The sequence below is a fragment of the Polaribacter ponticola genome, from assembly GCF_026191475.2.
Taxonomy (GTDB): domain Bacteria; phylum Bacteroidota; class Bacteroidia; order Flavobacteriales; family Flavobacteriaceae; genus Polaribacter; species Polaribacter ponticola.
On record NZ_JAOSLC020000002.1, the window covers coordinates 288,356 to 346,026 of the forward strand.

The 57,671-nt window shown below is 29.7% G+C and carries 48 protein-coding genes, 6 tRNA genes and 3 pseudogenes (2 of these 57 running past the window's edge); 18 read left to right on the forward strand and 39 right to left on the reverse strand.

Annotated features, from left to right (window positions below; all coding sequences use genetic code 11):
- From N5A56_RS01640 to N5A56_RS01670, 7 genes are all read right to left on the reverse strand, one after another.
- Positions 1-839 carry the 5' end (the start) of a right-handed parallel beta-helix repeat-containing protein gene (locus tag N5A56_RS01640; RefSeq protein ID WP_265724069.1) on the reverse strand. Its footprint begins 1,198 nt before the window's first position, so the window shows 839 of its 2,037 coding nt (coding positions 1-839); it begins with the start codon at positions 837-839; its stop codon lies beyond the left edge, outside the window.
- 98 nt (positions 840-937) lie between these two features.
- Entirely contained in the window at positions 938-1,474 is a 537-nt protein-coding gene (locus N5A56_RS01645; protein ID WP_274270138.1) for a hypothetical protein, read from the reverse strand.
- Positions 1,475-1,644: 170 nt separating this feature from the next.
- Positions 1,645-1,992, reverse strand: coding sequence for a hypothetical protein (locus N5A56_RS01650; protein WP_265724067.1), 348 nt, complete (start codon positions 1,990-1,992; stop codon positions 1,645-1,647).
- 123 nt (positions 1,993-2,115) lie between these two features.
- Positions 2,116-5,034 (reverse strand): sensor histidine kinase, encoded by a 2,919-nt coding sequence (locus N5A56_RS01655; RefSeq protein ID WP_265724066.1) that lies wholly within the window; start codon positions 5,032-5,034, stop codon positions 2,116-2,118.
- A gap of 15 nt (positions 5,035-5,049) precedes the next feature.
- On the reverse strand, positions 5,050-5,658 hold the full coding sequence (locus N5A56_RS01660; protein ID WP_265724065.1) for a LytR/AlgR family response regulator transcription factor: 609 nt from the start codon (positions 5,656-5,658) through the stop codon (positions 5,050-5,052).
- Positions 5,655-5,801 carry a hypothetical protein gene (locus N5A56_RS01665; protein WP_265724064.1) on the reverse strand — a complete coding sequence of 49 codons (147 nt, stop codon included), beginning with the start codon at positions 5,799-5,801 and terminating at the stop codon, positions 5,655-5,657. The genes N5A56_RS01660 and N5A56_RS01665 overlap by 4 nt, the downstream gene beginning before the upstream one ends.
- Before the next feature lie 143 nt (positions 5,802-5,944).
- Positions 5,945-6,032 (reverse strand) — tRNA-Ser (locus N5A56_RS01670).
- A gap of 243 nt (positions 6,033-6,275) precedes the next feature.
- Between N5A56_RS01670 and aroC the strand changes: the two genes are divergently transcribed.
- Positions 6,276-7,340 carry a chorismate synthase gene (gene aroC, locus N5A56_RS01675; RefSeq protein ID WP_265724063.1) on the forward strand — a complete coding sequence of 355 codons (1,065 nt, stop codon included), beginning with the start codon at positions 6,276-6,278 and terminating at the stop codon, positions 7,338-7,340.
- Between the two features lie 57 nt (positions 7,341-7,397).
- On the opposite strand, the gene N5A56_RS01680 is transcribed toward aroC, so the two are convergent.
- The 24 genes and pseudogenes from N5A56_RS01680 to N5A56_RS01795 all read right to left on the reverse strand — a co-directional run bounded on the left by N5A56_RS01680 (position 7,398) and on the right by N5A56_RS01795 (position 28,677).
- Positions 7,398-7,709 carry a DUF3467 domain-containing protein gene (locus tag N5A56_RS01680; RefSeq protein ID WP_265724062.1) on the reverse strand — a complete coding sequence of 104 codons (312 nt, stop codon included), beginning with the start codon at positions 7,707-7,709 and terminating at the stop codon, positions 7,398-7,400.
- Between the two features lie 125 nt (positions 7,710-7,834).
- Positions 7,835-12,112: a DNA-directed RNA polymerase subunit beta' gene (gene rpoC / locus N5A56_RS01685; RefSeq protein ID WP_265724061.1), complete on the reverse strand. Its 4,278-nt coding sequence runs from the start codon at positions 12,110-12,112 to the stop codon at positions 7,835-7,837.
- A 103-nt stretch (positions 12,113-12,215) separates the two neighbouring features.
- Complete coding sequence (gene rpoB / locus N5A56_RS01690) at positions 12,216-16,025, reverse strand: DNA-directed RNA polymerase subunit beta (RefSeq protein WP_265724060.1); 3,810 nt, start codon at positions 16,023-16,025, stop codon at positions 12,216-12,218.
- A 147-nt stretch (positions 16,026-16,172) separates the two neighbouring features.
- Complete coding sequence (gene rplL / locus N5A56_RS01695) at positions 16,173-16,547, reverse strand: 50S ribosomal protein L7/L12 (RefSeq protein ID WP_265724059.1); 375 nt, start codon at positions 16,545-16,547, stop codon at positions 16,173-16,175.
- 50 nt (positions 16,548-16,597) lie between these two features.
- Complete coding sequence (rplJ, locus tag N5A56_RS01700) at positions 16,598-17,116, reverse strand: 50S ribosomal protein L10 (RefSeq protein ID WP_265724058.1); 519 nt, start codon at positions 17,114-17,116, stop codon at positions 16,598-16,600.
- A gap of 19 nt (positions 17,117-17,135) precedes the next feature.
- Positions 17,136-17,825: a 50S ribosomal protein L1 gene (gene rplA / locus N5A56_RS01705; RefSeq protein ID WP_158841575.1), complete on the reverse strand. Its 690-nt coding sequence runs from the start codon at positions 17,823-17,825 to the stop codon at positions 17,136-17,138.
- A gap of 20 nt (positions 17,826-17,845) precedes the next feature.
- Positions 17,846-18,283: a 50S ribosomal protein L11 gene (gene rplK / locus N5A56_RS01710; protein WP_265724057.1), complete on the reverse strand. Its 438-nt coding sequence runs from the start codon at positions 18,281-18,283 to the stop codon at positions 17,846-17,848.
- A 75-nt stretch (positions 18,284-18,358) separates the two neighbouring features.
- On the reverse strand, positions 18,359-18,907 hold the full coding sequence (gene nusG, locus N5A56_RS01715; RefSeq protein ID WP_265724056.1) for a transcription termination/antitermination protein NusG: 549 nt from the start codon (positions 18,905-18,907) through the stop codon (positions 18,359-18,361).
- Positions 18,908-18,917: 10 nt separating this feature from the next.
- Positions 18,918-19,106 (reverse strand): preprotein translocase subunit SecE, encoded by a 189-nt coding sequence (secE, locus tag N5A56_RS01720; RefSeq protein ID WP_265724055.1) that lies wholly within the window; start codon positions 19,104-19,106, stop codon positions 18,918-18,920.
- A 20-nt stretch (positions 19,107-19,126) separates the two neighbouring features.
- Positions 19,127-19,198, reverse strand: a tRNA-Trp gene (locus N5A56_RS01725).
- 76 nt (positions 19,199-19,274) lie between these two features.
- Entirely contained in the window at positions 19,275-20,462 is a 1,188-nt protein-coding gene (gene tuf, locus N5A56_RS01730; RefSeq protein ID WP_265724054.1) for an elongation factor Tu, read from the reverse strand.
- Between the two features lie 60 nt (positions 20,463-20,522).
- Positions 20,523-20,595: transfer RNA gene (locus tag N5A56_RS01735), tRNA-Thr, on the reverse strand.
- 15 nt (positions 20,596-20,610) lie between these two features.
- Positions 20,611-20,683 (reverse strand) — tRNA-Gly (locus tag N5A56_RS01740).
- Positions 20,684-20,696: 13 nt separating this feature from the next.
- A tRNA-Tyr gene (locus N5A56_RS01745) sits at positions 20,697-20,778 on the reverse strand.
- A gap of 42 nt (positions 20,779-20,820) precedes the next feature.
- A tRNA-Thr gene (locus N5A56_RS01750) sits at positions 20,821-20,894 on the reverse strand.
- A gap of 108 nt (positions 20,895-21,002) precedes the next feature.
- On the reverse strand, positions 21,003-21,311 hold the full coding sequence (hpf, locus tag N5A56_RS01755) for a ribosome hibernation-promoting factor, HPF/YfiA family (RefSeq protein WP_265724053.1): 309 nt from the start codon (positions 21,309-21,311) through the stop codon (positions 21,003-21,005).
- Positions 21,312-21,314: 3 nt separating this feature from the next.
- Positions 21,315-22,213 (reverse strand): annotated as a pseudogene (locus N5A56_RS01760) (tyrosine-type recombinase/integrase).
- Between the two features lie 90 nt (positions 22,214-22,303).
- On the reverse strand, positions 22,304-22,501 hold the full coding sequence (gene rpsU / locus N5A56_RS01765; RefSeq protein ID WP_265724052.1) for a 30S ribosomal protein S21: 198 nt from the start codon (positions 22,499-22,501) through the stop codon (positions 22,304-22,306).
- A gap of 242 nt (positions 22,502-22,743) precedes the next feature.
- Complete coding sequence (locus N5A56_RS01770; RefSeq protein ID WP_265724051.1) at positions 22,744-23,910, reverse strand: acyl-CoA dehydrogenase family protein; 1,167 nt, start codon at positions 23,908-23,910, stop codon at positions 22,744-22,746.
- Positions 23,911-23,929: 19 nt separating this feature from the next.
- A complete protein-coding gene (locus N5A56_RS01775) occupies positions 23,930-24,823 on the reverse strand; it encodes a ComEA family DNA-binding protein (RefSeq protein ID WP_265724050.1) in 894 nt (297 codons plus the stop codon).
- Between the two features lie 10 nt (positions 24,824-24,833).
- Positions 24,834-26,459 carry an alanine/glycine:cation symporter family protein gene (locus N5A56_RS01780; protein ID WP_265724049.1) on the reverse strand — a complete coding sequence of 542 codons (1,626 nt, stop codon included), beginning with the start codon at positions 26,457-26,459 and terminating at the stop codon, positions 24,834-24,836.
- Positions 26,460-26,547: 88 nt separating this feature from the next.
- On the reverse strand, positions 26,548-27,447 hold the full coding sequence (locus N5A56_RS01785; RefSeq protein WP_265724048.1) for an SDR family oxidoreductase: 900 nt from the start codon (positions 27,445-27,447) through the stop codon (positions 26,548-26,550).
- A 1-nt stretch (position 27,448) separates the two neighbouring features.
- The gene (locus tag N5A56_RS01790) at positions 27,449-28,447 is read right to left on the reverse strand and encodes a potassium channel family protein (RefSeq protein WP_265724047.1); all 999 of its coding nucleotides are present in this window, start codon (positions 28,445-28,447) and stop codon (positions 27,449-27,451) included.
- Positions 28,448-28,449: 2 nt separating this feature from the next.
- On the reverse strand, positions 28,450-28,677 hold the full coding sequence (locus tag N5A56_RS01795; RefSeq protein ID WP_265724046.1) for a PspC domain-containing protein: 228 nt from the start codon (positions 28,675-28,677) through the stop codon (positions 28,450-28,452).
- 113 nt (positions 28,678-28,790) lie between these two features.
- Between N5A56_RS01795 and uvrA the strand changes: the two genes are divergently transcribed.
- Entirely contained in the window at positions 28,791-31,610 is a 2,820-nt protein-coding gene (gene uvrA, locus N5A56_RS01800) for an excinuclease ABC subunit UvrA (protein ID WP_265724045.1), read from the forward strand.
- Between the two features lie 33 nt (positions 31,611-31,643).
- On the opposite strand, the gene N5A56_RS01805 is transcribed toward uvrA, so the two are convergent.
- Positions 31,644-32,258 carry a T9SS type A sorting domain-containing protein gene (locus N5A56_RS01805; protein ID WP_265724044.1) on the reverse strand — a complete coding sequence of 205 codons (615 nt, stop codon included), beginning with the start codon at positions 32,256-32,258 and terminating at the stop codon, positions 31,644-31,646.
- 32 nt (positions 32,259-32,290) lie between these two features.
- Entirely contained in the window at positions 32,291-33,262 is a 972-nt protein-coding gene (locus N5A56_RS01810; RefSeq protein ID WP_265724043.1) for an aryl-sulfate sulfotransferase, read from the reverse strand.
- 179 nt (positions 33,263-33,441) lie between these two features.
- On the opposite strand from N5A56_RS01810, the gene N5A56_RS01815 reads away from it, so the two are divergent.
- The 6 genes from N5A56_RS01815 to N5A56_RS01840 all read left to right on the forward strand — a co-directional run bounded on the left by N5A56_RS01815 (position 33,442) and on the right by N5A56_RS01840 (position 42,136).
- A complete protein-coding gene (locus N5A56_RS01815; protein ID WP_265724042.1) occupies positions 33,442-34,149 on the forward strand; it encodes an LOG family protein in 708 nt (235 codons plus the stop codon).
- 43 nt (positions 34,150-34,192) lie between these two features.
- A complete protein-coding gene (locus N5A56_RS01820) occupies positions 34,193-34,486 on the forward strand; it encodes a hypothetical protein (protein ID WP_274270139.1) in 294 nt (97 codons plus the stop codon).
- 236 nt (positions 34,487-34,722) lie between these two features.
- Positions 34,723-34,869: a hypothetical protein gene (locus N5A56_RS01825; RefSeq protein WP_274270140.1), complete on the forward strand. Its 147-nt coding sequence runs from the start codon at positions 34,723-34,725 to the stop codon at positions 34,867-34,869.
- Entirely contained in the window at positions 34,826-37,000 is a 2,175-nt protein-coding gene (locus tag N5A56_RS01830) for a gluzincin family metallopeptidase (RefSeq protein WP_274270141.1), read from the forward strand. The genes N5A56_RS01825 and N5A56_RS01830 overlap by 44 nt, the downstream gene beginning before the upstream one ends.
- A 145-nt stretch (positions 37,001-37,145) precedes the next feature.
- Positions 37,146-39,599, forward strand: a complete 2,454-nt coding sequence (locus N5A56_RS01835) for an alpha-ketoacid dehydrogenase subunit alpha/beta (RefSeq protein ID WP_265724040.1) — start codon at positions 37,146-37,148, stop codon at positions 39,597-39,599.
- A gap of 125 nt (positions 39,600-39,724) precedes the next feature.
- Positions 39,725-42,136, forward strand: a complete 2,412-nt coding sequence (locus N5A56_RS01840; RefSeq protein WP_274270142.1) for a zinc-dependent metalloprotease — start codon at positions 39,725-39,727, stop codon at positions 42,134-42,136.
- A 16-nt stretch (positions 42,137-42,152) separates the two neighbouring features.
- Here N5A56_RS01840 and N5A56_RS01845 read toward each other — a convergent pair whose 3' ends face one another.
- Positions 42,153-43,424 carry a DUF2851 family protein gene (locus N5A56_RS01845; protein WP_265724038.1) on the reverse strand — a complete coding sequence of 424 codons (1,272 nt, stop codon included), beginning with the start codon at positions 43,422-43,424 and terminating at the stop codon, positions 42,153-42,155.
- A gap of 111 nt (positions 43,425-43,535) precedes the next feature.
- On the opposite strand from N5A56_RS01845, the gene N5A56_RS01850 reads away from it, so the two are divergent.
- The 10 genes and pseudogenes from N5A56_RS01850 to N5A56_RS01890 all read left to right on the forward strand — a co-directional run bounded on the left by N5A56_RS01850 (position 43,536) and on the right by N5A56_RS01890 (position 51,685).
- Positions 43,536-44,168 carry an NAD(P)H-dependent oxidoreductase gene (locus tag N5A56_RS01850; RefSeq protein WP_265724037.1) on the forward strand — a complete coding sequence of 211 codons (633 nt, stop codon included), beginning with the start codon at positions 43,536-43,538 and terminating at the stop codon, positions 44,166-44,168.
- A 98-nt stretch (positions 44,169-44,266) separates the two neighbouring features.
- Positions 44,267-45,733, forward strand: a complete 1,467-nt coding sequence (locus N5A56_RS01855; protein ID WP_265724036.1) for an aminoacyl-histidine dipeptidase — start codon at positions 44,267-44,269, stop codon at positions 45,731-45,733.
- A 187-nt stretch (positions 45,734-45,920) separates the two neighbouring features.
- Positions 45,921-46,684 (forward strand): annotated as a pseudogene (locus N5A56_RS01860) (ParA family protein).
- 1 nt (position 46,685) lies between these two features.
- Positions 46,686-47,570, forward strand: a complete 885-nt coding sequence (locus N5A56_RS01865; protein ID WP_265724034.1) for a ParB/RepB/Spo0J family partition protein — start codon at positions 46,686-46,688, stop codon at positions 47,568-47,570.
- A 146-nt stretch (positions 47,571-47,716) separates the two neighbouring features.
- On the forward strand, positions 47,717-48,169 hold the full coding sequence (locus N5A56_RS01870; protein WP_274270143.1) for a DUF5683 domain-containing protein: 453 nt from the start codon (positions 47,717-47,719) through the stop codon (positions 48,167-48,169).
- 1 nt (position 48,170) lies between these two features.
- Positions 48,171-48,871 (forward strand): annotated as a pseudogene (gene dapB / locus N5A56_RS01875) (4-hydroxy-tetrahydrodipicolinate reductase).
- Between the two features lie 83 nt (positions 48,872-48,954).
- Positions 48,955-50,655 (forward strand): signal peptidase I, encoded by a 1,701-nt coding sequence (lepB, locus tag N5A56_RS01880; RefSeq protein WP_265724032.1) that lies wholly within the window; start codon positions 48,955-48,957, stop codon positions 50,653-50,655.
- Positions 50,656-50,657: 2 nt separating this feature from the next.
- The gene (locus N5A56_RS17645) at positions 50,658-51,008 is read left to right on the forward strand and encodes a WbqC family protein (RefSeq protein ID WP_420793179.1); all 351 of its coding nucleotides are present in this window, start codon (positions 50,658-50,660) and stop codon (positions 51,006-51,008) included.
- A gap of 155 nt (positions 51,009-51,163) precedes the next feature.
- The gene (locus N5A56_RS17650; protein WP_420793180.1) at positions 51,164-51,253 is read left to right on the forward strand and encodes a WbqC family protein; all 90 of its coding nucleotides are present in this window, start codon (positions 51,164-51,166) and stop codon (positions 51,251-51,253) included.
- 126 nt (positions 51,254-51,379) lie between these two features.
- Positions 51,380-51,685, forward strand: coding sequence for a DUF6122 family protein (locus N5A56_RS01890; RefSeq protein ID WP_265724030.1), 306 nt, complete (start codon positions 51,380-51,382; stop codon positions 51,683-51,685).
- On the opposite strand, the gene N5A56_RS01895 is transcribed toward N5A56_RS01890, so the two are convergent.
- The 5 genes in view from N5A56_RS01895 to N5A56_RS01915 are tightly spaced (at most 5 nt apart) and all read right to left on the reverse strand, a layout consistent with a single transcriptional unit that may run on beyond the window.
- A complete protein-coding gene (locus N5A56_RS01895; RefSeq protein ID WP_265724029.1) occupies positions 51,680-53,173 on the reverse strand; it encodes a lipopolysaccharide biosynthesis protein in 1,494 nt (497 codons plus the stop codon). The genes N5A56_RS01890 and N5A56_RS01895 overlap by 6 nt on opposite strands.
- Positions 53,174-53,178: 5 nt before the next feature.
- Positions 53,179-54,213 carry a glycosyltransferase family 4 protein gene (locus N5A56_RS01900; RefSeq protein ID WP_265724028.1) on the reverse strand — a complete coding sequence of 345 codons (1,035 nt, stop codon included), beginning with the start codon at positions 54,211-54,213 and terminating at the stop codon, positions 53,179-53,181.
- Positions 54,144-54,437: a glycosyltransferase family protein gene (locus N5A56_RS01905; RefSeq protein ID WP_265724027.1), complete on the reverse strand. Its 294-nt coding sequence runs from the start codon at positions 54,435-54,437 to the stop codon at positions 54,144-54,146. Before N5A56_RS01905 ends, N5A56_RS01900 begins: the two co-directional genes overlap by 70 nt.
- Positions 54,434-55,624, reverse strand: a complete 1,191-nt coding sequence (locus tag N5A56_RS01910) for a glycosyltransferase family 4 protein (RefSeq protein WP_265724026.1) — start codon at positions 55,622-55,624, stop codon at positions 54,434-54,436. Before N5A56_RS01910 ends, N5A56_RS01905 begins: the two co-directional genes overlap by 4 nt.
- On the reverse strand, positions 55,621-57,671 hold the 3' portion of the coding sequence (locus N5A56_RS01915; RefSeq protein ID WP_265726074.1) for a YfhO family protein. The gene runs 388 nt beyond the window's last position; the window shows 2,051 of its 2,439 coding nt (coding positions 389-2,439); the start codon falls outside the window, past its right edge — the gene reads right to left on this strand; it ends in the stop codon at positions 55,621-55,623. The genes N5A56_RS01910 and N5A56_RS01915 overlap by 4 nt, the downstream gene beginning before the upstream one ends.

Consider the following 57,671-nt stretch of genomic DNA (forward strand, 5'->3'; position numbering starts at 1 on the left):
ACCTGTATTCCATCCCATCCAACTCTTTCAACTATATTATTATATATAAATAAATTACTTATAAAATGCGGAAAGTTTTCACTTGTACATGCCTCTCCTGTAGTATAAGATTTAACAATGGTTCCTTGAGAAAAACCATACCCAATATATAAACCTTCTCCAAAAACATCGTGTATGTAATTATCGTGAATAAATACATTTTGCATTTCAAATTCACCTGCATCTGTACTTCCTCCATTAGGATCATCTCTACAAATTGGTTGAGATTTTGCCATTATACCTGCAAAACCTAATAAATTTTTTGGAGTTATTGAACTTGCATTCTCTATTGACTGAGCTACAGTGTCTCCAGCAATTTCTACATGAGCAATTTCAAAATCGGTAGTTTTATTAATCATTTGTAGGTAAGAATTATTATGAGTAGTTACCTTAAAACCGTATTTATGGTTAGAATCTCCGTTTCCCAATATTTTAAAATATTTGGAATTTTGAAATTTCCATCCATAAGATGCTGTTATACTTTTTATTTTAACTTTTCCATTGATGTTTGTTATAATAACAGGTTTAACAGAGTCTCCAATTATATTTTTAAATCGTAAAAATTTATATTGAACAGAAGCATCTAAACAAATTACATCTCCTCCTTTAAGCTTTAAAGAATCTCCTCTTTCTATAACTATCTGTGATTCTGCATCATGAATTGTTACATTGCCTTGTTTACCAATATTAGATCCATCAAAAGACCATTTATAACTATTAATAGTATAATTACATTTTTGAGCAGACATTTGCCCAATAATAACAATTGTAAAAAGTAAAAAAAGAGTTTTCTTTAACATAATTTTGTTTAAAGTTTGATACAAAAAAAACATATTATATAGATTTTAGAACAAAGCGTTTTATGAATATTAATTTGACTTTGTGAATGTTCTAAAACTTATCTTACATTAACAGTATTACCACAACCAGAGTTAGCAGTATATACTTTTGTTTTTGATGATCTATAAGAATAAGTACTTCCTTTAATAGTTTCAATCATTATATAAGCATCTTGATCACAGTTCCAAGATGCAGTTCCGCCCGCTCTTATTTCTGTACCTTTATTAGCACTACCACTAGTACCTACATAAATTGTCTTACTACCTTTATTTCGAAGTGTTACAGAATTTTGAGCTTTTGCTGCTTGGTAATTTGCTTCATTTCTTTTAATTCTTCTTTGTAAATCTTGGTGTTCTGGTGTTGCTCTTACAGAATCATTATATCTTTTTATATCTTCTATTACTTTCTTTTTAGCATTTATAAGGTTTTTATCACTCATTTTTTGCTTATCAGTTCTACCATCTTGCTTAACTTTCATAGCAACTAAATAATCTGTAATCATTTTATTTAAATTCTTACCTTCTAAATCTTTATGCTCTGGTCCAAAATTACGAGATGTAGACTTACCTAACCCTCCCTTTTTTAGAGCTTTCATTTTCTGAAAAAAAGACATTTTTTTCTTTTTCTTATTCTTTTTTGGAGTTATTTTAGTTGTCTCCTCTTTTAATACTCCTTCTTTTATTTTAATATATACGTCATCAATACTACTAAAAGATGTTCCGTCTTTAGAAATACCATTTAGCGTAAAAATATAATCTCCAATTGCTACAATTCCATCTTTTTGATATTTATGTCTAATAACACTCTCATAAGGATAGCCATTGTATTCATAATATCCACTTGCAACATTATATGCTTCAGATTTTTTTCCTTTTTTTCACCTTCTTGAATAATTGCAGATATACTATACCCTTCACCTGTAGATAAATGTTTTAATTCAAATTTTAAAATAAATCGTTTGTCATTAATTTGATAAAAACCATCATTATCTTTATCTGTTACGCTTAAATATTCTTGGTATTTATCATTTTCAGAAATAGTAGTAAATAAGCTGTTTTGGGCATTTACAAAAGTTGCAAATAAAAATGCAATTGCAATAAATAAATTTTTCATTAAGTTTTGTTTAATTATTAGATAACAATAATACGCTGTCATAAATAATAAACTAGAATCTACTTTATGAAATACAAATTGACTTTGTGGATGGTAAATTCAAAAAAATAAGCAAGAAGATATTTAAAATCTCTTTTTAAAAGGCATTGTTAAAATAACTTTAGTTCCTTTAGCAATTTCATTTTCAATTAAATCTTCAATTACATAACCAATATTTTCAGAATACTGTTCTTTGAAAATTTCTAAACGTTTTTTTATAGCTCTTAGTGCAAAAGGTTCGTGATGGCTTCCTTGGCGTTGTCTAATTTCTTCTGCTTTCTTCCTTCCTACACCATTATCTGTAATGGTACATCTTAAAATACTTTCTGTAAAGTCGAAATTAATATGAAGCTCTTTATTACCAGATTTATGCATTAAACCATGCACTAAGGCATTCTCTATAAAAGGCTGTATAATTAAAGACGGAACTTCTAAATATTCATTTTTATCATAATTAATAGAATAGTTAAATAAATCTCCAAAACGAAGTTTCTCTAATTGCAGATATAATTTTAAAAAATCTAACTCTTTTTCAATAGAAATAAAATCTTGACTAGAATAGTTTAAAGTATTTCTAACCAAATTTGCAAACATTACAATATAATCATAAGATGCTTCTGTATCTTCTTTTAAAATTAAATCTTGAATAGAATTTAAAGCATTAAAAATAAAATGTGGATTCATTTGAGAACGAAGAGCTGTTAAATTAATTGACATCAACTCTTTCTCTAAAGAAATTTTTTCTAATTCTGCCAACTTCTCTTTTTCTTCTATCTTTATTTTTCGATTAAAATATATTATAGTACTTCCAAAGAGTAAGACAAAACCTCCTAAAACAAACCACCAAGCTTTCCAAAACGGTTTATTTATTTTAAATTTAATAGATTTAATTTTGTCTTTAGTAACTTCTTTTTCAGAAACAGGCTGCACTTGAAATATATAATTACCAGCAGGTAAACTATTATATTTTACAGAATTAACATGTATATCTGTTGTTAGCCATGTATCATTAAACCCTATTAAACGATACTTGTATCTGTTTTTTTCATTATATAAATAACCGTTTACATTAAAACCTATTTTAATAGCATTCTGATTATAACTTAAATCATAATTAGAAGTTATTAAAGTATCCTTCTCATTAATTTCTACTTCTGTAAAATAAATATTTGGATTTGGGCTTTTAAAAGGTTCTTTTTTGTTGATAGAAAACAAACCCTCATTAGAAGAAAAATAAACCTTATTTTTAAGTATTTCAATACCAGAAACGTCATAAGAAACTATACCATCTCTTTTTGTTAATGTTTGTAGTTCTTTTGTGTTAACATCTAATAATTGAATACTATTTTCTAGAGCAATCCATAATTTATTTTTATCTGCTTTAATAACACCAATATTATTAGATGTTAAACCATTTTTAGTTGAATAATGCTGAATTACACGTTCGTTTTTTATACCATAAATACCATCTTTAAAAGTAGATACCCAAACAATACCATTACTTGTTTCAGTAATAGATTTAACATAAATTGGTTTGCTCTTATAAATAATAGGTTTCGCTTTCCAAAGACTATCATATTGTATTAAATTATCTATATAAGCAATAAAAACAGCTTTTTTTGGTTTATTGTAGTGCGATGCATAAGTTCTTTTTCCTCTTTGAATAGAATCAAATATGTTCTCTTCAAATTGTTCATCTTGTAATATTCTTACACTATTATTAGTGGTAAAAAGCAACTTATTATCATCTATTGAAGTTAAACTTTTTGCTGTAGTAAAATATTTAAAAGTTGAAACTTTTAACGTTTTATTATTTATTGTATAACTATAAAAATCTTTACTTATATAAGTAGTATTATTGTTAACTTGGTATTTTAAAGCAGAAACACGATCGCTCGTTGGTAATTTTATAATATTCAACTTATTTTTAGATACATCATAAAAACCTACATTCCCTTTCGTGTTTCCAAAAACTAATGTGTTATTATTAATACGATCTAAACTAGATATATTCTTATTTTCTTCAGAAATATTAACGTTTTCTATATTTATATTTGGTACAATATAAATACCGTTATTTAATGTTGTAAACCAATAATTATCTTCGGTATCTTTAACTATTTTTGTTATATTTTTATTTTTTAAAAAACGTTTTTGTAATTTAAAAGATTCGTTAATAAGTTCATAAACCCAAATACCAGTTGCTGTTGCAAACCAAACTTCATTGCCTGTTACAAATTGATCATAAATACGTTCGTTTTTTAATTCTTTTATAATATCTAGTTTACTAATTTTATTTTCTGATAATTTAAAATACTGATTTATACCAGATCTTTTTTGTCTAAAAAATAAATTTGACCCTATTTTAAAGATGATTAGTTTATAAATATTTAGTCTTTTTCCTTTTTTATCTCTAGTAGGCAGGTTTACATTTGTTGATACTTTAAATTCGTTTTGAGAATTAATTTTAAAAATAAAATTTGAATTACCAATATACACTTCATCTTCCAACTTAAAAGGCTTACCAAATGTTTGATTTGAATTAGTATAATCAAATTCTACAATCTTTGTTTTTAAATTTATCTTATAAATTTTATACTGTCCTATAATCCATAAATAATTACCTTTTACAATAAAATCTGCTAATTGACCTTTTAACTCTTTACTAAAATCGATAAACAATTCTAATTTATTACCTTGTAAGTAAAAAAACTGACCAGAAACATTATTACACCAAATACGTCCTAAATTATCTTCTTGTAAATTAAAAATAGATGAACTACGTTGTAATTCGTTAGTATATTTTTTATAAGCTTTACCATCATATCTAAAAAGGCCTTTGTCTGCTGCCAACCAAACAAACCCCTTACTATCTTCTATAAGATCATAAAACTCTTTATCTGGTAAACCATTTTTTTCAGAAAAATGTACAAAAACTGGCTCTTGTGCATTAATTAAAAATGTTACACATAATAATATTAATAAACATATTTTTTTAATCAAGAAATAACTATAATTTTATAGGTTAATAATTTTTTCAAAATCTTCTATTCGAGCTCTTGAAATTTTAGATTTCACTTTGTTTTCTTTTGCTAATGTAATAGTTAATTCTGTTTTATTAAAAAAAGTTATGTAATCTAAATTAATAATCCATGCTCTATGAGATCTAAAAAAAGAAATATTTTTAGGCAGAACATCTTCAAAATATTTTAAGTTTTTACTTGTAGTAATAATTTTATTTTCTTTTAAATAAATTTTACTGTAAGCCCCATCAGCTTCCAACGCAATAATATTATCAATATCAACAATTCTCCTATTTCCTAATTCCGGAATTATAATTTTTTTATAATCTTTGTCTTTAATAGATTTTAATAAGGTTTGATAATCAATAAGAGCTGCTTGATTTTTAATTTGATTTTCTAACTTACTTAATGTTAAAGCTAATTTCTTCCTATCAATAGGTTTTACCAAATAATCAATTGCATTTAATTCAAATGCTTTTATAGCATAGTGATCATAAGCAGTAACGAATATAATTTCAAAATCTATCTTTTCAAAGAAATTAACAATCTCATAGCCTGCATAATTTGGCATTTGTACATCTAAAAAAACAACATTGGGTTTCATTTTTTTATTTGCAAAACACCCTCTTCTAAATTATTACAAGTTGCAACAATTTCAATATTAGTAGAAGTTCTTTTTAATAAATTAGTAAGAACATTTCTAGCGCTTTGCTCATCATCAATAAGTATTGCTTTTATTTTAAACATAGTTACAAATATAACAATCAATTACTACTAAAAACCGTAAGACTTTATGAATAGCAAAATGACTTTGTAAAATGAAGATATACTTAAAATTTAAGCCCATTTTGTATTAAAATAAAAAAGCCTTACATAAAATGCAAGGCTTTTGGCGGAGAAAGAGGGATTCGAACCCCCGGACCTGTTACAGTCAACAGTTTTCAAGACTGCCGCATTCGACCGCTCTGCCATTTCTCCAGTGCGTCTCATCAGGTATTCCCTGAATGCGGATGCAAATATATAAAGCTTTTTCATTTTAGAAAATAAAAAAGACATTATTTTTCATTTTTTTGAATATAATTTTAACCAATTCATATCTACTTAATAATCAGACATTATAATTAAAAATTAGTTTTTAGAAATCATTACAAAAGTAATGTTATCTATTTTTCTTGCTAACATGTTTATTATATTTGTCATAACTATTCTAATTATATTATTATGTCGTTTAATTCTTTCGGAAATTTATTAAAAGTAACAACATATGGTGAATCTCATGGTATTGCTATTGGTGGTGTTATAGATGGTTTTCCTGCTGGTTTAGAACTAGATTTTGATGCTATACAAAACGAACTAAATAGACGTAAACCAGGTCAATCCAAAATTGTTACTCAGCGTAAAGAACCAGATACCGTTGAGTTCTTATCTGGTATTTTTGAAGGAAAAACAACAGGTACTTCCATTGGGTTTATTATTAGAAATACAAATCAAAAATCTAAAGATTATAATCATAATACTAATGTTTACAGACCTTCTCATGCAGATTATACATATGATAAAAAATATGGAATAAGAGATTATAGAGGAGGTGGTAGAAGTTCTGCTCGGGAAACTGCAAATTGGGTTGTTGCAGGTGCTTTAGCAAAACAATTAATAAAAAATATGAATATAAATGCATTTACTTCGTCAGTAGGTGATATTTTTATTGATAAGCCTTATCAAGATTTAGACTTTTCAAAAACAGAAAACAATATAGTTAGATGTCCTGATGATAAATCAGCTGAAAAAATGATTTCTAAAATCCAAGAAATAAGAAAATCCGGGGATACAATTGGAGGAACTATAACTTGTGTAGTTCAAAATGTTCCTATAGGATTAGGTGAACCTATATTTCAAAAATTACACGCACAATTAGGTAGTGCGATGTTATCTATAAATGCAGTAAAAGGCTTTGAATTTGGGAGTGGTTTTTGTGGAGCTAAAATGAAAGGTTCAGAACACAATGATATTTTTAATGCTGATGGTACAACTCAATCAAATTTATCTGGTGGAATTCAAGGAGGAATAAGTAACGGTATGGATATTTATTTTAGAGTTGCTTTTAAGCCAGTAGCAACTATTATGAGTTCTCAACAAACTATAAATTCTGAAAGTGAAGTTACAGAAATTACAGGAAAAGGAAGACATGACCCATGTGTAGTTCCTAGAGCTGTTCCAATAGTAGAAGCTATGGCTGCTTTAGTTTTAGCTGATTATTGGTTAATAAATAAAACAAGAAAAATATAATTTATTTAAAAGAAAAATACATTTATAAAAAAAGTGAAACTTATCGTTTCACTTTTTTTATGCTTGCCCAGTAGGACCAAAACTCATTGGAACCTGTGGTTGTCCAGAGTCTTTAATTTCACCATGTTGCTGTTCAAATTTACGAACATTATCTGCTAGGGCTTTTGCTAATCTTTTTGCATGTTGTGGTGTTAAAATAATTCTAGACTTAACTTTTGCCTTAGGTACACCAGGCATAATATTAATAAAATCTACAATAAATTCTGACATAGAATGATTAATAATAGCTAAATTAGAATAAGTACCTTCAGCAATTTCTTGATCTAACTCAATATTTAATTGCCCTTCTTTGTTTTGATTCTCTTCCATAATATCAATAAAATTTATATTTAATTAAAAGCTTAAAGTTAATAAAATAAAAAAAGTTGAATTGAATAATGTAAATAATTTACAATAAACAATTCAACTTTTAAGAATTTTTAACGTTTATACGTTTATTGGAAACTTTGTTCCATCTCGTCTTTTGGTCCAACAATAACTTTATCATAAGATCTCATACCTGTACCTGCTGGAATTTTCTTACCAACAATTACATTTTCTTTCAACCCTTCTAAAGTATCAATTTTACCATTTACAGCCGCTTCATTTAATACTTTTGTAGTCTCCTGGAAAGAAGCTGCAGAAATAAACGATTTAGTTTGTAATGACGCTCTTGTAATACCTTGTAAAACTTGTTCTGCAGTTGCTGGTTTAGCATCTCTTGCAACAACTAAGTTTAAATCATTTCTTCTTAATAAAGAATTCTCATCTCTTAATTGACGTGCAGAAATAATTTGACCTGCAACTAAGTTCTCAGAATCTCCTGCTTCTTCAACAACTTTCATTCCGTAGATAGCATCATTATCCTTAATAAAATCAATTTTATGAATTAACTGGTTCTCTAAGAATAAAGTATCTCCAGAATCTATAATTTTAACTTTACGCATCATTTGACGTACTACAACTTCGAAATGTTTATCATTAATTTTTACACCTTGTAAACGATATACTTCTTGAATTTCGTTTACTAAGTATTCTTGAACTGCAGATGGTCCTTTAATTCTTAAAATATCTGAAGGAGTTGTTGCTCCATCAGAAAGTGGCATACCTGCTTTAATGAAATCATTTTCTTGAACTAAAATTTGATTAGAAAGTTTAACTAAGTACTTTCTTATATCTCCAGTCTTTGTTTCAACAATAATTTCTCTATTACCACGCTTAATTTTACCGAATGACACTACACCATCAATCTCCGAAACTACAGAAGGATTAGAAGGGTTACGTGCTTCAAATAATTCTGTTACACGAGGTAAACCTCCAGTAATATCTCCAGCTTTACCAGATTTTCTAGGTATCTTAACTAAAGTATGTCCAGACTCAACTTTATCTCCATCACTTACCATAAGGTGTGCCCCAACAGGTAAACTATAAGAACGTAAAGCGTTTCCATCAGCATCTTCAATAATTAAAGAAGCTATTAACTTTTTGTTTTTAGAGTCAGTCATTACTTTCTCTTGGAAACCAGTTTGCTCATCAACTTCTACAGAGTAATTAATACCTTGTGTTAAGTTATCAAACTTCACTTTACCTCCAAATTCAGAAACAATAACTCCGTTAAATGGATCCCATTGAACAATAACATCACCTTTCTTGATAGATTTACGTTCTTTATCAAATATGATAGAACCATAAGGAATAATGTTTGTACTTTGAGTAATCCCAGTTTTCTTATCAATAATTTTAATTTCGGCAGTTCTAGAAATAACGATATCTACTTCATTACCATCATTGTCTTTACCAACTACTGTTCGTAAATCTTCAATAACAACTTTACCTTCAAATTTAGCTATTAATTTGTTTTCTTCAGAAATATTACCAGCAACCCCACCAACGTGGAATGTACGTAATGTTAATTGTGTACCAGGTTCTCCAATAGATTGTGCAGCAATTACACCTACAGCTTCTCCAGTTTGCACTTTATTAAGTGTAGATAAACTTTGACCATAACATTTTGCACAAATTCCTTTCGTAGATTCACAAGTTAAAGCAGATCTTACTTGAACAGCATCTATTCCAGAAGCTTCAACCGCATTCGCTAATTTTGAATTAATTGCTTGATTAGCTTCTAACAATAACTCTTCGGTTACGGGATGATAAACATCATTTAAAGAAACTCTACCTTCAATTCTATCTGATAGAGATTCTACAATCTCATCATTTTTCTTTAAAGGAGCTACTTCTAAACCTCTTAATGTACCACAATCTTCTTCATTAATAATAACATCTTGAGAAACATCAACTAATCTACGAGTTAAGTAACCTGCATCAGCTGTTTTTAAAGCCGTATCTGCAAGTCCTTTACGAGCACCGTGAGTAGAAATAAAGTATTCAAGAATTGATAAACCTTCCTTAAAGTTTGAAAGAATCGGATTCTCAATAATTTCTCCACCACCAGCAGTAGATTTCTTAGGTTTTGCCATTAGTCCACGCATACCTGTTAACTGACGAATTTGCTCTTTAGAACCCCTTGCACCAGAATCAAGCATCATGTATACTGAATTGAAACCTTGTTGATCTTCACGTAAACGTTTCATAGATAACTCAGTTAAATCGTTATTGGTTCTACCCCAAATATCAATTACCTGATTGTAACGCTCTTTTTGCGTTAACATACCCATGTTATAATTAGATACAATTACATCCACCTCTTTATTGGCTTCATCAATCATACCTTGCTTTTCTTTAGGAATAATAATATCTCCTAATGAGAATGATAAACCACCTTGGAAGGCAAATTTATATCCCATGTTTTTTATCTCATCTAAGAAATTTCCTGTTGTAGGTATATCTGTAGCTTTTAAAATACCACCGATAATTCCACGTAAGTTTTTCTTAGTTAATACTTCATTAATATAACCAGCAGCAGCAGGAACTTTTTCATTAAATAAAACTCTACCAACAGTAGTTTTAATAATTCTAGTTACTTGCTCTCCATTTTCATCAATATCTTGAGTTCTTACTTTAATCCCAGCATTTAAGTCTACCATTTCTTCGTTAAAAGCAATAGTTACTTCTTCTGGTGAATAGAAAGTTAATCCTTCTCCTTTAATTGGCACTTCTGGAGTAGAAATTCTTTCTTTAGTCATATAGTATAAACCAAGTACCATATCCTGAGAAGGTACAGTTACTGGTGCACCGTTTGCAGGATTTAAAATATTATGAGAAGCTAACATTAAAATTTGTGCTTCTAAAATAGCTTCTGGCCCTAATGGTAAGTGAACAGCCATTTGATCCCCATCAAAATCGGCATTAAATGCAGAACACGCTAATGGGTGTAACTGGATTGCTTTTCCTTCAATTAATTTTGGTTGAAAGGCTTGTATACCTAGTCTGTGTAAAGTAGGAGCCCTGTTTAATAAAACAGGATGACCTTTAATTACATTTTCTAAAATATCCCAAACAACAGGTTCTTTTCTATCTATAATTTTCTTAGCAGATTTAACTGTTTTTACAATTCCTCTTTCAATTAATTTTCTAATTACAAAAGGCTTATAAAGTTCAGCTGCCATATCTTTTGGGATACCACATTCTGACAATCTTAATTCTGGTCCAACAACAATTACGGAACGTGCAGAATAATCAACACGCTTTCCTAATAAATTCTGACGGAAACGTCCTTGTTTACCTTTTAATGAATCTGATAAAGATTTTAAAGGTCTGTTAGATTCAGTTTTTACAGCAGATGATTTACGTGTGTTATCAAATAAAGAATCTACAGATTCTTGTAACATACGTTTTTCATTACGTAAAATAACTTCAGGAGCTTTTATCTCAACCAATCTTTTTAAACGATTGTTTCTAATAATAACTCTTCTATATAAATCATTTAAATCTGAAGTTGCAAAACGTCCTCCATCTAATGGCACTAATGGTCTCAACTCTGGTGGAATTACCGGAACTGCTTTCATTATCATCCATTCAGGATTATTTTCTCTATTTTTTTGAGAATCTTTAAATGCTTCAACAACATTTAACCTTTTTAATGCTTCTGTTTTACGTTGTTTAGACGTTTCAGTATTTGCTTTATGCCTTAATTCAAAAGATAAAGATTCTAAATCTATACGTGCTAATAAATCAATTAAACATTCAGCACCCATTTTTGCAATAAACTTATTTGGGTCTGCATCATCTAAATATTGATTTTCAGCAGGAATAGCATCTAAAATATCTAAATATTCTTCTTCAGTTAAGAAATCCATTTTTTGTAATGGTTCTCCTTCTACATTTTTAGCAATACCTGGCTGAATTACTACATACCTCTCGTAGTAAATAATCATATCTAACTTTTTAGAAGGTAAACCTAAAAGGTACCCCATTTTGTTAGGTAATGATCTAAAGTACCAAATATGAGCAACAGGTACAACTAAGTTGATGTGCCCTACTCTATCTCTACGTACTTTCTTTTCTGTTACTTCTACACCACATCGGTCACAAACGATACCTTTATAGCGAATTCTTTTGTACTTTCCACAAGCACATTCGTAATCCTTTACAGGACCAAAAATACGCTCACAAAATAAACCATCTCTTTCTGGTTTGTGTGTACGGTAATTTATTGTTTCTGGTTTTAAAACTTCACCTTTAGAAATTTCTAAAATAGCTTCTGGTGATGATAAACCAATTGAGATTTTATTAAACTTTTTTACAGTGTACTTCTCTTGTTTTCTTGCCATGTTGATGGATTCGAATTAAAATTGTAAAAATGGCCTCAATGAGACTTATAAATAAATGATAATAAGAAGTAAGTTTTTACACTTACTTCTTAAATCAATTTTGTTATTCTTCTAACCTAACGTCTAAACCTAAACCTTTAAGTTCATGCATTAATACGTTAAATGATTCTGGTAAACCAGGTTCTGGCATAGTTTCACCTTTAACAATACTTTCGTATGTTTTGGCTCTCCCCATTACGTCATCAGATTTTACAGTTAAGATTTCCCTTAAGATACTTGATGCACCATATGCTTCAAGTGCCCAAACTTCCATCTCTCCAAAACGCTGACCACCAAACTGAGCTTTACCTCCTAACGGTTGTTGTGTTATTAAAGAATAAGGTCCAATAGAACGCGCATGCATTTTATCTTCAATCATGTGACCTAACTTAATCATATAAATAATACCAACTGTAGCTGGCTGATCGAAACGTTTTCCTGTTCCACCATCATATAAGTGAGTATGTCCAAATCTTGGCACACCTGCTTCATCAGTAATTCCATTGATTTGCTCTAAAGATGCTCCATCAAAAATTGGTGTTGCATATTTAGTGTTTAATTTTTGACCTGCCCAACCAAGAACAGTTTCATAAATCTGACCAATATTCATACGAGATGGTACACCTAATGGGTTCAAGACGATATCTACAGGAGTTCCATCTTCTAAGAATGGCATATCTTCAGCTCTAACAATACGAGCAACAATACCTTTATTTCCATGACGTCCTGCCATTTTATCACCTACTTTTAACTTACGTTTTTTAGCGATATAAATTTTAGCTAATTTTAAAATACCTGCTGGTAACTCATCACCTACAGAAATTGTAAACTTTTGACGACGTAGTGAACCTTGTAAATCATTAACTTTAATTTTGTAATTGTGAACTAATTCACCTACTAAATCATTTAAATCTTTATCTGTAGTCCAAGAACCAGTTAAATGCACATAATCATCTACTGAATTTAACATTTTTAGCGTATATTTTTTACCTTTTGGTAAAACTTCCTCACCTAAATCATTAAATACTCCTTGAGAAGTTTTTCCACTAATTAAAGTGAATAATTTTTCTATTAATTCGTCTTTTAATCCTTCAAATTTAGAAACAAAAGATCCTTCTAAAGTAGCAACTGCTTCTTTATCTCTTAATCTCTTATTTTTATCTTTTAAAGCTCTCTTAAATAATTTCTTATCAATTACTACACCTCTTAAAGATGGAGAAGCTTTTAATGATGCATCTTTTACATCACCTGCTTTATCTCCAAAAATTGCACGTAATAATTTTTCTTCTGGAGTTGGATCAGATTCTCCTTTAGGTGTAATTTTACCAATTAAGATATCACCTGGATTTACTTCTGCTCCAATTCTTATCATTCCATTTTCATCTAAATCTTTAGTAGCTTCTTCAGAAACGTTAGGAATATCATTAGTTAACTCTTCAGTTCCTAATTTTGTATCTCTAACATCTAAAGAATACTCATCAATATGAATAGATGTAAATATATCTTCACGAACTACTTTTTCAGAAATTACAATTGCATCCTCAAAGTTATACCCTTTCCAAGGCATAAAGGCTACTTTCATATTTCTACCTAAAGCTAATTCTCCTTTTTGTGTTGCATAACCCTCACAAAGAACCTGTCCTTCTTCAACTCTATCACCTCTTTGTACAATAGGTTTTAAGTTAATATTAGTTCCTTGATTCGTTTTTCTAAACTTAATTAAGTTATATGAAACTTCATCTGTATCAAAACTTACTAGTTTTTCTTCTTCAGTTCTATCATACTTAATTGTAATTTTATTAGCATCTACATAAGTTACTTCACCTGCACCTTCTGCATTTATAAGAATACGAGAATCTTTTGCAACTCTACGTTCTAAACCAGTACCAACAATTGGAGATTCTGGTCTTAATAATGGAACTGCTTGACGCATCATGTTAGATCCCATCAATGCTCTATTGGCATCATCATGTTCCAAAAATGGAATTAAAGATGCAGATATAGATGCAATTTGATTAGGGGCAACATCCATTAAATTAATTTGATCTGGAGTAACAACAGGGAAATCACCTTCTTCTCTAGCAATAACTCTATCTAAAACAATAGAACTGTCTTCATTTAATTCTAAATTAGATTGGGCAGTTTTCATACCTTCTTCTTCTTCAGCACTTAAATAGATTGGTTCTTCTGTTGATACAATTCCGTTTTCAACTTTTCTATATGGAGTCTCAATAAAACCTAAGTTATTCACTTTTGCAAAAACTGCAAGAGATGAAATTAGACCAATATTTGGTCCCTCTGGAGTTTCAATAGGACATAAACGACCATAATGAGTATAGTGAACATCACGCACCTCAAAACCAGCTCTTTCTCTTGATAAACCACCAGGTCCAAGTGCAGATAATCTACGCTTATGAGTAATCTCTGCTAATGGATTTGTTTGATCCATAAACTGAGATAATTGGTTTGTACCAAAAAATGAGTTAATTACAGATGATAACGTTTTAGCATTAATTAAATCGATAGGAGTAAACACTTCATTATCACGTACATTCATACGTTCACGAATTGTTCTAGCCATACGAGCTAAACCAACACCAAACTGACCTGCTAATTGCTCACCAACAGTTCTTACACGTCTGTTTGATAAGTGATCAATATCATCAACTTCTGCTTTAGAGTTGATTAACTCAATTAAATATTTAATAATAGTTATAATATCTAACTTTGTTAATACCTTTTGATCAATAGGCTCATTTAATTGAAGTTTAGTGTTCATTCTAAAACGACCAACTTCACCTAAATTATATCTTTGTTCAGAAAAGAACAATTTATCGATAATACCTCTTGCAGTCTCTTCATCTGGCGGTTCTGCATTACGTAGTTGCCTATAGATGTGTTCTACTGCTTCTTTTTCTGAATTCGTAGGATCTTTTTGTAATGTATTGTGAATAATAGCATAATCTGCCATATCGTTATCCTCCTTATGAAGTAAAACGGTTTTAGCACCTGCTTCTATTATTTCGTCAATATGTTCTTTATCTAAAATAGTATCACGATCAAAAATTATTTCATTTCTTTCGATAGATACAACTTCACCAGTATCTTCATCTACAAAATCTTCATGCCAAGTTTTTAAAACTCTAGCAGCCAATTTTCGACCTAATACTTTTTTTAATCCAGCTTTAGAAACTTTAACTTCTTCTGCAAGGTCAAAAATTTCTAAAATATCTTTATCTCTTTCAAAACCGATAGCTCTGAATAATGTTGTTACTGGTAATTTTTTCTTTCTATCAATATAAGCATACATAACTTGATTGATATCGGTAGCAAACTCTATCCAAGATCCTTTAAAAGGAATAACTCTTGCAGAGTATAATTTTGTACCATTTGCATGGAAAGATTGTCCAAAGAATACACCTGGTGATCTGTGTAACTGTGAAACTACAACACGCTCTGCACCATTAATTACAAAGGTACCTGAGTTTGTCATATAAGGTATTGTACCAAGATAAACATCTTGTACAATTGTTTCGAAATCTTCGTGTTCTGGATCTGTACAGTACAGTTTTAGACGTGCCTTTAAAGGTACACTATGAGTAAGACCTCTCTCAATACATTCTTGAATAGAATATCTTGGTGGATCTACGAAGTAATCTAAAAATTCTAAAACGAATTGATTTCTTGTATCTGTAATTGGAAAGTTATCCATGAAGGTTTTGTACAAACCTTCTTCACCTCTTTCTTCTGCCTTAGTTTGAAGTTGGAAAAAATCTTGAAAAGATTTTACCTGAATATCCAAAAAGTCTGGATACTCCTTTATCATTTGAGAAGTAGCGAAGTTGATTCTTTCAGTAGTGTTTTTCGTTGCCAAAAGAGAATATTTTTTTGATTAAAATCTGAATAAAAATAAAAAACGAATATATACACAAAATGGTTTAGGTCTAAAAACAAAAAGTTCTTAGTACCTAAACCTAAATTTGTTATCCCGCTATGCCTTAACTTAGTCGGGAGTTGTAGCTTACTTAAGCTCTACCTCAGCTCCAGCTTCTTCTAAAGATTTTTTAAGACCTTCTGCCTCATCTTTAGTTACACCTTCTTTAACTGCTGCAGGAGCACTATCTACGATACCTTTAGCTTCTTTTAAACCTAAACCAGTTAATTCTTTAACTAATTTTACAACTGCTAATTTAGAACCACCTGCTGCTGTTAAGATAACATCAAATTCAGTTTGCTCTTCTGCTGCATCATCTCCACCTGCTGCTGGACCTGCTACTGCTACTGCTGCTGCTGCTGGCTCAATACCATATTCATCTTTTAAAATAGTAGCTAATTCATTAACTTCTTTTACTGTTAAGTTAACTAATTGCTCTGCGAAATCTTTTAATTCTGCCATTTTAATTGTTTTTAAAAATTTTGTTTATTATAGTTTATTTGTGCGCGTAATTATTTTTCAGATAAAGTTTTAATAATACCTGAAAGTGTCTGACCACCTGATTGTAATGCTGAAATAACATTTTTAGCTGGTGATTGTAATAATCCAATGATTTCACCAATTAATTCCTCTCTAGATTTAATATCTACTAAGGCATCTAATTGATCATCTCCAATATATACAGATTCTTCTGCGAAAGCTCCTTTTAATAAAGGTCTATCTTTAGTTTTCTTTCTGAATTCTTTGATTAATTTTGCTGGAGCATTTGCTGCTTCAGAAATCATCATTGATGTATTACCTTTTAATACTGTTGGTAAGTCTCCAAATTCTTTATCTGAAGCTTCCATTGCTTTTGCAAGTAATGTATTTTTAACAACTGATAACTGTACACCTGCTTTAAAACAAGCTCTACGTAAATTAGATGTAGTTTGTGCATCTAATCCAGAAATATCTGCTAAATATAAAGTGTTTGTATCTGCTAATACCGCTGTTAAATCTTGTATTACTTGTGATTTCTCTTCTCTAGTCATAATTATAAGTTTTAACGTATTAAACAGTTTTCACCTCAACAGCTATACTAGGACTCATAGTACTAGACATAAAAACGCTTTTTACATACGTTCCTTTTGCAGTTGTTGGTTTCAATTTAATAATAGTTTGTATTAATTCGTTTGCATTTTCTTCAATTTTCTTAGCATCAAATGATACTTTTCCAATTGCAGCATGAACGATACCAGTTTTATCAACTTTAAAATCGATTTTACCAGCTTTTACATCTGTAACAGCTTTAGCAACATCCATAGTTACTGTACCTGTTTTTGGGTTAGGCATTAAACCTCTAGGACCTAAAATTCTACCTAAAGGACCTAATTTACCCATAACACTAGGCATAGTAATTATTACATCTACATCAGTCCAACCACCTTTAATCTTCTGAAGGTATTCATCTAAACCAACATAATCTGCACCTGCTGCTGTAGCTTCTGCTTCTTTATCTGGTGTAACTAATGCTAAAACTTTTACATCCTTTCCTGTTCCATGAGGTAATGTTACTACACCACGAACCATTTGATTTGCTTTACGAGGATCTACTCCTAAACGTATAGCTAAATCTACTGACGCGTCAAACTTTACATTAGTAATGTCTTTGACTAGCGCTGAAGCCGCTGCTAAATCATAAGATTTAGAGCTATCTACTTTTGCGTAAGCTTCTTTTTGCTTTTTTGTTAATTTTGCCATTTTACTACTTTTTATAAAGTTTATGCTGGTGCATCACCTTTTACTGTTAATCCCATTGAACGAGCTGTACCTGCAATCATACGCATTGCTGAAGAAATTTCAAAGGCATTTAAATCTACCATTTTGTCTTCTGCAATAACTTTAATTTGATCCCAAGTAACTGATGCTACTTTTTTTCTGTTTGGTTCACCTGAACCTTTTTTAATTTTGGCCGCTTCTAGTAACTGAACTGCTGCAGGAGGAGTTTTTACAACAAAATCAAACGATTTGTCTTTATAAACAGTAATAACAACAGGTAAAACTTTACCTTGCTTATCTTGCGATCTTGCATTAAACTGTTTACAGAACTCCATAATGTTAACACCAGCAGCTCCTAAAGCGGGTCCAACCGGCGGCGATGGATTCGCTGCGCCTCCCCTTACTTGTAACTTAACTACTTTACTAACTTCTTTTGCCATTTTAAAATGTTTAATGATTTGTTTTAAATTTGGAAGCTTAAAAACAAATCGTTATATATAATATTTGTGTAACAATTATATCTTATCTACTTGCATATAACTCAATTCTAAAGGTGTTTTTCTTCCAAAGATTTTCACCATTACTTCAAGTTTACGCTTTTCTTCGTTTACTTTCTCAATTGTCCCGTCAAACCCATTAAAAGGACCATCTACAACTTTTACTGTTTCTCCTACATTAAAAGGGATTGCAATATTTTCGTCTTGAACAGAAAGCTCATCTACTTTACCTAACATTCTGTTAACTTCAGATTTACGCATTGGTACAGGCTCTCCACCTTTTACCTCTCCTAAAAACCCGATAACTCCTGTTATTGCTCTAATAACGTGAGGAACTTCTCCTGAAAGATTAGCCTCAACCATTATATAACCAGGAAAAAAAGCTCTTTCTCTATTAACTTTTTTTCCGTTTCTTATTTGCACTACTTTTTCAGTAGGCACAATTACTTGACTCACATAATCTGACAGACCTACTCTAGAAATTTCAGTTTCTATATAAGCTTTCACTTTATTCTCTTGTCCTCCAATGGCTCTTACAACATACCATTTCATTACTGAATCAGCCATAATTTATTTCTTAAAATAATTTGAAAAAGTTATCTAATCCAGTTTGAAAAACATAATCAATACCAGCTACAGCTAAAGCGAATACAATTGTAAACACAGCTACTGTAACTGTTGATTTTTGTGCATCTTCTTTTGAAATCCACGTCATGTGGTTGTTTAACTCCTCAAAAGAATCTTTAATATATTGTATAAAGTTCATCTTACTATTATGTTTTATTGCACGGGCGGAGAGATTCGAACTCCCGACAGCTGGTTTTGGAGACCAGTGCTCTACCGCTGAACTACGCCCGTATTTTATTCATTATTAAAGGCGTTCCGTTAAAAACGGAACACCCTTATAATTTATTGATTAACAAACTAATAAATATTAGTCTAATAATTCAGTTACCTGACCTGCACCTACAGTTCTACCACCTTCACGGATAGCGAAACGTAAACCTACATTTAATGCAATTGCTTGAATTAAGTCTACAGTAATTGTTAAGTTATCTCCTGGCATTACCATTTCAACTCCATCAGGTAAATTAATTGTACCTGTTACGTCTGTAGTTCTTACATAGAACTGAGGACGGTAATTATTATGGAATGGAGTATGACGTCCACCTTCTTCTTTTTTCAAAACATAAACCTCTGCTTTAAACTTAGCATGTGGAGTTACAGAACCTGGCTTACAGATTACCATTCCTCTTTTTATATCTTCTTTTGCAATACCTCTTAATAAGATACCTGCATTATCTCCTGCCTCACCTCTATCTAAGATTTGACGGAACATTTCAATACCAGTAATAGTAGAAGTCATTTTTTCAGCTCCCATACCAATAATATCAACAACATCACCAGTATTAGCAATTCCAGTTTCGATACGACCTGTAGCTACAGTTCCACGACCAGTAATTGAAAATACATCTTCAACAGGCATTAAGAAATCTTTATCAACCTCTCTTAAAGGCTCTTCAATCCAAGCATCAACTTGCTCCATTAATTCTAGAACAGTATTAACCCATTTTTCTTCACCATTTAAAGCTCCTAAAGCAGAACCTGAAACAACAGGACCATTATCTCCATCATACTCATAGAAAGACAACAATTCTCTTACCTCCATATCAACTAACTCTAACAACTCCTCATCATCTACCATGTCAACTTTATTCAAGAAAACAACCATACGAGGAATTCCTACCTGACGACCTAATAAGATATGCTCTCTAGTTTGAGGCATTGGCCCATCAGTTGCAGCAACAACTAAAATTGCACCATCCATTTGAGCAGCACCAGTAACCATGTTCTTTACGTAATCCGCGTGACCTGGACAGTCTACGTGAGCGTAATGACGATTCTGAGTTTGATACTCAACATGTGAAGTGTTAATTGTAATACCTCTTTCTTTTTCTTCTGGAGCATTATCAATCTGATCAAAAGATCTAGCTTCAGAGAATCCTGCATCAGCTAATACTTTAGTAATAGCCGCAGTTAAAGTTGTTTTACCGTGATCTACGTGTCCGATAGTACCAATGTTTAAGTGTGGTTTCGAACGGTCAAAAGTTCCTTTTGCCATAATTATTAATTTTAATTCTTAGTTTAAATATATTTAGTGTCTAATAATACGTATTAAATGAGCCAGCGATGGGACTTGAACCCACGACCTCATCCCTACCAAGGATGCGCTCTACCAACTGAGCTACACCGGCTTGTTGATATTTTTGAGCGAAAGACCGGGTTCGAACCGGCGACATTCAGCTTGGAAGGCTGACGCTCTACCAACTGAGCTACTTTCGCAATATGTAAATTGTGGGGAGAGCAGGATTCGAACCTGCGAAGACGTAGTCAACGGAGTTACAGTCCGTCCTCGTTGGCCGCTTGAGTATCTCCCCTTTAATTTACTATTTTAATGAACTTATATTTTACTCTTTTTGAGCCGATGGAGGGACTCGAACCCACGACCTGCTGATTACAAATCAGCTGCTCTAGCCAGCTGAGCTACATCGGCTTTTGTTGCAAAAAAACAACCCGCTATTTCTAACGGATTGCAAATGTATAAAGTTTTTTTTAAATTCTAAAACTATTTACTATTATTTTTTTTACTTTTTTTCGCTTTTTATGAAATTAGCGAATCCCTATGTTTTTCCTTAGACCTTTTTAACTGCCTCTTTAAATTATCTACAGCAGAGTTTACACCTTCTTCAAAGGTTTTAGTCTCTCTTTTAACAATTAATTCACTTCCAGGAATATTGATTTTAACTTCTGTTATTTTATTTTCTTTATCACTTGTGTTTTGAACTTTTAAAAAAACCTCTGCATCGACTATCTTATCATGATACTTAGTTAACGAACCCACTTTCTTTTCTGCAAATTGTATTAATTCATTATCTGCATTAAAGTTAACTGATTGTGTGAATACTTTCATAAATCATTCTTTTTTATCGCCCCTAGGGTGAGCTTGGTTATATACTTTTTTTATAGCATCAAGACTATTATGTGTATAGACTTGAGTTGAAGCTAAAGAGGAATGCCCTAGCAATTCTTTAACTGAATTTAAATCTGCTCCTTCATTTAATAAATGTGTAGCAAAAGAATGCCTTAGAATATGGGGGCTTTTTTTACTTTCGAAGAGACGTTACTAAAGTATGAATTTATAATTCTGTAAACAAGAGTTTCATAAATTTTATTTCCATTCTTTGTTATAAAAAGCTCTTCTAAACCTAAGTTAAATTCTTTTTTTAATTCCAAATATCTATTTAGAGTTACTTCAACAGATTGCAAAAGAGGCACAAAACGTTCTTTATCTCTTTTTCCTAAGACCTTAATAACACCACTAGATTTATTAACATTTTTTTCTTTTAGATTAATTAATTCTGCTCTTCTTATCCCCGTAGAATAAAACAACTCTACAATTAATTTATCTCTTACAGACTCAAAACTATCTAACTCATCAATTTTATCAATAACTAAATTAATTTCTTTTGATGTAAATGGGACCTGTATTTTTTTAGTCTCTTTTAGGGCCTTGTGCTTAGACAAGGGGTTTATAAAAATCTGCTCACTCTTTTGAAGAAATTTATAAAACGATTTTAAAGAACTTACTTTTCTATTAATTGTTCTATTTGAAACTTTACTTTCGACTAAATAAACAATCCAACTTCTTATTTGATGGTAATTAACCTTTAATAGATCTTTCTCTTCGAATTCGATTATTATAAAACTCTTAAAATTAGCTAAGTCATTTTTATATGCTGTTATAGTATGTACAGAATATTTTTTCTCTAACAATAAGTAGTCAAAAAATGAATCTATCAAATTATCTTTTATTAATTTAAGGTAAAACTACAAAAAATAGTGCATAAAAAAATCTCGTAATGAAAATTCATTACGAGATTTAAATTTTAAAAAGTGGTATTACTAACCTACTTCTTCTTGTGTTCTTAAACGTTGAACGTAAGAAGCTTTAATTCTTTGAGCTCTATTAGCTACTGAAGGTTTAGTAAAGTTCTTTCTAGCACGTAAGTTTTTCATCGTTTTAGTACGATCGAATTTTCTTTTATAACGTTTTAAAGCTCTATCGATATTCTCTCCTTCTTTTACAGGTATAATTAACATAAGTTGGCACCTCCCTTCATAGTATCTTGCATATTTTGAATAGTAATTAAACTATTGATTTTATTTTTTGGACTGCAAATGTAATTACAAATTATGAAATGACAATTCATTAAATTAATTTATTTTACAAATGATAAATTAATCGATGTAGAAAGAATAAAAAATATCATTTCCGAAATTCAAAATTTCAAAAATGATATTCTTAATTTTTATCCAACTTAACTAAATTGTACTAATTTATTTTAAGTTGCTGGTTTATACTCCTTATTATCTATTACCATTTTTGCGATAATCTCTTTTAATATTTCAGAAGTACCACCTCCAATAGGCCCCAATCTACTATCTCTTAACAAACGCGCCATTGGATAATCTTCCATATACCCATATCCTCCTAACATTTGTAGAGCATCATAAATTACTTCATCAGCCATCTTTGTAGACAACAACTTAGACATACTAGCCTCTTTAACAACATATTGCCCATCATTCAAACGCTTAGTAATAGAATAATTATATTCCCTACACATATCTACTCTACTTGCCATTTCTGCAATTTTGTGTCTTAAAACCTGAAATTTGTCTAATGATTTCCCAAAGGCTACTCTTTCTTGCATATATTTTAACGTATACTCAACTGCATATTCTGCTCTAGCATGTGCATTAACACCCATTATTAATCTTTCTAGTGCAAAATGCTGCATAATATAAGGAAAACCTTTCCCTTCTTCGCCCATTAAGTTTTCGACGGGAATTTCTACGTTATCAAAAGCTATTTCTCCAGTATCAGATGCTCTCCAACCTAATTTATCTAATTTGGTAGCTGACACTCCTTTTGCTGCTCTATCTACCACAAAAATACTGATTCCTTTATATTTATCTGAAGGATCTGTTTTTGCAGCAACAACTAAATAATCTGAATAAATTCCGTTTGTAATGAACGTTTTTGACCCGTTTAAAATATATTTATCTCCTTTTTTAATTGCTGTAGAACGCATTCCTGCAACATCAGAACCTCCAAAGGGCTCTGTAATACACAAGCAACCAATCATATCTCCTTCTACACTTGGAGTTAAATATTTATTTTTAATAAAATCATCACCTTCTTTATTTAGATGTGTCATTGCTAAATATTCATGAGCCCACATTGCAGCTGCAAATCCTCCTGAATTTATCTTTTGCAGTTCTTCTAAGAAAATTACTGTGTAAAAAAGATCTAAACCCATTCCACCAAATTCTTCTGGAGTATTTAAACCAAAATAACCCATTTCTCCGAATTTCTTCCAAATGAAACGTTCTATAGTTCCTGTTTCTTCCCATTTATCAATATGAGGAACTACTTCTTTTTGTAAAAATTCTTTAAAACTTGCACGAAATACTTCATGCTCTTCAGTAAAATACATACTGTTCATAAGCTAGTTAGTTGTTTGTTTATTCAGCTGACAAATATAAGATTATTCTATCATATTTATCTAAAGGAAAGTCTTTGATATTTTTTAATTCTGATATGTTTTGAAGCTCAGCAACTTCATCTCTATAATTAAAAATCCTCTTACAAAGTTCGTAATTTATATAAGGGTTTTTAAGTAGTTGTTTAAATTCAACTGTATTTACATTTATTTTTTGAATGATTGGTTTTTCAACAATTTTAAAGGTTGATAAAACTTTTTCTACAACTTCTTTTTCTAAACCCCAAACTTCGAATAATTGACTCTCTAAAGAAAACCCTTGAAGTTTTGTTCGATATTTAATTATTCTTTTTGAAAATGCTGAACCAATACCACTTATAGTTTTAAAATCTTCTGCAGAAGCTTTATTGATATCTGTTGTAGAAACTACTATTTTTTTATTTGCATTCTTATACTTATTAAAATTGTAATTATTTTTTCCCTTTTGTTGATTTCTTTTCACAACCCAATCTGGAAATTTAAAATAAGGTGAAATTTTATTCAGTAAGCTATCAGAAATCTTAGTTACCTTTTGAAATTCTTGTTTAGAATTTACAAATTTATTAGTTTTTCTAAAAGCCAGAAGCCTGTCGATTTCTTTTAAAGACATTCCTAACTGTTCTCCCTTATAATCTGTAATGTAGTTTGGATTAAATGGATAAATTTTAGGTTTTCTATTTTCAATTTCTATTGCTTTTAAGCTATCTATTTGTTTTTGAAAAGCTAATAATTTTGGTTGATTTATATCATCTGTTTCATCTAAAAAAAAGACATCAGAAAAAATTAATACTTGGAGAACTATTATGAGTAGCACCAACAAAAAAACCCCATTTCTTTGGCTTTTATTATACCAGAAATGGGATTTAAATATTTTCATAAATTATTTTTTATGCTTTCATTGTTTTAATAGCATCTGTATATCTTTTTAATTGTTTTTTAACAACTGGGAATAAGAAATACAATCCAATCATATTAGGAAACACCATTGCAAAAATCATTGCATCAGAGAAATCCCAAATAGATTTCATACTAGCAGCTGCTCCAATAACTACAAATAATAAGAATAATAATTTGTATGTTAAATCCGCTTTTTTACCTCTACCAAATAAAAATTTCCATGACTGTAAACCATAATAAGACCAAGATATCATTGTTGAAACCGCAAACAAAACAACTGCAACAGTTAAAAACACATTAGAATAAGGGATATATGCCGCAAATGCTTTTGATGTAATTCCTGCTCCTTCATAAGCAACACCATCTATCATCACAGCTCCTGCTCCATCTCCTCCGTACTGGAAAATTGTAGCACCAGATGCATCACCACCAAAATTAAAAATAATAATAACTAAAGCAGTCATTGTACAAATTACAACAGTATCTATAAAAGGCTCTAATAAAGCTACTAAACCTTCAGAAGCTGAGTATTTAGTTTTAACAGCTGAGTGTGCAATAGAAGCAGAACCTGCTCCAGCTTCATTCGAAAAAGCTGCTCTTTTAAACCCTACCAATAAAACACCTATAAAACCTCCAACACCAATTGCAGTTGGATTAAATGCTTCTTTAAAAATTAAAGCAAAAGCATCATCTACTAAAGAGAAGTTTGCTCCTAGAATATACAAACAAGCCAACAAATACATTACAGCCATTAATGGCACAACTTTTTCTGTAACTTGAGCTATTCTCTTGATACCTCCAATAATTATAATACCTACTAAAATAGCTAAAACAACACCAATTATTGCTCCAGCAGCAGTACTTTCTAACCCTAATAATTCTTTTAAAACTACAGTGGCTTGATTAGATTGAGCAGCATTCCCTCCTCCAAAAGATCCTCCAATACAAAAGATTGCAAAAATTACCGCTGCAACTTTACCAATCATTTCAAAACCTCTTTCTTTTAAACCTTTACTTATATAATACATAGGTCCTCCATAAATAGTACCATCTTCTCCAACATCTCTATATTGAACACCTAATGTACATTCAACAAATTTTGTTGACATTCCTAATAACCCACATATAACCATCCAAAATGTTGCTCCTGGACCACCTAATGCGATTGCTAATGCAACACCAGCAATATTACCATTACCTACTGTTCCGGAAACAGCAGTTGCTAAAGCCTGGAAATGTGTAACTTCACCTTCTTCACTTTCATCTCTAATAGTATCTGCAATATCTCCATCAATAGCTAACTCAGAATTACCAGCTCCATGACCTTCATCTAATTCATCATACTTACCTCTTACAACATTAATTGCAGTTTTAAAATGGAAAATATTTGGAAACTTAAAATATAATGTAAAAAACAAGGCACTTCCTACTAGTAAAACTAATACAAAAGGAATTTCTAAACTATCGCTTTTATAGATTGGAAAGAAAATTATATCGTTAAAAAAAGATGAAATTGGCTGAAAAGCCTCGTCAATTTTCTGATCTAATCCTTTTTCTTGTGCAAATGTTAACATTGGAATTGCTAATAAAAGCAACGAAAGAAGTTTTTTCTTCATGATATTTTATTGTTAGTTTTTCAATTAGTAAAGCGCAATATCATAAAAAAATGAAGTTTTGACAACTTTTGAGCGTTAAAAGTGATTTTTATATTAACGTTTCTTTAAATTTCTGTAAATCTTCTTTAAAAGATTTTGGATAAAAATTAAGCTCTTTATTTGTTTTGGTTAAATTAAAACCAGTTTTTGCTGGTCTTGGCGCTATCTGATTTAAAGTGGAAGTAGAAATAGGCTTTATCAAACTTTTATCTAAGTTGAAAGTAGCTGCTATTTGTTGCGCTATTTCATAAACACTTAAAAGGGTATTTGAAGAAATATGATAAATACCTTGCGCTTTTTTATCCATAGAAATTTTACAAGCAAGCGCTAAATCTTCTACATATGTTGGCGCTCTATATTGATCGTTTACAATTGTAATTTCTTTTTTGTCTTCTAACATTTGCTTAACCCAAAGAACAATGTTACTTCTACTCATATCAAACACTTTACCATATACCAAAATTGTTCTAATAATAGTAAAGTCTATTTTAGATTTTACTAAAACCTCTTCAGACTTTAATTTCGATAGTCCGTAATAACTTAAAGGGTTTGCTGTATCAGTTTCTTTATAGTTTCCTTTTACTCCATCAAAAATAAAATCTGTAGAAAGATGAATTAAATGAGCATTTATTTCATTAGAAACTTCAGCTAACCATTTTACAACTGTTACATTTAACAAATCACAATTTTCTTTATTATTTTCGCAATCATCAACTTGCGTCATTGCAGCTGTGTTAATAATAAAGTTTGGTTGAATGCATTGTAATTGGCTTTTTAAATTTGGTTCTTCTGTAATATCTATACTTACATAGTTAAAATCATCTCTACCACTTCTATTTTTTCCTCTTGAAAAACCAAAAATTTGATACTTCTCTTTTTCTTTAAGCAATAAGTTTAATAAAGATTGCCCTAACAATCCATTGCTACCAGTAATAACTACTTTTATCATCTTAGAATAATTGCCTTAGTTTTGTAATTTGTTCTGGTCTACCTAAAACTATTAAATGAGAATCTTTAATAAGAATTGAATCTGCCTCCGGATTTATAATATAATCTTTATCCGGATTTTTAAACCCGATTACCGTACAACCTGTTTGTCTTCGTAAATCTAAATCTAAAATTGTTTTATTCAAATATTTTTTAGGCAACTCATTTACATCGATTTCCTCTAAATTTGCTGTTGTTTCACCTTCTATAGTAAGTCTATCTACAAACTCTATAACATCTGGTGTGGTAACTAAAGACGCCATGTGATTACCTCCTAATTTATCTGGCATAATCACATTATCCGCTCCTGCAATTTTTAACTTACTATATGAACTCTCTTTAGATGCCCTACTTATAATAGTACAATGAGCATTTAATTGTCTTGCACTTAAAACTACAAATAAATTATCTGCATCCGAAGGTAAAGCAGTTATTAGATTAGCTGCTTTTTTAATTCCAGCGTTTAACAAAACCTCATCTGTAGTAGCATCTCCTTGAACATTAAGTATATCTTCTGAATCTAAAAAATCTATTATTTCTTTCTCATTTTCTATTACAACAAATTTTTTATTATAATTTCTAAGTTTTAAAATTGCTTGTTTTCCATTTCTACCATATCCACAAACAATAGTATGCCCTTCTAATTTACCTATTTGTTTTTCCACTTTTTTATGTTTAAAATGATCAAATAATTTTCCACTAACTAAATATTCTGAAAACGCAGAAACTGCATAACCAAAAACCGTAATACTTGTTAAAATTAAAAAAATTGTAAACACCTTCTCTTCTGGAGAAAAAGGTCTAACTTCTCCAAAACCAACAGTAGTTACCGTAATAACGGTCATATACAAAGCATCTACAAAAGAATAATGAGATAACCCCATATAACCAATAGTCCCTATTGACATAATAGAAGCAACTAAAACTAAAATTTTATTTATTTTGGAATCTAAAATTCTCATAACTATAGATCAAAAACAGAGCTTCTTTTGGTGTAAATCATATCTTTTAATCTTAATAAAAAAGCCAAAGTTAAATATAACCCAAAAGACAAACCCACAGTTACAAAAGAAATGTAAATAAAAAATATACGTACATTCTTAGCACGCATACCTAGCTTATCAGCAAATCTTGAGAAAACGCCAAACCCATGTCTTTCAAAAAAATGACGAAAAGAATGCATATTATTCATTAGTAGTTTCTATTAATTGCAAGATAGTATATTCTCTGTATTTGTTAAATACTTTTCAATCAAATTTGATTTAATATTGATTAACTTTGCGTTTTTGCAAAAATCACCTTTATTTGAAAGACCAAGAATACATAGAAGTTTACGGAGCAAGAGTTCATAATTTAAAGAATATTGATGTAAAAATTCCTCGCGAAAAACTAGTAGTAATTACTGGTTTAAGCGGTAGCGGAAAATCTTCTTTAGCTTTTGATACTATTTACGCCGAAGGACAGAGACGTTATATAGAAACATTTTCTGCATATGCGCGTCAATTTTTAGGAGGTTTAGAAAGACCAGATGTTGACAAAATTGATGGTTTATCACCTGTAATCTCCATAGAGCAAAAAACCACAAATAAAAGTCCGCGTTCTACAGTTGGAACTATTACAGAAATTTACGATTTTCTACGTCTTTTGTTTGCGCGAGCAGCTGACGCATATTCTTACAATACAGGAGAAAAAATGGTAAGTTATTCTGATGAACAGATTAGACAACTTATTTTAAAAGACTTCGAAAACAAAAAAATAGCTGTTCTAGCACCATTAATTAAATCTAGAAAAGGACATTATCGTGAACTTTTTGAACAAATATCTAAACAAGGTTTTGTAAAAGTTAGAGTTGATGGAGAAATTAGAGAGATAGAAAAAGGAATGCGTTTAGATAGGTATAAAACGCATGATATTGAAGTTGTTATAGACAGGTTAATTGTTAATGAATCTATAGAAAAACGATTAGAAGAAACAATTAAAACGGCATTATATTCTGGCAATAACATTATGATGGTTATTGATTTAGAAGACAACACTCCTAGATATTTTAGTAGAGAGTTAATGTGCCCTACAACGGGTATTGCTTACCCAAACCCAGAACCTAATAACTTTTCTTTTAACTCACCAAAAGGAGCCTGTAATAAATGTAATGGTTTAGGTATTACAAATGAGATAAACTTAAAAAAAGTAATACCAGACAATTCTATTTCTATAAAAAATGGAGGAATTACTCCACTAGGAGAAGAAAAAAATAGTTGGATTTTTAAACAACTTCAAAATATTGCGGAACGTTATAAATTTAAATTAACAGACGCTATTAAAGACATTCCAAAGGAGGCTTTAGATATTATTTTAAATGGTGGAAATGAATCTTTTGAAATTGAATCTAAAACGGTTGGTGTTACTAGAAACTATAAAATTGATTTTGAAGGTATTATTTCTTTTATAGAAAATCAATATAAAAACGCAGAAAGCACAACTATCAAAAGGTGGGCAAAAGGTTTTACGGATGAAGTTTCTTGCTCTACTTGCGGTGGAAAAAGATTAAAAAAAGAAGCGCTTCATTTTAAAATTATAGATAAAAATATTAGCGATTTAGCACAAATGGATATTACCGAACTTGCTAAATGGTTTAATAATATTGAAGAAAAACTATCAGAAAAACAACTTACAATTGCTTCTGAAATTTTAAAAGAAATTAGAACAAGAATTCAGTTTTTACTAGATGTTGGTTTAGATTACCTAACATTAGACAGAACTTCTAAATCTCTTTCTGGTGGAGAAGCACAAAGAATTCGTTTGGCAACTCAAATTGGCTCTCAATTAGTAGGTGTTTTATATATATTAGATGAACCAAGTATTGGGCTACACCAAAGAGACAATCAAAAATTAATAGATTCTTTAGTAAAACTACGCGATCTAGGAAACTCTGTTTTAGTAGTTGAACATGACAAAGACATGATGGAACATGCAGATTTTGTTTTTGATATTGGACCTGGAGCTGGAAGACATGGAGGAGAAATTGTTTCATCCGGAACATTTAAAGAACTAAAAAAACAAAAAACCTTAACTTCTGATTATTTAACCGGAAGAAAAGAAATAGCTGTTCCTAAAACTCGACGAGAAGGAAACGGAAAAACTATTAAATTAAAAGGAGCAACTGGTAATAATTTAAAAAATGTTTCAGTTGAATTTCCTTTAGGTAAAATGATATGTGTAACAGGTGTTTCTGGTAGTGGAAAATCAACCTTAATAAACGAAACATTATACCCAATTTTAAATGCTCATATCTATAGAGGTGTAAAAAAACCAATGCCTTATAAGAAAATTGAAGGTTTAGAACATGTAGATAAGGTTATAGATATAGATCAATCTCCTATAGGTAGAACACCACGTTCTAATCCTGCCACTTACACGGGTACTTTTTCTGAAATTAGAAGTTTATTTGCCAAAACACCAGAAGCTGCTATTCGTGGGTATAAACCAGGTCGTTTTTCATTTAACGTAAAAGGTGGTAGATGCGAAACTTGCCAAGGTGGTGGTGTTAAGGTTATTGAAATGAACTTTTTACCTGATGTTCATGTAGAATGTGAAACTTGCCAAGGAAAACGTTTTAATAGAGAAACTTTAGAAATTCGTTATAAAGGAAAATCTATCTCTGATGTTTTAAATATGACTATTGAAGATGCTACAGAGTACTTTGTTAACATACCTAAAATTCACCGAAAGCTAAAAACAATTAAAGACGTTGGCTTAGGCTATATAACACTTGGCCAAAGATCTACAACACTTTCGGGCGGTGAAGCTCAAAGAATAAAATTAGCCTCTGAACTATCTAAAAGAGATACTGGAAATACATTTTACATTCTAGATGAACCAACAACAGGCTTACATTTCGAAGACATAAGAGTATTAATGGAGGTTCTAAATAAACTAGCTGATAAAGGTAATACTGTATTAATTATAGAGCATAATTTAGATGTTGTAAAACTAGCAGATTACATAATAGATGTTGGTATAGAAGGTGGTAAAAAAGGAGGTACAATTTTATATACAGGAACTCCAGAACAAATAGTTAAACATAAAAAAAGTTATACTGCTCAATTTCTTAAAAAAGAACTTTAATATTCAACTTTTTTTAAAAATAAAAGTTGAATATTATTTTACTAAAAACTTCTTTACTTGAAGTTTACCATTTTCTTTTATCATAATAAAATGTATCCCTTTTACTAAATTAGGAATTACAATTTTATCTCCCTTAAAATTAGTTTGCTTTAAAATAACTTGACCTAACATATTATAAACTAAAATATCAACATTTTCTATTTTTTCGTAAAATGAAATTGTTTTATTTAAAACGGGATTATTAAATGTAATAATCTTATCTAAATAATTAAGTTCCATAAAAGAGAGCGTTTCATTACAACTATTTGACAATGTATTTACATCCTCTATTATGCCTTTAGGTGATAAATCTTTTCCTAAAAAACCCTCATAATTTTTATGATACTTTTCTCCCCTAAACATACTATTATCTCTTAAAATCTCTATTTCAGTCACAAATTGATTATATGTTTTGGTTCCAACAGGATTCCTATAAACCCAAACTACATCTCCATTAGAATCAACTTCACTTAACCTTCCTTTACTAGTTACACAAATTAACAAATTTCCATTTTCTAAGCCATGAACACCACTTTTCTTAAATTCATACAACACTTCTCCAAGTATTTCTCCACTCCACGACCAAAAAAAATCGGTAGGTAAAAACACATTACTTTCTAATTGATATTTATTATTTTCATCTAAATTTGGTGCAACAATATGAACTGACTAAAAGTATTTGTACCATCACTATCATTATTAAAAACAGTAATCTTATTTTCATTAGCATAACCTTCATTTATCCATTTAGCATCATGTTGTTTAAATAATTTTTGAGAAGATTCATCCCCTTGTCTGTAGACCTGAGGATTTCCCCAACGCCATAAAAAATCATCACCTTTTCCATAAGCCCCTCCAGTATGTGATGAGGCTTCAATAGTAGTAGTACTATGATCTATGATGTAAATTTCTCCAAGAGTTCTTGCAGACAAAAGTATTTGATCTAACTCTGCATTATAATCTATACTGTTCATATGCAGCCAATCAGAATGATTTAGATCTGTTTCAGTATAATTAAAATCAACTAACTCAGGATGAGATACCACATCTCCAAAATTACTAATAGAAGAATCATAATCTTGTATAAGATGATCTTTAAAACTCCACTCCCAAACAACTTCCATATCATTATTTCCAATAGGCTTAATCTCAATTATTTTTTCTGATTTAAGATTCCCGTTTAATAAATTTGGATTCTTACCTAAAGCCACTTGCTCTTCTTCAGTTATACTTTCTTTGACTAAACATAAAATATTTCCATTAGGCAATGGCTCTATGTCATGATGTTGTCTTATCTCCAAATTAGTTAATAAATTATATTCCCAAACTAAATTGCTTTCCCAATCTCTAATTTCAAAACCATTAGAACCAGTTCTTAATAAATTACCATTTTCTAAAAGATAACATGTTAATTTTGGAGTTCCGTTAAAATTCCAACTATGAACTAAATTCCCACAGTTATCAACTAACAAAACAGAATTATTGGATTCTGGGGTAAACAAAGTATAACCATCAAATGCTTTCTCAGAATTTTTAAGCAAACCAATAGTATTTTGACTAGCAATAATGCCTATTTGAAAAAGGGCAAAAAGAAAAAGTAGTTTACTTTTCATATCTATATTTTTTTTCACAATACTACAATTTATTATGAAGCAATTTCATAATTTAACACTTTTGTAAAGACTTTTAACAACTCTTAAAAAACATTTTTTTTATTTATATGTATAAACAAAAAGAACTATTTTAGCAAGCTGCTCAATTAATAGAGCTAAAAAAATAAAATGTACAGATTATGACAAATGACGATAGAAAAATAAAAGAGAAATTGCAACCTAAAACCTGGAATGAGACTAAAACCAATGACTCTTGGGCTATTTTTAAAATAATGGCTGAGTTTGTAGAAGGATACGAGAAGTTAAGTAAAATTGGCCCTTGTGTTTCAATTTTTGGTTCTGCACGAACAAAACCAGATCACCCATATTACAAATTAGCAGAAGAAGTAGCTTTTAAATTAACACAAAATGGATTTGGTGTAATTACTGGAGGAGGACCAGGAATAATGGAAGCTGGAAACAAAGGAGCAAATAGAGGAAAAGGATTATCTGTAGGTCTAAACATTGAATTACCTTTTGAACAACACGACAATCCTTGGATAGATCCGGGAAAAAGTTTAGATTTCGATTACTTTTTTGTGCGTAAAGTTATGTTTGTAAAATACTCTCAAGGTTTTGTTGTGATGCCTGGTGGATTTGGTACAATGGATGAACTTTTTGAAGCAATAACTTTAATACAAACAAAGAAAATTGGTCGTTTCCCTATTGTTTTAGTTGGAACAAAATTTTGGGGAGGAATAATAGATTGGATTAAAAACACACTAATTGAAGAAGGTAATATTAGTGCAGAAGATTTAAATTTATTTAGACTAGTAGACACCGCAGATGAGGCTGTTGAGCATTTTAATAAATTCTATTCTAAATACAAATTGAAGCCAAACTTCTAATTTAAATTTAAATACCAACTTTTAATAAACGTAAAATATAGAAATGAAAAAATCAATAAACTTATTTATTCTTTGTTTTTTCATTTCTATATTTTCTTCTGCTCAACAAAATTCGATCTCTATTAAATCTACATTTAATCCAGAAACGGATGAGTTAAATGTACAACAAGAAATTGTTTATATAAACTCAACTGAAGTAGCCTTAAATAATATTTATCTTCATAATTGGGGTAATAGTTTTAGAGACAGAAAAACTCCATTATCAAAAAGGTTTATAAAAGATTTTAAAAAAACTCTATATTTTTCAAAAAAGAAGACCTCGGGCAAACCACTATAAAAAACCTTACTATAGATTTTGAAACTACTGAATATATTGAAGTAGAAAACCATGCAGACATTATAGAAGTACCGCTTTTAAACTCTCTAAAACCAAGTGACACAGCTAAAATTTCTATTACGTATGTAATTAAAATTCCTAATGCTAAATTTACTAGCTACGGAAAAACTAAAAATGGCTATCATTTACGCTTTTGGTACTTAACACCTGCTGTTTACAATAATGGATGGCAACTTATGAGTAATTTAAATATTGATGATTTATACGAAAACCCTACTAATTTTGATATAGAAATTGACATTCCTAAAGAATATGTCCTAGAAAGTAATTTATATCAATATGAAACTAAAAAAGAAAAAAATCAACTATTACCTTATTGGTAAAAATAAGACTGATATAATTTTAAGTATTAATAAGAAGAAGCAACTTAGAACTTTTAAAACTGTAAGAGCGGCTATATATACTGATGTTTTCGATGAGGAAGTTGACTATGAATCTGCTACCACTACTTTAAACAGAGAGATGTTATTCATAGAAAAATACTTAGGCAAGTACCCGCATAAAGAAATATATATAGACAAAGTTACACAAAGTAAAGACCCTGTTTATGGTCTAAGTCAATTACCTAATTTCTTACGCCCCTTCTCTGACTCTTTTAAATGGGATATTACCTTATTTAAAGCTTTATCAAAAAAATACATAGAGAATACCCTACTTTTAAATAAAAGAACAGATTATTGGTTTTTAGATGGTTTACAAAACTATTTAATGCTAGAATATATTGATAAATACTACCCAAAAGCAAAATTACTCGGAAACTTGTCTAATAGATGGTTTCTAAAAAATTACAACATCTCTAAACAAGGTTTTAATGACAAATACCCTTTAGTTTATCAATTTGTATCTAGAAGGTTTTTAGACCAAGCACTAGTTACTTCAGCAGATTCACTCTCAAATTTTAATAGAAAAATAGCTAATAAATATAAAGCAGGATTAGGTTTTAGATATTTAAAAGGGTTTTTAGGAGACAGTGTTTTAAATAGCTCACTTAAAGAGTTTTACCAAAAAAACCAAGTTAAAACCATTTCTAGTACAGATTTTCAAAAAATATTAGCTACAAAAACAGATAAAAAAACAGATTGGTTTTTTAACGACTACATAAAAACTAACAAAAAAATTGACTACACCATAGATGATATAACTATTTTAAAAGATAGCTTAGAAATAACGATTAAAAACAAAAGAAATATAACTACTCCTGTTTTATTATATGGTTTAAAAAACAAAGATGTAAAATTCAGAAAATGGTATACAGGTATTGAAAATTCTAAAACAATAACAATTCCTAAGCAAGACTTTAACAAAATAGCTTTAAACTACGAAAACTATTACCCTGAATTAAACACCCTAGATAATTGGCAAAATCTAGAAAATAAAATATTTAATAAACCTTTAAAATTTACTTTATTAAAAGATATTCAAGATCCATATTACACTCAGATATTTTATCAACCCAATATTAGTTACAATTTTTACAATGGTTTAATTTTAGGAGTAAAACTCCACAACAAACCTTTAATAAAAAGAAACTTAGAACTTAGTTTTGCCCCTTCATACGCATTTAAAAGTAGATCTGCTATTGGCTCTTTTTCTTTCTTATACAATCAATACTTAGAAGATACAAAAATTTATAAAATAGCATATGGTGTTGCAGGACAAACATTAGACTATGCTCCTAATTTATCTTACACCTCATTTGTTCCTTTCGCAAACATTGTTTTCAAAAGAAAATCTTTACGTGATGCTACATCAGAATCTATAAGAGCAAAATTAGTTCATATTAATAAAGAAGTAGCACCTACAACCGTAAAAACCGAACAAGATAATTACAGTGTTTTTAGTTTAAGTTATAACTTTATAAATCCAGATATTATTAAAGAATTTAGATATAACTTTAGCATAGAAGTTGCAGAAAAATTCTCTAAAGCTGCAGTTGACCTAAGGTTTAGATCTCTTTCTACAACAGACACACAATTAGATTTTAGATTTTTTGCAGGTGCTTTTATAAATAACAATACAGAAGGTAATTACTTTAGTTTTGGGTTAGATAGAGCTAACGATTATCTTTTTCAGCTTAATTATTTTGGAAGATCTGAAGATTCTGGTTTATTTAGCCAACAATACATAATAGCAGAAGGTGGTTTTAAATCTGTTTTACCTACAAGGTTTGCAAACCAATACATGATGGCTTTTAATTCTAGTTTCGGTTTATGGAAATGGATGGAATTTTACAATGATGTAGCATTTCTTAAAAATAAAAACGAGTCTATTTATTTTGGATACAATAATGGTATTCGTTTTAACTTTATTCATAATATTTTAGAAGTATATTTTCCTCTATACTCTAACAACGGATGGGAACTTTCTCAAAAAGCATATCCTCAAAGAATTCGTTTTACATTAACTGCAGATGTAAACTCTATTTATAATTTCTTTAGAAGAGGATTTTTATAAAATTCAAACAAAATCACTTTTTTTATATAATTCCTAACGAAATCGTTTTTTTACTACGTCGTATTATCATATTCTCAATCAAATAAGATATTTTTAAATATCGATTAAAAAAACTATCTTTGCAAAAGTTAAAACCCATAAAACAATGTTGCAAAAAACGGCTACTACTAGTACTCAAGAAATTACATTTAATGATTTTAAAAAAGAAGTACTTAACGATTATAAAATTGCAAAAATTAGTAGAGAATGTAGCCTTTTAGGTAGACGTGAAGTTTTAACTGGGAAAGCTAAATTTGGTATTTTTGGTGATGGAAAAGAAGTACCTCAATTAGCAATGGCTAAAGCCTTTAAAAAAGGTGATTTTAGATCTGGTTATTATAGAGATCAAACTTTTATGATGGCTATTGGCGAGTTAACTGCACAACAATTTTTTGCAGGTTTGTATGCACATACAGACATAAAAGCAGATCCTATGTCTGCTGGTAGACAAATGGGTGGTCATTTTGCTACACATAGTTTAAATGAAGATGGTAGCTGGAAAGACTTAACGAAGCAATACAATTCCAGTTCAGATATTTCACCTACTGCGGGGCAAATGCCACGTTTATTAGGTTTAGCACAAGCATCAAAAATTTATAGAAACGAAAAAAGTGTACAACACAAAACTAACTTTTCTAACAAAGGAAATGAAGTTGCTTGGGGTACAATTGGAAATGCGAGTACTAGTGAAGGCTTATTTTTTGAAACCATAAACGCTGCAGGAGTTTTACAAGTACCTATGGTTATGAGCGTTTGGGACGATGAGTATGGAATTTCTGTACACGCTAAATATCAAACTACCAAAGAAAGTATTTCTGAAATTTTAAAAGGGTTTCAAAGAGATAACAAAAATAAAGGTTATGAAATTTTTGTTATCAATGGTTGGGATTATGTTCAATTAACAGATGTTTATCAAAAAGCAGCAAAAATTGCTAGAGAAGAGCATGTACCTGTTTTAATTCATGTTAAAGAATTAACCCAACCTCAAGGGCACTCAACTTCTGGTTCTCATGAAAGATATAAAGATAAAAATAGACTTCAATGGGAAAAAGATCATGACTGTATAACTAAAATGCGTAAATGGATTTTAGAATTTGAATTAGAAACTGAAACTGGGGAAATACTACGTTTTATAGATTCTGAAGAAGAACTTATCCTTTTAGAAAAAGAAGCTAAAAAAGAAGTAACTAGCGCTAAAAGAAATGCTTGGAACGCTTATTTAAATGAGATAAAAGAAGAACTTTCTACTGCTGCTAAAATACTTGAAAGCGTAAGTAGTAAAAGTGAAAACGGAACTTTCATAAATAAATACAAAAACGATTTATTAGCAATTATAGAACCAACAAGGAAAGATGTTTTATCAGCCTCTAGAAAATGTTTACGCTATTTAAAAGACGAAAATTTTCCTGAAAAAATAGAACTACAAAACTTTATTAAATCTGCTACAGAAAGTGCATACCAAAAGTACTCCTCTCACTTATTAAGTGAAACTGATTTAAGCACCTCTAACATTATTGAAAGAAAACCAACTTATACTCAAGAAAAAAATATTGTTGATGCTAGAATTATCATGAGAGATAATTTTGATGCTGTTCTTAAAAAGCACCCAGATGTTGTTATTTTTGGTGAAGATGCTGGTTTTATTGGTGATGTAAATCAAGGCTTAGAAGGTCTTCAAGATAAATATGGAGACATAAGAATATCTGACACTGGCATTAGAGAAGCTACTATTTTAGGTCAAGGAATTGGTTTAGCAATGAGAGGTTTAAGACCTATTGCAGAAATACAATACCTAGATTATTTATTATATGCTTTACAAATAATGAGTGATGATTTAGCAACTTTACGCTACAGAACTTTTGGAAAGCAAAAAGCTCCTTTAATAATTAGAACAAGGGGGCATAGATTAGAAGGTATTTGGCATGCTGGTTCTCCAATGGGAGGTATAATTAATCATGTTAGAGGAATTCATGTTTTAGTTCCAAGAAATATGACTATTGCCGCTGGTTTTTACAATACTTTATTAGAAGGTGATGACCCTGGTTTAGTGATAGAGTGTTTAAATGGTTATCGTTTAAAAGAAGAATTACCTACAAATTTAGGTGATTTTAAAACCCCAATAGGAGTTGTAGACACTGTTAAACAAGGAACTGATATTACTGTTGTTTCTTATGGTTCTACTCTAAGAATTATTGAAGACGTTGCTAAAGATTTAGCGCAAGTAGATATTCATATTGAACTTATTGACGCTCAAAGCTTACTACCTTTTGATGTTAACCACGATTGTGTTAAAAGTTTAGCTAAAACAAATAAACTAATAATTGTAGATGAAGATTTACCTGGTGGAGCTTCTGCTTATATTTTACAAGAAATAGTAGAAAATCAAAATGGATATCAATATTTAGACAGTAAACCAACAACATTAACTGCTAAACAACATAGAACTGCTTACGGTACAGATGGAGATTATTTTTCTAAACCTTCTGCAGAAGATATTTTTGAAAAAATTTATGAAATTATGCATGAATCTAATCCTAATAAATTTAAAAGCTTGTATTAATCTACATTCTAGAAATTAAATATAAAAGCTCAAACATATTTGTTTGAGCTTTTATATTTTAACACAATCCATAAAGCTATTACAACTCGTTTTCTTACTTTAGAAGTTCAAAATAATTTAAGCTTATGAAAAAACTATTACTCTTTTCATTCATTTTAGCATTTACAATTCCTTCAAAAATAAATGCTCAAAGAAAAAAATCAAAAAACAAAAAAACAACACAATCTTTATCAAAAACAAAGAAAAGTAAAAAACCAAAATATGCTGATTTTGTAAAAAAAGAGACAAAAACAGATGATGGTATATTTAAGGTTCATGAAAGTGATAATAAATATATGTATGAAATTCCTAAAACATTTTTAGGTAAAGAAATGCTATTAGTTACTAGAATTAAAGATATTCCTGCAGGATTAGGTGGAGGATATGTAAATGCTGGATCTAAAATAAATACACAAGTAATAGTTTGGGAAGAATTTAAAAATAAAATTTTACTAAAAGTAAAATCTTATAATGCTATTGCAAACGACTCCTTGCCTATATACAAATCTGTAAAAGCAAATAACTTAGAGCCTGTAATTTATGCTTTTGATATTAAAACTCAAAACAAAGATTCTACAGCTATTTTAGTTGATGTTACAAAATTCTTTTCTACGGATGTTAAAGCAATTACAGGTCTACCTTCCTACTTTAGAAAAAGATATAAAGTTAGAAGATTAGATGCCTCAAGAAGTTTTATCAATAGTATAAAAAGCTATCCAAAAAATATAGAAGTTGTACAAGATTTTACATTTGATGCAGATGCACCTCCAAGTAATTCAAGATCTAATACAATTACAATTCGCGTTAATCAATCTATGATTCTATTACCAGAAGACAAAATGATGTCTAGAATTTATGATAAAAGAGTTGGTTACTTTTCTATTGGTAACGTAGATTACAGTTCTGAAGCTTTAAAAGCAGATAGCAAAAGATATATTAAACGCTGGCGACTAGAACCTAAAGACATTAACGCTTACAATAGAGGCGAATTAGTTGAGCCTATAAAACCAATTGTATATTATTTAGATCCTGCAACACCAAATAAACTAAAAAAACATATTAAACAAGGTGTAGATGATTGGCAAAAAGTTTTTGAAACTGCTGGTTTTAAAAATGCAATTATGGCAAAATACGCGCCTACTAAAGAAGAGGACCCAGAATTTAGTATGGAAGATATTCGTTATTCCTCTATAAGATATGTAGCAAGTACCACAAGAAACGCAACAGGACCAAGTGTATCTGACCCAAGAACAGGAGAAATAATTGAAAGCGATATTATTTGGTATCACAACCATTTACGTTCTTACAGAAATAGATATTTATTAGAAACAGGTGCTGCAAATCCGTCTGCAAGAACACTAGATACTCCTGCAGAAGATATTGGAGAAATGATGCGAATGGTAATTTCTCATGAAGTTGGGCACGCATTAGGTTTACCTCATAATATGGCTGCTAGTTATGCATATCCTGTAGACTCTTTGCGTTCTGGAAAGTTTACTCAAAAAATGGGAATTGCTGCAACCATTATGGATTATGCTCGTTACAACTATATTGCGCAACCAGGTGATAAAAATATCCGTTTTATTCGCCAATTAGGACCTTATGATCATTATTCTATCAATTGGGGATATCGTAAAGTTCCTTTAGCAAAAACACCAGAACAAGAAACAGCAACACTAAACAAATGGATTACTGATAAAGCAGACAATCCTATTTATAGATTTGGTGATCAGAGGTTTGACCCTTCTTCACAAACAGAAGGAATTGGAAACGATCAAATAAAAGCGTCTACTTACGGAATTAAAAACTTAAAAATTGTTGCTAAAAATTTACCCGATTGGACTTCTAATCAAACTAATAATTATGATGATTTATCAGAGCTATATGGCGAGTTACTAAGTGTTTGGAGTAGATACATTGGTCATGTTACTGGTAATATTGGTGGCGTTTATGAGTTTAACAAAAAACCTAATCAACCAGGGAATATTTATACACCTGTAACAAAAACTAAACAAAAAGAAGCATTACAATGGTTACAAAAAAATGCATTTGAAACTCAAAATTGGTTACTTAATAAAAGTATATTATCTAATATAAAGGAAAGCGGATACACAGAAAGAATATTAGCTTTACAAAACAGACAACTTTACACTTTACTTAACACCGATCGATTAAAAAGAATGATTGACGCCGAAGTAGTACAAGATGATTTTTATGCCGTTTCAGATATGATTAGAGATTTAAGATCAGGTATTTTTTCTGAAGCCAAATACATTAAAAATGTAGATGTTTTTAGACGTAATTTGCAAAAATCTTTTATTGATAGACTTGCAACTCTTTTTAATAGTAAAGAATTAAAAAATACAGATATTAATGCGGTAATTAGAGGCGAACTTGCAATGATGGATTTTCAACTAACACTTGCAAAAACAAAACGAGTAAACAGAATTACAAAATATCATTATAGAGATTGTTTAGCCAAAGTAAAAAAATATTAAACCCTAAATAGTCTATTTAACTTTTTAATAAATTATTACCTATTGCACAATGTAAACAACGTTTCTTTGTGCAATAGTTGTTTTTAAGTTCTAATAAAGCTTGACTTTCTAAGGCGTTTTTAGATTTTATTTTTACCGCTGCAAACTTTGAAATAACACTGTTTTTTTCTGATGAAACTTGCCTAATTAACTGTAAAATACCCTCTTCATTTACTTCTCCTCTATTTTGTAAATACACAAATTTTAAAGGAATAATAGTATTTATCAACAACAACTCTATAAATGATTTTGTTAACTTTTTGGGTGATTCTTTTGAAGTAGTTTCAAATGTATAATGAGATTTCCAAAACTCTTGAATTTCAAAATTAAACAATTCGTAAAACTCTTTTTTATTTGTGAGACTCATCAATTTTGAAAATAAATTTTGATGAGTAAAAAATAACGAAGCCAATTGCGCAATTCTAATAGTAGGAAAATTTTGAGGTCGCATTCTAAAAAATTGAAAATTGTTTTTAGAAATAGAAGCTAACTTATATTTATGTTTCAAATACTTATACTCTTCTTTTAATTGTTGATAATAATTTTCTTCTATTTCATCCTCTAAAAAACCTGCTTGTCCAAAAAACAAAGCCGTTAAAGTATTTACATTATAAACTTCTTTTCTAACAACAGAAAAATCGATTGACTTTGCTAGTTGTAAAAAAGAATCTCCATTTACTTTAAGTCCAAAATTCTTAGCTAATAACTGAAACAAAACTGCCTCAAAATCGTAATTTGTTTGCGACAACAAGTCTTTTATAAAAACAGATTTTTGTTCTAATCTCTCAAAATATAAACGTTCTAACCAATTATCAATTAAAAACTCATCAACAAGACCAATCTGATTTTCACACAATATAAAACGCTGTTGATTATACAATAAACTACTATAATTAGACACCAACTCTCTAGAAACAAAATTTGAGATTTCGAAAGTTGGCAGAGGCTTATTATTTTTCATATAAACAACCGCATCGTGTTCCCAAACAACATGTAAAATTACAGCATCGTAATTAACATCTTCTTCATGTTTATGCAAATACCAATCTGAAGATTTTAAATGCATTTCTACATTACCAACCCAAAGTTGTTGATTTAATTTTAGTTGAGAATTTAAAAAATCTGGTCCAGAATTTTTATTTTGATTCCCAGATTTTGAAATCGTTATTAACTGATTATCAATAGTAAATAAATCTGTTTTTGTAAATAATTTGTATTGCCAGATATAGTACAGAAAATCTTCTGTCATAGTTTTTTATTTCAAGGTACAAAATTTTTATTTCCTTATCAATTTTACCAATGGAAAGAAATAATCTATTTCTATTTATTAAGTTATTTTTGTAGTCTAATATTTAAGTATATGAATTCTATAGAAAGTTTGCAATGGCGTTATGCTGTTAAAAAATTCGACAATAATAAAACGCTTACTAAAGAGCAAATAGACACTTTAAAAAATGCATTTAATTTAACTGCAACTTCGTACGGTTTACAACCAATAAAACTGGTTGTAGTTAAAAACAAAAGTATTAGAGAAAAATTAGTTCCACATTCTTGGAATCAACCTCAAGTACTAGACGCATCTCATCTTTTAATTATTTGCATTCAAAAAGAATATACATCAGAAGAAGTAACAAAATATTTTAATTTGGTAAAACAAGTTAGAAATACTTCTGATGAGATTACAAATCCTTTTAAAGATTTTTTAACTGCAGAAATAGATAAAAAAACACCAGAAGAATTATTAATTTGGAATAAAAACCAAGCTTATTTAGCATTAGGTAATTTATTAACAGTTTGTGCTTTAGAACAAATAGATTCTTGCCCAATGGAAGGTTTTAAACCAGAAAAATATGATGAAATTTTAGGGTTAGACAAACACAACTTAACATCTACATTAGTATTACCAGTAGGTTTTAGAGCAGATGATTGTTTTATGAAAGATTTAAAAAAAGTACGTAAAAAATTAGAAGATTCTATTTTAGAGATCGACTAATTTATAATGAAAATTTTATAAGCCTTCTTTTAAAAGAAGGCTTTTTTTGGTCTTTAAAAACTGTACTTTTGAACCATAAATTTTTAAGAAATTATACAATGAGTCAAGATATAAGAAACATAGAGCCAAAATCAGTTTGGGGTCATTTTGCAGATTTAAATGCTGTTCCACGTCCTTCAAAAAAAGAAGAAAGAGTCATTCAATTTATGGTTGATTTTGGAAACGACTTAAATCTTGAGAATTTTGTTGATAAAGTTGGTAATGTTATCATTAAGAAACCTGCAACTTCTGGTATGGAAAACAGAAAAACTGTTGTAATGCAAGGTCACTTAGATATGGTACATCAAAAAAACTCTGATACTGTTTTTGATTTTGACAAAGAAGGTATAAAAATGTTTATTGATGGAGATTGGGTGAAAGCTAAAGGAACAACTTTAGGTGCAGATAATGGTTTAGGTGTAGCAGCAATTATGGCTATTTTATCATCTACAGATATTGCACACCCAACAATTGAAGCTTTATTTACCATTGATGAAGAAACAGGAATGACAGGTGCAATGGGATTAGAAGGTGGTGTTCTAGAAGGAGAAATCTTACTAAACCTAGACACTGAAGAAGATGATGAAATAGGAATGGGCTGCGCAGGTGGTGTAGATGTTACAGCAACAAGAACCTACTTAGAAGAAGAAACTCCAGAAAATACTACTGCTTTTTCAATTACCGTAAAAGGTTTAAATGGTGGTCATTCTGGTATGGATATTATTAAAGGTTTAGGAAATGCGAACAAAATTATGAATCGTATTTTGTTTGATGCTTTTGCAAATTTTGGTTTGCGAATTTCTGAAATTAATGGAGGTAGTTTACGAAACGCTATTCCAAGAGAAAGTACTGCAACTGTTGTTGTAGACAGTATCTCTAAAGAACCTTTTTTGTTTGAAACAGCACAACTAATCAAAAATATAAAAGAAGAATTTTTAACTTTAGAAGAAAACTTAACCATAGAAATTAATGAAATTTTATCACCAGAAAAGGTTATGGAGCTTGGTGTGCAAGAAGGTTTAACAAAATCTATCTATGCAGCTTTAAACGGTGTTTATAGAATGAGTCCAGATGTAGAAGGTTTGGTAGAAACTTCTAATAATATTGCACGTGTTATTGTAAAAGACGGTGCTATTAAAATTGGTTGTTTAACGCGTTCATCATCAGAAACAAATAAATGGGATTTAGCAAATTCTTTACGTTCTAGTTTTGAATTATCAGGTTTTGAAGTTTATTTTTCTGGTACATATCCTGGTTGGTTACCAAACGTAAAATCAGAGATTTTAAAAACGGTTGCAAACATTTATACAGATTTATTTAAAGAAAAACCACTAGTAGCTGCTTGTCATGCTGGTTTAGAATGTGGTATTTTAGGGCAAAATTATCCAAATATGGATATGGTTTCTTTTGGCCCAACGATTAGAGGTGCACATTCTCCTGATGAAAGAGCTCAAATTTCTTCAACTCAAAAATTCTGGAAACTATTATTAGAAGTTTTAAAAAACACACCAAAAAAAACAGCATAAATAAGAATTATAATATCACGAAAAAAAGGTAGAAGTCGCAAGGTTATAAATTGTTCAAAAACTTTAGAAAACAAAATGTAATTAACTAAATTACAGGTTTTTAAAAAATTATATTTTTGTTAACATCTTTAAACTTTATAAAAGAGAATAATTTGTAATTTTACTCTTCAAAATTAGAAATTTGTTAATGGGAAAAATAATTGCAATTGCGAATCAAAAAGGAGGTGTAGGTAAAACTACAACCAGTATTAACTTGGCAGCATCTTTAGGTATTTTAGAAAAAAAGTCCTTCTTATAGACGCTGACCCTCAAGCAAATGCATCTTCTGGATTAGGAATTGTTGTAGAAACTGTAGAGCATGGAACTTATCAAGTTTTAGAGCATTCTATCTCTGCTAAAGATGCGGTTGTTAAAACCACGTCTCCAAATTTAGATATTATACCAGCACATATAGATTTAGTTGCAATTGAAATTGAATTAGTAGACAAACAAGAAAGAGAGTATATGCTCAAAAAATCTTTAGAAAAAATTAAAGATGATTATGACTATATTTTAATTGATTGTGCTCCCTCATTAGGATTGATTACTCTAAATTCTTTAGTAGCTGCTGATGCAGTTATTATACCGATACAGTGTGAGTACTTTGCATTAGAAGGATTAGGAAAACTTTTAAATACAATAAAAAGTGTTCAAAAAATTCATAATGCTGATTTAGAAATAGAAGGATTATTATTAACAATGTTCGATTCTCGTTTACGTTTATCGAACCAAGTAGTAGATGAAGTTAGAAAACATTTTTCTAGCATGGTTTTTGAAACAATTATTAGAAGAAATACGCGTTTAGGAGAAGCACCAAGTTATGGAGAAAGTATTATTGCATATGATGCTACAAGTAAAGGAGCTGTAAATTACCTAAATTTAGCACAAGAGTTATTAAAAAAGAATTCGTAAAATGGCAAAAGCAACCAAGAAACAAGCTTTAGGAAGAGGATTATCTGCTTTGTTACAAGAAACACCAAACATTAATTCTGCGTCAGATAAAAATGCAGATAAGCTTGTTGGTAATATTATTGAATTAGATTTAGAACTAATTGAAGTTAATCCTTATCAACCAAGAACTTATTTTGATGAAGAAGCTTTAAGAGAATTAGCAAGTTCTATTAAAGAATTAGGTGTTATACAACCTATTACAGTTAGAAAACTAAAAGGTAATAAATTTCAGTTAGTTTCTGGTGAACGTCGTTTTAGAGCATCAAAACTTATTGGTAACAAAACTGTACCTGCTTATATAAGATTAGCAAACGACCAAGAAATGCTAGAAATGGCTTTGGTTGAAAACATACAACGTAAAAATTTAGACCCTATAGAAGTTGCACTTTCTTACCAGCGTTTAATTGATGAAATTCAATTAACGCAAGAAGAATTAAGTACAAGAGTGGGTAAAAAGCGCTCTACAGTTACTAATTATTTACGATTACTAAAACTAGATCCTATTTTACAAACTGGTATGAGAGATGGTTTTATCTCTATGGGACATGGCCGCGCTATGATTAATGTAGATAGTACAGAAGATCAGTTAGCTATTTACGAAAAAATTTTACGAGAAAAACTATCTGTAAGACAAACTGAAGAACTTGTAAAAAACTTAAAAACTGGTAGTGTAACTAAAACAAAGAAAAAATCTATTCCTTCTTATGTAAAAAATAGCAATAAAGAATTTAGTGATTTTTTTGGTCATAAAATAGATATTAGTATAAGTAATAATGGAAAAGGAAAAATTTCAATTCCTTTTCATTCAGAAGAAGATTTCAACAGAATAAAAAACTTACTAAAATAAGTGTCTTTAAAAAAATCATATTTGTTCTTTTAATCGCGTTTTTTTCTGCGAATCTTTTTGCTCAAAAAGATTCTACGAATATTAAAACTAAAGACATAAAGGTTAAAAGAAAATCTAAAATAAAAAAAGGAGGAATTTACAACCCATTGTCACCTTCTAAAGCAGCATTTTATTCTGCTATTTTTCCTGGAATGGGACAGATTTATAATAAAAAATACTGGAAAGCACCAATAGTTTGGGGAGCTTTAGCTTTGCCAACATATTACTACCAACTAAATAATAGAGATTATAAACGATATAGAACAGCTTATAAGCTTAGAAAAAATGGCTTACAAGATGAATTCACCTTAGATGATGGATCTACTTCAGTCTCTTTAGAAACCATAGAAACCGCACAAGAACAGTTAAGAGAAAACAGAGACATGTCTTTATTAATGGGCGTAATTTTATATGTTTTACAAATTGTTGAAGCGAGTGTTAATGCACATTTATTACAATTTAACACAGATGATAATTTATCTTTTAAACCTGCATTAATAATGGATCCAATTCGAATAGAAACACCTTCTGTTGGATTAACAATTAAATATAATTTTTAAAATGAAGATTGCACTATTAGGATATGGACGTATGGGAAAAGAGATTGAAAAAATTGCAATCTCAAGAGGCCATGAAATAGTTATAAGGAAAGATGTTGATGAAAAAATTGATATAACATTAGCTGATGTTGCTATCGATTTCAGTGTGCCTAGTTCTGCTTTTAACAATATATCTAATTGCTTAAACAATAATGTACCTGTAATTTCTGGAACTACTGGATGGTTAGAAAAATATGATGAAGCTTTAGAACTTTGTAAAGAAAAAAAGGTGCATTTATTTATGCTTCAAATTTTAGTTTAGGAGTAAATATTTTTTTTGAACTGAACAAACAATTAGCAAAAATGATGAAAGCTGTAGAAGGCTACAACATATCTATGGAAGAAATTCATCATACAAAAAAATTAGACGCGCCAAGTGGTACCGCTATTACTTTAGCAGAAGGAGTTATAGAAAACACTTCTAAAAAAGCTTGGGAATTGGGCGAAAAGGCATCCGAAGAAAACATTGCAATTGTTGCTAAAAGAATACCAGAAGTACCAGGAACACATTCTGTTTGGTACGATTCTGAAGTAGATACAATAGAAATTAAGCATACAGCACACAACAGAAAAGGTTTTGCTTTGGGAGCTGTTATTGCTGCTGAATGGATTTCTGATAAAACTGGAGTTTTTTCTATGAAAGATGTGTTAAACATCCGTTAAAGAATGTAACAAATTGTTTCTTTTGCGCCTTATAAGACATTAAAATTATTTCCTTTTTAAAAAAGGAAAACAAAAAAAATATTATGACATTTACACAGTGGTTTATCTTCTTTTTGGTTGTTCAATTAATTCATTTTCTAGGCACCTGGAAATTGTATGTAAAAGCAGGTAGAAAAGCTTGGGAAGCTGCAATTCCTATTTATAATGGTGTTGTATTAATGCAAATTATTAATAGACCAAAATGGTGGATTGTACTTTTATTTATACCAATTGTAAACCTATTAATGTTTCCTGTAATTTGGATTGAAACCATTAGAACTTTTGGTTTTTATAAAAAATTAGATTCATTTTTAGTAATTGTAACTTTAGGTCTTTATATTTTTTATATCAATTATGCTACAGACGCTAGTTTTAATGCAGATAGAAGTATAAAACCTCGCTCTGAACTTGGTGAATGGGTAAGTTCTATTGCTTTTGCAATTATTGCCGCTACTTTAGTGCACACTTATTTTATGCAACCTTTTACAATACCAACATCTTCTTTAGAGAAATCTTTACTAGTTGGTGATTATTTGTTTGTGAGCAAGTTTCATTATGGTGCTAGAGTGCCATCTACAGTAATTGCTGCTCCAATGGTGCACGATTCTTTACCTTTTACAGGAACTGCTTCTTATCTTAAAAAACCTCAATTACCTTATACTCGTTTACCTGGTTTGCAAAAAATTAAGAACAACGATATTGTTTGTTTTAATTGGCCTGCAGACTCATTAGCTACTATGTGGGGCGATAATTCTGGTAAATTTACTTACAAGCCTGTAGACAAAAAGACTAATTACGTTAAACGTTGTGTTGGTATTGCTGGTGATTCTTTAGAGATGAAAAACGGTTACTTTTACATTAACGGAAAAAAGAACGAATTACCTTATAGAGCAAAACTACAATTCTATTATACGTTTGAATGTACGCAACCTATCAATCAAAAAAGTTATCCAAAATTTTTATTGAATAAAGAAAGAACGGGTGTTTACAAAATTTTATCGGAATATTGGAACAACGATAAAGTACAAGAAGCAATAAAGAAAAACGGAAACTTATCTAAAATTGGAGAAGACTCTTTATACACAGAAGTAGCTGGTGGTGTAAACCTACAATTTGCTAAAAGGTTAAAAATGATTAATGTTGAAAATAAAATCAATATTAACTTAACTGCAGAAGAAGTTACAAGGTTAGAAAAATATCCTCTAACAAAATCTGTTAAAAAAATAAATCACGCTGCAGACAATGCTATTTTTCCACATGTTAAGAAATTAGGTTGGAGTCAAGATAATTTTGGACCAATATATATTCCTAAAAAAGGAGCTACTGTAAAGTTAGATTCAGAATCGATTCCTTTTTATAAACAAATTATCAAAAACCATGAAAACAATGATTTAGTAATTAATGGTGATGATATTTTTGTAAACGGAGAAAAAGCAGATTCGTACACTTTTAAACAAGATTACTTTTATTTAATTGGAGATAATAGACACAACTCTTTAGATGCCCGTTATTGGGGTTATGTTCCTTTTGATCATGTTTTAGGTAAACCTGTAATGATTTGGTTTAGTTGGGACCCGAGTACACCTTTATTTTCTGCTGAAAGATTTAAATCAATCAGATGGGACAGAATGTTTAGTACCGTTCATGGAGAAGGAGAGCCTGTTTCTTATAGATATGTGTTTTTTGCTTTAATTGCATTATACATTGGTTGGAGTTATTATAAAGGGAAGAAGAAGAAAGCATAAGAATGTCATTATTTATTCCAACATACTTCTCTCCTATTTCTCAATATTCAGCAATTATAAAGTCTGATAATATTGTTTTTGAAATGGAAGACAATTATCAAAAACAAAGTTTTAGAAATCGCTGTTATATATATAATAGCAGCGGAAAACAGTTGTTAACAATACCTGTAAAACATAAGAATACAGAAAATAGAAAAAAAACAAAAGACACATTAGTCGAAAATAATTTCGATTGGCAAGATCAACATTTTAAATCATTAAAAATCGCTTATAGAACATCTCCTTTTTTTGATTTTTTTGAAGATGATTTAGCTCCTATTTTTGAAAAAAATACAAATACTTACAGGATTTAAATATTGATACTTTTTTATTTATTGACGATGCATTACAACTAGAATCTAAATACACTAAAACCAAAGAATACCAAGCTGTAACTAGTGATATTGATTTTAGAATACTCGCAGATAGAAAACACAAACCTAATAAAGTTGTTGAAAGATATATTCAGATGTTTGATGATAAACATGGTTTTATACCTAATTTATCTATTTTAGATTTATTGTTTATGGAAGGCCCTAATACAATTAGTTATTTGTAGTCTCTTCGTAGTACATTATCATTTCCCCTAAAGCTATTTATAATTTATTAAATTTGAATCGAAGAATTCCTCCCAAATTCTAATTAGGTTACAAAAAAGGTTTATCTTAGTTATGCCTTTTTTTATATGACAAAATTTATAATACATTATTCCCTTCATTTTATAATACCACTTCTAATAGCTTTTCTTTTCTTTAAAGATAAATGGAAAACGGTATACTTAATTTTCTTACTATCTATGTTAGTAGATTTAGATCATTTATTAGCGACTCCAATTTTTGATAAAAATAGGTGTAGTATTAATTTTCATCCGCTACATACTTATTTAGCTTGTGGCTTTTACATTATTGGACTCTTTTTTAAGAAGACTAGAGTAATTGCATTAGCATTGCTATTTCATATGCTAACAGATTTTATAGATTGTTATTTATAGTTTTACAAACCTTTTTACAAGCGCGTTAATTTGATCTGAAATAGACAGTTTAATAACTACAAATAAATACACAACAGCTATTAAAATACTTTTTAAAATAAGGTTAAATACAGGTGAGATATCCCTATTAAAAACCTCTATTGTTGGTAAAGAAAAGTTCCAGAAATAGAAAGAAGCAAATAAGACCAAAATGATAAGAAACATTTTCCAAGACTTATCTGTAAATGGTGTTATTGAAAATTTACTTTTTACAAAAAATAGTTTTACAGTATTAAAAAATAAAATAGTGATTAAAGTTGCCATTGCTAAACCATCTGTACCAAAATCTAATTCAAAATAAAAAAGCTTGTTTAAAAAATAAACAGATAAAGCCATACCAACGCCTAAAGGCAATGTAATTCTGTAAAATTTAGAATTACCAATAATAGCACCATTATTACCTAGTAACATTGTATACAATTTAGCTAAAGAAATCATTAGTACAACATATTCTCCACCAGCATATCCTTTTTCTGGCATCAACTTAAATAGTTCGTGTACTCCACAATTAACTAGTAAAAAGAATAAACCACCAACTAAAAATAAATTTATAGAACTCTTTTTATACAAATTTTCTACTTCCACTATATCAGAATCATTTAAAGACTTAGAAGTTAATGGTTGTAATATTTGTGTCATCGCTCTACTTGGTGCTTCAATAAAAGACCCCATAAAAACAGCTACTGTGTAATAAGCTACTTTTTCTATTGTGTCTTTACCAGGTATCATATTTTTATCGATATCTAATAAAATTGCGCCTGCACTTCCTGCAAGAATTATATATGCAGAATACTTTATAATTTCGGAAAAATTATCTGGCAATTTAAAATGAAATTTAGGTAAATACACTTTAAATGCATAAAACATCATTACCAACGTTCTTAGAATGTATGCAGCTGTTAAATAATAAATAAATTCAACTTTAGTAATCCATTCTAAGAAGACAGCAACTAATAAAATCATTTGTATAGCTCTATTCCAAAGTTCTTTTAAAACATTACCAAAAACAGTATTTAATTGCACTTTTGTCCAAGAATAGAAAAACTCAAAATACGCACAACAAACAGTAATAATATAAATAGAAAAAGTATAACTTTCTATATTTTTATTCCCATCAGAAACTCTACTCATAATTAATTCGTGCATATAATCCCATAAAAATCCAAGAGGCAACGCAATAATTAATGGTAAAAAAATTAAAGAAGATAAAAACCGATCCTTTTGTTCTTTTGTTTCATATGAAGAAAAAAACTTTATCATCGTAAAATGAGCTCCAAAGGCTAAAAATGGCATTATAATATTTGAGGTAGACAAAAGGTAAACTACTAAACCATAAAATTTTGAACCTAAAAATTCTGGATAAAATATAATTGTATTTACACCTCCTATTAAAAAGGCTAAATAGATAATTAATGTATTTTTAAAAGATTGTTTTAAAACAATTCCCATTTTGGTTATAAACTTTTTATGATTTCTGATAAACTTTTAGTTAATTCCTTTCTATGATATTGTTCAATATTTTTAGAATCTACTTTTAAGTTTCTTGTTTTATATTGTTGATATAATTTTTTAATTTCTGATGTTAATTTTTCTTCATCATTAAAACTTACAACTACACCAGCATTCGTATTTTTTAATATTTCTGATAAATCACCTTTTTTAGGACCGATAGCTAAAATAGGTCTTTTTGCTGTTAAATACTCAAATAACTTACCTGTTAAAATTCCTTCAGATTTTATTACATTAGGAATTAACAAAAGTAAAACTTGCGATTTTTTTTGATATTCAATAGCCTCTTTATGCGAAACATACCCTAAAAATACCGAATTATCTAATAAGCCATTCGCTTCAATTTCTAATTTTACTTCATTAGAAATATCACCAATAAAATTTAATAGTAAATCGTTTTTAAAATTTTCATCTCCAATAGACAATCTGTTTAGTACTTTAAACAATAATTTAGGATTGCTTTGTTTTGGTAATAAACCAATATATGAAATTGTGAATTTCTTGTCTAAACGAATTAAGTTTTTAGTTAAAACTTCATCATCAAAACCGTTAGTAATTACTTCTACTCTTATAGCTTTCTTAGCAAAATCATTTTTTAAAGAATTACTTACTGTTAAAATACAATCTGCATTTTTAAAAACAGAAGCTTCCATTTTTAAATTCTTCTTTTTTGCAAAAGACAATTGCTTAAACTCTTTGTTATAATACAAATCTGTCCAAGGATCTCTAAAATCTGCAAGCCATTTTATATTGTTTTTTTCTTTTAATTTTTGTGCAATTAAATGCATACTATGTGGCGGACCTGTAGATATTATTGCATCAAATTTATTCGTTTCTAAAAATTTATGAAGAAATTTAACCGATGGTTTTACCCAAAACACTTTAGGATCTGGAATAAAAAAATTACCTCTTATAAATGATAAAAGACCACTATTTGTAGCATTAGAAATATCCTTTTTTTGATTGTTATTTTTTTCCAAAATAACAAATCTGTAGGTTCCCAAATTGGTTGTTTTAAAACTAATATATTTTTAGGAACTTCATTTATTAACGAAATATCTTCTTTTGGATAACTTGCATTATCAACCGTATAAACGATAGGTTCAATATCAAAATTTTGTAAATATTTTACAAATTTTAACCAACGCTGAACGCCAGAACCACCTGCAGGAGGCCAATAATATGTAAGAATTAATACTTTCAATTTAGAAGATTATCATATAAATGTAATAGTTTTTTTGATGTCTGCTCCCAAGAAAACTCATTTCTTACAAAGTTCTTTCCGTTTTCTCCTAACTGAGTTCTTAAAACATCGTCTTTATATAGTCTTAAAATTTTTGTAGTAAAATCAGAAACATTTTTTTCTTGATGCACTAAACCAGAGTTCGTTTTTTCTACCAATCTTTTTTGAGCTATTGCATCGCTAACCAACAGAGGTTTTGCTAAACTCATGTATTGAAAAATCTTATTTGCATATGCAACATCATGCTGTAAATTTCTGTGCAAAGGAGAAATACAAACAGCGCTAGAAAGTATATACGATTGAAAAAGAGAAACATTTTGCCATCCTTCAAAATCGACAAAATCTTGTATTTCTAAATCTTTAACTTGTTCTTTTAAAATTGTGTCTGTTGTGTTTTTACCAACTATTACTAACTTTAAATTAGGTATTTTATCTTTTAAGCTTACAACAGAACTTATTGCTGTTTGCAAGCCTCGTCTAACATGTGTATCTCCTAAATACAAAACAACAAATTTGTTTTTATATTTTTCTATAATAGAATTTTCAACTGTATAATTCTCAAAAAAAGATGTTCTTATTGTATTTGGTACTAAAACAAACTTCTCTTTTTCTGATGGTAATCTAGTTGCTAATGTTTCTATAAATTCTGGTGAAACAGAAATTACTTTATCAGCCTTATAAATAAATTCTTCTTCTTTTTGTTTCCATTTTTTAGGTGATATAATATACTTTCCTGGAAATTTCTGAAGATGCGGATACAACTTCATAACTTCTGGCATATTATCATGTAAATCTAAAACTACAGGTATATTGTACTTTTTATTTGTATTTAAAACAGCTTGTGCAATTCTTATATCATGAATGTGTAATACTTCAATATTCGTTTCTTTTATAAACTGATGAATCTTACGTGTCATCAAAAAAGTATAAAAAGGCACTGTATATGCTAAAGCAGAAAGCTTATACTCTAGTTTATTAGAAACATATCTTTTTACTTGAATTCCGTTTATAATTTCTGACGATTTTTCATCAGCATATTTTAAACAAAAAAGAAAAACTTCATGACCTGCATTTACCAAAGAAACGGCTTCATTTTCTACCCTTGGATCAGGAGGAAACGGAGCGTCTAAAATCATTCCTATTTTCATTTTAGTTTTTTCTTCTTCTTCTTTTTCTTTTCGTCGTAAAAAAACCAACCAATAGAAACTAATATTAAAACTAAATACGAGGTTAAAGAAATGAAACCACCTTGTTGAATTACTTTGGGCTCAAATTCAAATTCAATTTTATGTTCTCCTGCAGGAATTTTCATTCCTCGTAAAACATAATTTACGTTATAATGTTTTGTTAATTCACCATCTATATATGCATTCCACCCATCTTTATAATAAATTTCTGAAAATACTGCAAACTGTTCTTTTATTGATTTGGATTGATATGTTAACGTTGTAACATCATACTCTAACAAACTAATTGTTGCAGTAGAGTCTTTATCAAAATTAAAATTACTGTTTTCTAATAATTTACTTTTATCTAAAACAACAATACTTTTTGTGTTTAAAGAGTCTAAAGCTTGCATTTCTTCGTTAGCAGAATTTACAAGTTTAACTTGTTCTACAAACCAAACATTACCATTAATATCTGGGTTTTGCTGTACTTGTTTTTGTCCTTCTTTATCAGCTACAATAAAATACTTGGTATTTAACATGTTTAAAACATCCATGTTATTTTTTGCTATTTGATAATCAAACAGTTCTTTATAACGTCCCATTTTTGCTGCATGATAACCACCTATTGATTGATGAAAATAGGAAGTAGAACCATCTTGCATAGGATCTACAGTAAAATTAGCAACCCTAAAATGTGTTTTGTCTTTTAAAATTAATTTATCTGCATTAGAAGCTGTAAAAGGTTTTTCTACTTTTCTAGAAGGCTTAAAATCAGTTTCATTCACATACTTTTTATCAACAGAAATTAAATCGAACAAAATAAATACAGCTAAAGCAATAACCGCAATCTTTTGTTTCAGTTTATTCTTTAAAAAGAACCATAACGTTGCTGCAGAAATTAAAACTAAGGCAAGAGAACGTAAAGTATCAAATAATAACATGGCTTTTCTATCTGCTATTACTGCATCAATTAAGCCTGGTAAAACAGCATAACTTTCATCTCTTAATCCTTCAAATGTTGAAAAACTATGTGCTAATAAAAATCCTAAAATTATAAACCCTCCAAAAACATACACAGCCTTTTCTAAGGATTTACGTTTCTTTTTTTCTGTAAGTTTCGATGAAAAGAATTCTTTTAAAGCCAAAACACCTAAAATAGGAACACATAATTCGGCAATAACTTGTATGGATGAAACTGCTCTAAACTTATTGTATAAAGGAAAATAATCAATAAAGAAATTCGTTAATTCTTCAAAATTTCTTCCCCAACTTAAAACAATAGAAAATACAGTTGCTGCAACTAACCATTGTTTTAACTTACCTTTTACAAGAAAAATACCTAAGAAAAATAAAAAGAAAATTACAGCACCAATATAAGCAGGTGCTTCTACAATTGGTTGATCTCCCCAATAAGTAAGTACTTGATTAGAATAATCGTCTGCAACTTTTTTGCCTGCATTTTTTTCTATCGTTTGATAAAAATCTGAACTATCATCTAATTTCTCAACTGTTCCTCCGCCCATAAATCGAGGGATAAACAAATTAAAAGTTTCTAATTTAGCATAACTATATTGTGTAATGTAGTCTTTATCTAGACCTTTTGTAACCTCTTTTTTACTACCATCTACATTTATAGTTAACTCAGATTTACCTCTTGTGCTGTAATCTGTATATTCTTTCATAGCCATTAACCTAGACGAATTTGCGCCAATACCTAAAACCACAGCTGCTATAATTACTGCTGCTTGTTTTAAGAAGGTTAAAAAAGCTTTTTCTTTAATTGCGTGTATAACTTCTACAATTCCTAAAATCAATAAACAAAAACCTAAATAATAAGTCATTTGTATGTGATTTGTATAAATTTCTAAAGCCATTGCAATACCCGTAACAATAAAACCTAACACGTACTTTTTTTGAAAAACCCATAAAACTCCTGCTAACACCAATGGCATATATGCAATTGCATGCGCTTTAGAATTATGACCTGGTACAAAAATAATTATTAAATAAGTTGAAAAACCGAATG

Bases quoted from the DNA above. Each gene is read 5' to 3' on its own strand.
- N5A56_RS01810 (WP_265724043.1), bottom strand. From the start codon at position 33,262: ATGAAAAGTAAACTACTTTTTCTTTTTGCCCTTTTTCAAATAGGCATT.
- hpf (WP_265724053.1), bottom strand. From the start codon at position 21,311: ATGAAAGTATTCACACAATCAGTTAACTTTAATGCAGATAATGAATTA.
- N5A56_RS01865 (WP_265724034.1), top strand. From the start codon at position 46,686: ATGGCAAAAGCAACCAAGAAACAAGCTTTAGGAAGAGGATTATCTGCT.
- N5A56_RS01815 (WP_265724042.1), top strand. From the start codon at position 33,442: ATGACAAATGACGATAGAAAAATAAAAGAGAAATTGCAACCTAAAACC.
- N5A56_RS01770 (WP_265724051.1), bottom strand. From the start codon at position 23,910: ATGAACAGTATGTATTTTACTGAAGAGCATGAAGTATTTCGTGCAAGT.
- N5A56_RS01775 (WP_265724050.1), bottom strand. From the start codon at position 24,823: ATGAAAATATTTAAATCCCATTTCTGGTATAATAAAAGCCAAAGAAAT.
- N5A56_RS17650 (WP_420793180.1), top strand. From the start codon at position 51,164: ATGTTTGATGATAAACATGGTTTTATACCTAATTTATCTATTTTAGAT.
- secE (WP_265724055.1), bottom strand. From the start codon at position 19,106: ATGAACTTTATACAATATATTAAAGATTCTTTTGAGGAGTTAAACAAC.
- rpsU (WP_265724052.1), bottom strand. From the start codon at position 22,501: ATGTTAATTATACCTGTAAAAGAAGGAGAGAATATCGATAGAGCTTTA.
- rplK (WP_265724057.1), bottom strand. From the start codon at position 18,283: ATGGCAAAAGAAGTTAGTAAAGTAGTTAAGTTACAAGTAAGGGGAGGC.
- N5A56_RS01820 (WP_274270139.1), top strand. From the start codon at position 34,193: ATGAAAAAATCAATAAACTTATTTATTCTTTGTTTTTTCATTTCTATA.
- N5A56_RS17645 (WP_420793179.1), top strand. From the start codon at position 50,658: ATGTCATTATTTATTCCAACATACTTCTCTCCTATTTCTCAATATTCA.
- N5A56_RS01835 (WP_265724040.1), top strand. From the start codon at position 37,146: ATGTTGCAAAAAACGGCTACTACTAGTACTCAAGAAATTACATTTAAT.
- N5A56_RS01830 (WP_274270141.1), top strand. From the start codon at position 34,826: ATGAAACTAAAAAAGAAAAAAATCAACTATTACCTTATTGGTAAAAAT.
- nusG (WP_265724056.1), bottom strand. From the start codon at position 18,907: ATGGCTGATTCAGTAATGAAATGGTATGTTGTAAGAGCCATTGGAGGA.
- N5A56_RS01850 (WP_265724037.1), top strand. From the start codon at position 43,536: ATGAATTCTATAGAAAGTTTGCAATGGCGTTATGCTGTTAAAAAATTC.
- N5A56_RS01790 (WP_265724047.1), bottom strand. From the start codon at position 28,447: ATGAGAATTTTAGATTCCAAAATAAATAAAATTTTAGTTTTAGTTGCT.
- lepB (WP_265724032.1), top strand. From the start codon at position 48,955: ATGACATTTACACAGTGGTTTATCTTCTTTTTGGTTGTTCAATTAATT.
- N5A56_RS01795 (WP_265724046.1), bottom strand. From the start codon at position 28,677: ATGAATAATATGCATTCTTTTCGTCATTTTTTTGAAAGACATGGGTTT.
- tuf (WP_265724054.1), bottom strand. From the start codon at position 20,462: ATGGCAAAAGGAACTTTTGACCGTTCGAAACCACACTTAAACATTGGT.
- N5A56_RS01855 (WP_265724036.1), top strand. From the start codon at position 44,267: ATGAGTCAAGATATAAGAAACATAGAGCCAAAATCAGTTTGGGGTCAT.
- N5A56_RS01890 (WP_265724030.1), top strand. From the start codon at position 51,380: ATGACAAAATTTATAATACATTATTCCCTTCATTTTATAATACCACTT.
- rplL (WP_265724059.1), bottom strand. From the start codon at position 16,547: ATGGCAGAATTAAAAGATTTCGCAGAGCAATTAGTTAACTTAACAGTA.
- N5A56_RS01665 (WP_265724064.1), bottom strand. From the start codon at position 5,801: ATGTTTAAAATAAAAGCAATACTTATTGATGATGAGCAAAGCGCTAGA.
- aroC (WP_265724063.1), top strand. From the start codon at position 6,276: ATGTCGTTTAATTCTTTCGGAAATTTATTAAAAGTAACAACATATGGT.
- N5A56_RS01840 (WP_274270142.1), top strand. From the start codon at position 39,725: ATGAAAAAACTATTACTCTTTTCATTCATTTTAGCATTTACAATTCCT.
- rpoC (WP_265724061.1), bottom strand. From the start codon at position 12,112: ATGGCAAGAAAACAAGAGAAGTACACTGTAAAAAAGTTTAATAAAATC.
- N5A56_RS01650 (WP_265724067.1), bottom strand. From the start codon at position 1,992: ATGAAAAATTTATTTATTGCAATTGCATTTTTATTTGCAACTTTTGTA.
- N5A56_RS01845 (WP_265724038.1), bottom strand. From the start codon at position 43,424: ATGACAGAAGATTTTCTGTACTATATCTGGCAATACAAATTATTTACA.
- N5A56_RS01895 (WP_265724029.1), bottom strand. From the start codon at position 53,173: ATGGGAATTGTTTTAAAACAATCTTTTAAAAATACATTAATTATCTAT.
- N5A56_RS01785 (WP_265724048.1), bottom strand. From the start codon at position 27,447: ATGATAAAAGTAGTTATTACTGGTAGCAATGGATTGTTAGGGCAATCT.
- N5A56_RS01645 (WP_274270138.1), bottom strand. From the start codon at position 1,474: ATGAAAGCTCTAAAAAAGGGAGGGTTAGGTAAGTCTACATCTCGTAAT.
- N5A56_RS01780 (WP_265724049.1), bottom strand. From the start codon at position 26,459: ATGAAGAAAAAACTTCTTTCGTTGCTTTTATTAGCAATTCCAATGTTA.
- rplJ (WP_265724058.1), bottom strand. From the start codon at position 17,116: ATGACTAGAGAAGAGAAATCACAAGTAATACAAGATTTAACAGCGGTA.
- N5A56_RS01680 (WP_265724062.1), bottom strand. From the start codon at position 7,709: ATGGAAGAGAATCAAAACAAAGAAGGGCAATTAAATATTGAGTTAGAT.
- N5A56_RS01825 (WP_274270140.1), top strand. From the start codon at position 34,723: ATGAGTAATTTAAATATTGATGATTTATACGAAAACCCTACTAATTTT.
- N5A56_RS01660 (WP_265724065.1), bottom strand. From the start codon at position 5,658: ATGAAACCCAATGTTGTTTTTTTAGATGTACAAATGCCAAATTATGCA.
- N5A56_RS01910 (WP_265724026.1), bottom strand. From the start codon at position 55,624: ATGAAAATAGGAATGATTTTAGACGCTCCGTTTCCTCCTGATCCAAGG.
- rplA (WP_158841575.1), bottom strand. From the start codon at position 17,825: ATGGCAAAATTAACAAAAAAGCAAAAAGAAGCTTACGCAAAAGTAGAT.